The organism is Bacillus sp. DHT2, from assembly GCF_026241455.1.
Taxonomy (GTDB): domain Bacteria; phylum Bacillota; class Bacilli; order Bacillales; family Bacillaceae_G; genus Bacillus_A; species Bacillus_A pseudomycoides.
Map to the genome: position 1 here is coordinate 230,686 of NZ_JAPHWH010000003.1, position 57,671 is coordinate 288,356.

Annotated in this window: 52 protein-coding genes and 2 pseudogenes (2 of these 54 only partly in view); 26 read left to right on the forward strand and 28 right to left on the reverse strand. The window is 35.0% G+C overall.

Annotated elements, in window-relative coordinates; genetic code table 11:
* Both ORL93_RS10020 and ORL93_RS10025 read left to right on the forward strand, forming a co-directional pair.
* On the forward strand, positions 1-529 hold the final stretch of the coding sequence (locus ORL93_RS10020; protein WP_265958993.1) for an ABC transporter ATP-binding protein. The gene continues 1,712 nt to the left of window position 1, outside the view; only the last 529 of its 2,241 coding nucleotides appear in the window; the start codon falls outside the window, past its left edge; the stop codon is at positions 527-529.
* A complete protein-coding gene (locus ORL93_RS10025; RefSeq protein ID WP_265958994.1) occupies positions 526-2,403 on the forward strand; it encodes an ABC transporter ATP-binding protein in 1,878 nt (625 codons plus the stop codon). The genes ORL93_RS10020 and ORL93_RS10025 overlap by 4 nt, the downstream gene beginning before the upstream one ends.
* A 437-nt stretch (positions 2,404-2,840) precedes the next feature.
* Here ORL93_RS10025 and ORL93_RS10030 read toward each other — a convergent pair whose 3' ends face one another.
* From ORL93_RS10030 to ORL93_RS10075, 10 genes are all read right to left on the reverse strand, one after another.
* A complete protein-coding gene (locus tag ORL93_RS10030) occupies positions 2,841-3,692 on the reverse strand; it encodes a phospholipase C (RefSeq protein WP_006093744.1) in 852 nt (283 codons plus the stop codon).
* Between the two features lie 110 nt (positions 3,693-3,802).
* The gene (locus tag ORL93_RS10035; RefSeq protein WP_097795992.1) at positions 3,803-4,570 is read right to left on the reverse strand and encodes a hypothetical protein; all 768 of its coding nucleotides are present in this window, start codon (positions 4,568-4,570) and stop codon (positions 3,803-3,805) included.
* Positions 4,571-5,238: 668 nt separating this feature from the next.
* Positions 5,239-8,115, reverse strand: a complete 2,877-nt coding sequence (gene colA, locus ORL93_RS10040) for a collagenase ColA (protein WP_040119225.1) — start codon at positions 8,113-8,115, stop codon at positions 5,239-5,241.
* 978 nt (positions 8,116-9,093) lie between these two features.
* The gene (locus tag ORL93_RS10045) at positions 9,094-9,639 is read right to left on the reverse strand and encodes an SMI1/KNR4 family protein (RefSeq protein ID WP_003195646.1); all 546 of its coding nucleotides are present in this window, start codon (positions 9,637-9,639) and stop codon (positions 9,094-9,096) included.
* 95 nt (positions 9,640-9,734) lie between these two features.
* Entirely contained in the window at positions 9,735-10,172 is a 438-nt protein-coding gene (locus ORL93_RS10050) for a GNAT family N-acetyltransferase (RefSeq protein ID WP_040119224.1), read from the reverse strand.
* A gap of 246 nt (positions 10,173-10,418) precedes the next feature.
* A complete protein-coding gene (locus tag ORL93_RS10055; protein ID WP_265958996.1) occupies positions 10,419-11,348 on the reverse strand; it encodes a VanW family protein in 930 nt (309 codons plus the stop codon).
* A 316-nt stretch (positions 11,349-11,664) separates the two neighbouring features.
* Positions 11,665-11,985, reverse strand: coding sequence for a hypothetical protein (locus tag ORL93_RS10060; RefSeq protein WP_018782971.1), 321 nt, complete (start codon positions 11,983-11,985; stop codon positions 11,665-11,667).
* 91 nt (positions 11,986-12,076) lie between these two features.
* Positions 12,077-12,733: a YkyA family protein gene (locus ORL93_RS10065; RefSeq protein WP_040119222.1), complete on the reverse strand. Its 657-nt coding sequence runs from the start codon at positions 12,731-12,733 to the stop codon at positions 12,077-12,079.
* A gap of 20 nt (positions 12,734-12,753) precedes the next feature.
* Positions 12,754-13,575, reverse strand: a complete 822-nt coding sequence (locus ORL93_RS10070; protein WP_265958997.1) for a peptidoglycan-N-acetylglucosamine deacetylase — start codon at positions 13,573-13,575, stop codon at positions 12,754-12,756.
* 224 nt (positions 13,576-13,799) lie between these two features.
* Positions 13,800-15,023: a PucR family transcriptional regulator gene (locus tag ORL93_RS10075; RefSeq protein WP_040119220.1), complete on the reverse strand. Its 1,224-nt coding sequence runs from the start codon at positions 15,021-15,023 to the stop codon at positions 13,800-13,802.
* Between the two features lie 613 nt (positions 15,024-15,636).
* Between ORL93_RS10075 and ORL93_RS10085 the strand changes: the two genes are divergently transcribed.
* The 3 genes and pseudogenes from ORL93_RS10085 (at position 15,637) to ORL93_RS10095 (ending at position 17,501) form a co-directional block, all read left to right on the forward strand.
* Positions 15,637-15,780, forward strand: a complete 144-nt coding sequence (locus tag ORL93_RS10085) for a hypothetical protein (RefSeq protein ID WP_018782969.1) — start codon at positions 15,637-15,639, stop codon at positions 15,778-15,780.
* Positions 15,781-16,466: 686 nt separating this feature from the next.
* A pseudogene (locus ORL93_RS10090) lies at positions 16,467-17,017 on the forward strand (transposase); the annotation flags it as partial.
* A 280-nt stretch (positions 17,018-17,297) separates the two neighbouring features.
* Positions 17,298-17,501 (forward strand): hypothetical protein, encoded by a 204-nt coding sequence (locus tag ORL93_RS10095; protein ID WP_077295241.1) that lies wholly within the window; start codon positions 17,298-17,300, stop codon positions 17,499-17,501.
* 165 nt (positions 17,502-17,666) lie between these two features.
* Here ORL93_RS10095 and ORL93_RS10100 read toward each other — a convergent pair whose 3' ends face one another.
* Positions 17,667-18,047, reverse strand: coding sequence for a VOC family protein (locus ORL93_RS10100; protein ID WP_029427695.1), 381 nt, complete (start codon positions 18,045-18,047; stop codon positions 17,667-17,669).
* A 211-nt stretch (positions 18,048-18,258) separates the two neighbouring features.
* Between ORL93_RS10100 and ORL93_RS10105 the strand changes: the two genes are divergently transcribed.
* Complete coding sequence (locus ORL93_RS10105) at positions 18,259-18,789, forward strand: GNAT family N-acetyltransferase (RefSeq protein ID WP_018782966.1); 531 nt, start codon at positions 18,259-18,261, stop codon at positions 18,787-18,789.
* A 131-nt stretch (positions 18,790-18,920) separates the two neighbouring features.
* Here ORL93_RS10105 and ORL93_RS10110 read toward each other — a convergent pair whose 3' ends face one another.
* Together ORL93_RS10110 and ORL93_RS10115 are read right to left on the reverse strand one after the other, a co-directional pair.
* Entirely contained in the window at positions 18,921-19,673 is a 753-nt protein-coding gene (locus ORL93_RS10110) for a class I SAM-dependent methyltransferase (protein WP_265958998.1), read from the reverse strand.
* Between the two features lie 298 nt (positions 19,674-19,971).
* Positions 19,972-21,084 carry an LPXTG cell wall anchor domain-containing protein gene (locus ORL93_RS10115; protein WP_323055313.1) on the reverse strand — a complete coding sequence of 371 codons (1,113 nt, stop codon included), beginning with the start codon at positions 21,082-21,084 and terminating at the stop codon, positions 19,972-19,974.
* Between the two features lie 270 nt (positions 21,085-21,354).
* On the opposite strand from ORL93_RS10115, the gene ORL93_RS10120 reads away from it, so the two are divergent.
* Entirely contained in the window at positions 21,355-21,717 is a 363-nt protein-coding gene (locus tag ORL93_RS10120) for a hypothetical protein (RefSeq protein WP_265959000.1), read from the forward strand.
* 22 nt (positions 21,718-21,739) lie between these two features.
* Here ORL93_RS10120 and ORL93_RS10125 read toward each other — a convergent pair whose 3' ends face one another.
* Positions 21,740-21,922 carry an alcohol dehydrogenase catalytic domain-containing protein gene (locus tag ORL93_RS10125; protein WP_081623642.1) on the reverse strand — a complete coding sequence of 61 codons (183 nt, stop codon included), beginning with the start codon at positions 21,920-21,922 and terminating at the stop codon, positions 21,740-21,742.
* Between the two features lie 240 nt (positions 21,923-22,162).
* Positions 22,163-23,836 (reverse strand): alkaline phosphatase, encoded by a 1,674-nt coding sequence (locus ORL93_RS10130; RefSeq protein WP_265959001.1) that lies wholly within the window; start codon positions 23,834-23,836, stop codon positions 22,163-22,165.
* Positions 23,837-24,073: 237 nt separating this feature from the next.
* On the opposite strand from ORL93_RS10130, the gene ORL93_RS10135 reads away from it, so the two are divergent.
* From ORL93_RS10135 to ORL93_RS10150, 4 genes are all read left to right on the forward strand, one after another.
* Positions 24,074-24,628 carry a hypothetical protein gene (locus ORL93_RS10135; protein WP_040119215.1) on the forward strand — a complete coding sequence of 185 codons (555 nt, stop codon included), beginning with the start codon at positions 24,074-24,076 and terminating at the stop codon, positions 24,626-24,628.
* 142 nt (positions 24,629-24,770) lie between these two features.
* On the forward strand, positions 24,771-25,802 hold the full coding sequence (locus ORL93_RS10140; protein WP_265959002.1) for a S66 family peptidase: 1,032 nt from the start codon (positions 24,771-24,773) through the stop codon (positions 25,800-25,802).
* Between the two features lie 231 nt (positions 25,803-26,033).
* Positions 26,034-27,470, forward strand: coding sequence for an FAD-binding oxidoreductase (locus tag ORL93_RS10145; protein WP_265959003.1), 1,437 nt, complete (start codon positions 26,034-26,036; stop codon positions 27,468-27,470).
* Positions 27,467-28,000, forward strand: a complete 534-nt coding sequence (locus ORL93_RS10150; RefSeq protein WP_018782957.1) for an MFS transporter — start codon at positions 27,467-27,469, stop codon at positions 27,998-28,000. Before ORL93_RS10145 ends, ORL93_RS10150 begins: the two co-directional genes overlap by 4 nt.
* Before the next feature lie 116 nt (positions 28,001-28,116).
* Here the strand turns inward: ORL93_RS10150 and ORL93_RS10155 are convergent.
* Positions 28,117-28,500 (reverse strand): annotated as a pseudogene (locus ORL93_RS10155) (DnaB-like helicase C-terminal domain-containing protein); the annotation flags it as partial.
* A 111-nt stretch (positions 28,501-28,611) separates the two neighbouring features.
* On the opposite strand from ORL93_RS10155, the gene ORL93_RS10160 reads away from it, so the two are divergent.
* Positions 28,612-29,424, forward strand: a complete 813-nt coding sequence (locus ORL93_RS10160; protein ID WP_265959004.1) for a hypothetical protein — start codon at positions 28,612-28,614, stop codon at positions 29,422-29,424.
* 592 nt (positions 29,425-30,016) lie between these two features.
* Here ORL93_RS10160 and ORL93_RS10165 read toward each other — a convergent pair.
* The 3 genes from ORL93_RS10165 to ORL93_RS10175 form a co-directional block, all read right to left on the reverse strand.
* Complete coding sequence (locus ORL93_RS10165) at positions 30,017-30,208, reverse strand: hypothetical protein (RefSeq protein ID WP_080740188.1); 192 nt, start codon at positions 30,206-30,208, stop codon at positions 30,017-30,019.
* 196 nt (positions 30,209-30,404) lie between these two features.
* Positions 30,405-31,577 (reverse strand): acyltransferase family protein, encoded by a 1,173-nt coding sequence (locus ORL93_RS10170; protein ID WP_081623641.1) that lies wholly within the window; start codon positions 31,575-31,577, stop codon positions 30,405-30,407.
* A gap of 1,104 nt (positions 31,578-32,681) precedes the next feature.
* Positions 32,682-33,911, reverse strand: coding sequence for a helix-turn-helix domain-containing protein (locus ORL93_RS10175; RefSeq protein WP_018782953.1), 1,230 nt, complete (start codon positions 33,909-33,911; stop codon positions 32,682-32,684).
* Between the two features lie 532 nt (positions 33,912-34,443).
* Between ORL93_RS10175 and ORL93_RS10180 the strand changes: the two genes are divergently transcribed.
* The 9 genes from ORL93_RS10180 (at position 34,444) to ORL93_RS10220 (ending at position 43,097) form a co-directional block, all read left to right on the forward strand.
* Positions 34,444-35,196, forward strand: coding sequence for a YveK family protein (locus ORL93_RS10180; protein ID WP_003210286.1), 753 nt, complete (start codon positions 34,444-34,446; stop codon positions 35,194-35,196).
* Positions 35,180-35,800 carry a CpsD/CapB family tyrosine-protein kinase gene (locus ORL93_RS10185; RefSeq protein ID WP_018782952.1) on the forward strand — a complete coding sequence of 207 codons (621 nt, stop codon included), beginning with the start codon at positions 35,180-35,182 and terminating at the stop codon, positions 35,798-35,800. Before ORL93_RS10180 ends, ORL93_RS10185 begins: the two co-directional genes overlap by 17 nt.
* A 13-nt stretch (positions 35,801-35,813) precedes the next feature.
* Positions 35,814-36,452 (forward strand): sugar transferase, encoded by a 639-nt coding sequence (locus ORL93_RS10190; RefSeq protein ID WP_080740183.1) that lies wholly within the window; start codon positions 35,814-35,816, stop codon positions 36,450-36,452.
* A gap of 22 nt (positions 36,453-36,474) precedes the next feature.
* Positions 36,475-36,585: an NAD-dependent epimerase/dehydratase family protein gene (locus ORL93_RS10195; protein WP_265959005.1), complete on the forward strand. Its 111-nt coding sequence runs from the start codon at positions 36,475-36,477 to the stop codon at positions 36,583-36,585.
* A gap of 363 nt (positions 36,586-36,948) precedes the next feature.
* The gene (locus ORL93_RS10200; RefSeq protein ID WP_265959006.1) at positions 36,949-38,421 is read left to right on the forward strand and encodes an oligosaccharide flippase family protein; all 1,473 of its coding nucleotides are present in this window, start codon (positions 36,949-36,951) and stop codon (positions 38,419-38,421) included.
* A complete protein-coding gene (locus ORL93_RS10205; RefSeq protein ID WP_018767109.1) occupies positions 38,402-39,622 on the forward strand; it encodes an O-antigen ligase family protein in 1,221 nt (406 codons plus the stop codon). The genes ORL93_RS10200 and ORL93_RS10205 overlap by 20 nt, the downstream gene beginning before the upstream one ends.
* Positions 39,600-40,403, forward strand: coding sequence for a glycosyltransferase family 2 protein (locus ORL93_RS10210; protein WP_018782949.1), 804 nt, complete (start codon positions 39,600-39,602; stop codon positions 40,401-40,403). The genes ORL93_RS10205 and ORL93_RS10210 overlap by 23 nt, the downstream gene beginning before the upstream one ends.
* 3 nt (positions 40,404-40,406) lie before the next feature.
* A complete protein-coding gene (locus ORL93_RS10215) occupies positions 40,407-41,456 on the forward strand; it encodes a glycosyltransferase family 4 protein (protein ID WP_265959007.1) in 1,050 nt (349 codons plus the stop codon).
* Between the two features lie 99 nt (positions 41,457-41,555).
* Positions 41,556-43,097: a hypothetical protein gene (locus ORL93_RS10220; protein ID WP_265959008.1), complete on the forward strand. Its 1,542-nt coding sequence runs from the start codon at positions 41,556-41,558 to the stop codon at positions 43,095-43,097.
* 230 nt (positions 43,098-43,327) lie between these two features.
* Here the strand turns inward: ORL93_RS10220 and ORL93_RS10225 are convergent, their stop codons facing one another.
* The 3 genes from ORL93_RS10225 to ORL93_RS10235 all read right to left on the reverse strand — a co-directional run bounded on the left by ORL93_RS10225 (position 43,328) and on the right by ORL93_RS10235 (position 47,098).
* Positions 43,328-44,266 carry a hypothetical protein gene (locus ORL93_RS10225; protein ID WP_097795095.1) on the reverse strand — a complete coding sequence of 313 codons (939 nt, stop codon included), beginning with the start codon at positions 44,264-44,266 and terminating at the stop codon, positions 43,328-43,330.
* A 688-nt stretch (positions 44,267-44,954) separates the two neighbouring features.
* Positions 44,955-46,241 carry a replicative DNA helicase gene (gene dnaB, locus ORL93_RS10230; protein WP_097795096.1) on the reverse strand — a complete coding sequence of 429 codons (1,287 nt, stop codon included), beginning with the start codon at positions 46,239-46,241 and terminating at the stop codon, positions 44,955-44,957.
* Complete coding sequence (locus ORL93_RS10235; protein ID WP_265959009.1) at positions 46,238-47,098, reverse strand: DnaD domain-containing protein; 861 nt, start codon at positions 47,096-47,098, stop codon at positions 46,238-46,240. Before ORL93_RS10235 ends, dnaB begins: the two co-directional genes overlap by 4 nt.
* Before the next feature lie 471 nt (positions 47,099-47,569).
* Between ORL93_RS10235 and ORL93_RS10240 the strand changes: the two genes are divergently transcribed.
* Positions 47,570-48,220 carry a 2OG-Fe(II) oxygenase gene (locus ORL93_RS10240; protein ID WP_265959010.1) on the forward strand — a complete coding sequence of 217 codons (651 nt, stop codon included), beginning with the start codon at positions 47,570-47,572 and terminating at the stop codon, positions 48,218-48,220.
* A 154-nt stretch (positions 48,221-48,374) separates the two neighbouring features.
* Here ORL93_RS10240 and ORL93_RS10245 read toward each other — a convergent pair whose 3' ends face one another.
* The 5 genes from ORL93_RS10245 to ORL93_RS10265 form a co-directional block, all read right to left on the reverse strand.
* Positions 48,375-49,811 carry a GntP family permease gene (locus tag ORL93_RS10245; protein WP_098161573.1) on the reverse strand — a complete coding sequence of 479 codons (1,437 nt, stop codon included), beginning with the start codon at positions 49,809-49,811 and terminating at the stop codon, positions 48,375-48,377.
* A gap of 140 nt (positions 49,812-49,951) precedes the next feature.
* Complete coding sequence (locus tag ORL93_RS10250) at positions 49,952-50,743, reverse strand: enoyl-CoA hydratase (RefSeq protein WP_265959011.1); 792 nt, start codon at positions 50,741-50,743, stop codon at positions 49,952-49,954.
* Between the two features lie 37 nt (positions 50,744-50,780).
* On the reverse strand, positions 50,781-52,385 hold the full coding sequence (locus ORL93_RS10255) for an ATP-dependent acyl-CoA ligase (protein WP_265959012.1): 1,605 nt from the start codon (positions 52,383-52,385) through the stop codon (positions 50,781-50,783).
* Positions 52,386-52,642: 257 nt separating this feature from the next.
* The gene (locus tag ORL93_RS10260) at positions 52,643-54,382 is read right to left on the reverse strand and encodes a sigma 54-interacting transcriptional regulator (protein ID WP_265959013.1); all 1,740 of its coding nucleotides are present in this window, start codon (positions 54,380-54,382) and stop codon (positions 52,643-52,645) included.
* 131 nt (positions 54,383-54,513) lie between these two features.
* A complete protein-coding gene (locus ORL93_RS10265; protein ID WP_097795103.1) occupies positions 54,514-54,840 on the reverse strand; it encodes a nucleoside triphosphate pyrophosphohydrolase in 327 nt (108 codons plus the stop codon).
* A gap of 194 nt (positions 54,841-55,034) precedes the next feature.
* Here ORL93_RS10265 and ORL93_RS10270 point away from each other — a divergent pair, with 194 nt between their 5' ends.
* The 4 genes from ORL93_RS10270 (at position 55,035) to ORL93_RS10285 (ending at position 57,430) form a co-directional block, all read left to right on the forward strand.
* Positions 55,035-55,511 carry a DUF6241 domain-containing protein gene (locus ORL93_RS10270; RefSeq protein WP_265959014.1) on the forward strand — a complete coding sequence of 159 codons (477 nt, stop codon included), beginning with the start codon at positions 55,035-55,037 and terminating at the stop codon, positions 55,509-55,511.
* Positions 55,512-55,642: 131 nt separating this feature from the next.
* The gene (locus ORL93_RS10275) at positions 55,643-56,752 is read left to right on the forward strand and encodes a response regulator aspartate phosphatase (protein ID WP_097795105.1); all 1,110 of its coding nucleotides are present in this window, start codon (positions 55,643-55,645) and stop codon (positions 56,750-56,752) included.
* Complete coding sequence (locus ORL93_RS10280; protein WP_097795106.1) at positions 56,749-56,880, forward strand: Phr family secreted Rap phosphatase inhibitor; 132 nt, start codon at positions 56,749-56,751, stop codon at positions 56,878-56,880. The genes ORL93_RS10275 and ORL93_RS10280 overlap by 4 nt, the downstream gene beginning before the upstream one ends.
* A gap of 64 nt (positions 56,881-56,944) precedes the next feature.
* A complete protein-coding gene (locus ORL93_RS10285; protein WP_265959015.1) occupies positions 56,945-57,430 on the forward strand; it encodes a DUF6241 domain-containing protein in 486 nt (161 codons plus the stop codon).
* Positions 57,431-57,510: 80 nt separating this feature from the next.
* On the opposite strand, the gene ORL93_RS10290 is transcribed toward ORL93_RS10285, so the two are convergent.
* A protein-coding gene (locus ORL93_RS10290; protein WP_098018104.1) for a MerR family transcriptional regulator crosses the window boundary here: on the reverse strand, positions 57,511-57,671 show its end. 562 nt of this gene lie beyond the right edge of the window; the window shows 161 of its 723 coding nt (coding positions 563-723); the start codon falls outside the window, past its right edge; the stop codon is at positions 57,511-57,513.

Consider the following 57,671-nt stretch of genomic DNA (forward strand, 5'->3'; position numbering starts at 1 on the left):
TCAGAAGGAATTAAGAGAGAAAATTGGTTATGTACCGCAAAAAGGAGTTCTATTCTCAGGTACGATCGAAAGTAATTTGAAATACGGTAAGAAAGAATCAACTGAAGAAGAACTCGCAAAAGCGGCAGAAATCGCGCAAGCTATGGAGTTTATTAACGCGAAACCTGAAAGCTTCCGTACAGAAATATCACAAGGTGGTACGAACGTTTCCGGTGGTCAAAAACAAAGACTTTCTATTGCGCGTGCTCTTACGAAAAAATCGGAAATCTTCATATTTGATGATAGTTTCTCAGCTCTTGACTTTAAGACAGACGCAGCCCTGCGGAGGGCTTTAAACAATGAGATTGCGGGAAGTACTATTCTACTTGTTGCCCAAAGAATAAGTACAATCATGAATGCAGATAAGATCATTGTACTTGATGAAGGAAAAATAGTTGGAACTGGTACTCATGAAGAGCTTATGGAAAACTGTGAAGTTTATAAGCAAATTGCTTTATCACAACTTTCAAGAGAGGAGTTGTCATCATGAGTGATAGAAAAATAGAAAATAGAAGACAAGGCAGTCCTGGTGGTGGCCATGGCGGCGGTCATATGGGCGGCGGCATGAGAAAGATTGAGAAGGCAAAAAATTTCAAAGAAACGATGAATAAGTTACTTCAATACTTAAAGCCATATAAGTTCTCAATCCTAATCGTTATTATTTTCGCAATCGGTAGTGCTGCCTTTGCAATCGTCGGTCCAAAGATTTTAGGTAAAGCAACAACAAAACTTTTCGAAGGACTCGTAGACAAAGTAACAGGCGTGCACGGTGCTACCATTGACTTTACCTATATCGGAAACATTGCCCTCCTGCTCCTTGGATTATATATAGCGAGCACTGCGTTTGGCATTATCCAAGGCTATATCATTTCTGGAGTCGCACAAAAGGTATCTTATAACTTCAGAAAAGAAATTGATGAAAAAATCAACCGTATGCCGCTTAAGTATTTTGATAAAACAACACATGGAGAAGTATTATCTAGGGTTACAAATGACGTAGATACTGTGAGCCAAACTTTAAATCAAAGTATGTCGCAAATCATTACATCCGTTATTACAATCATCGGTGTACTCATCATGATGTTATCAATCAGCTGGCAAATGACATTAGTAGCTCTCTTAATATTACCAGTATCAATGACACTCATAATGGGCGTCGTAAAAAGATCACAAAAATACTTTAAGTCCCAACAAGAGTATTTAGGACACGTTAACGGTCAGGTCGAAGAAATTTATAGTGGTCACAATATCGTAAAAGCTTTTAACACTGAAGAAGAAGAAGTGAAAAAATTCGAAGAGGTGAATGATACTCTTTACCACTCTGCATGGAAATCTCAATTTTTATCTGGAATGATGATGCCGATTATGATGTTTATCGGTAATATCGGTTACGTAGCTGTATCCATTTTAGGCGGATGGCTCGCTGTAAAGAGAACAATTGCAGTTGGAGATATTTTAGCATTTGTGCAATATGTAAGAAGCTTTACGCAACCAATCGCTCAAGTAGCCCAAATCGCTAACGTACTTCAATCCACTGCAGCTGCTGCAGAAAGAGTTTTCGAATTTTTAGATGAAGAAGAAGAAATTCCGGAAGCAGAAAACCCAGTAAAGCTTCAAGAAGTTAAAGGAGAAGTTACATTCAAAGATGTTCAATTTGGATATAATCCAGATAAGATCATCATCAATAATTTCTCAGCTAGCATTAGGCCTGGACAAAAAGTAGCAATCGTTGGTCCAACCGGAGCAGGTAAAACAACGATCGTAAAACTATTAATGCGTTTTTATGATGTAAACAGTGGTGCCATCTGTATAGACGGTCACGACATAAAAGCCTTCACCCGCGAAGACTTGCGCAGCATGTTCGGGATGGTGCTGCAAGACACATGGCTATTTAACGGCTCCATCATGGAAAACATACGTTACGGTAGACTGGGTGCAACCGACGAAGAAGTGATTGAAGCAGCAAACGCAGCCCACGTTCACAGCTTCGTAAAAACCTTACCAAATAAATATCAAATGGAACTAAACGAAGAAGCAAGCAACGTATCCCAAGGACAAAAGCAACTACTAACAATTGCCCGTGCCCTTCTAGCGGATCCGAAAATACTCATACTCGACGAAGCAACAAGCTCCATTGACACTCGTACAGAAGTGCTGATTCAAAAAGCCATGGAAAACCTCATGGAAGGCAGAACAAGCTTTATCATCGCTCATAGATTATCAACAATCCGTGATGCCGATTTAATCCTTGTCATGAAAGACGGGGATATTGTAGAACAGGGTAATCATGAAGAGTTATTGAAGGCTGATGGTTTCTATGCTTCGCTTTATAATAGTCAGTTTGAAGGTGCGGATGCCTCTTGAGTTAGGTGGGATGAGGGGGAAACTCAGCTTGATCAACTTTATTTTTCTAACACATCTGAACGAACTAGTTTTAAATCATCTGTTTTAATTGCACCTGTTGAAGTAGATGGTGGTTTAACTTTTGTAGCTGTATCCCACTAACCGCTACCTTGCCAAAACTGTGCAAAAGGTGAATTGATTGTTTTATTTACAACTCCAGCAACTACGGAACCTGGTTTTAAAGTATATTCAGCTGATGGAAGTTTCACTTTATAGCATAAATAACTTTTGCCATATATAAGGCCACTGAAAAAGCCCACTTAATAAGAAAAAGGAGTTCACCACCTACTATATACAGGTAATGAACTCCTTTCTATTTTCTACATATTAATAAAATACACGTTATTTTTTCACAGTAATCACTTTTTCAGTGCCTTCCTATGCATAAGTGTATTTTGTTATTTGTTATTCACGTACGTATCAAACCATAAATGAATATATCCAGCTGTAATACGCTGTGCTTCCATTAAACGTTTTCCTGTTACCGGTGTTACTTCAGCACGCCATTTGTCAGCAGAGTCTTGTGATACCGCTGCTTTTAGGAACCAACTTTTCGTATTATCATTAACAATTGATGGGAAATCAGCTTTTGCAGCTGATGCTGATGCATGAACCCACTCTTCTGGATTTGTACTTTTCCAATTCCAATAGCCATCTCCATCTGTTACTCTATAATTGTCTTTCACTGTATCAACGAAGTTTTCATATTTTGAGTGGAAGCCAAATGGATGCGAAATGTTAGTAAAGTTTGCTGCATGCATTGGTTGGTTGACATCCCCTAAATAATGAAGTGATAATCCTAAATAAAAGAATGCATTTTTCATATCTTTATTTTGATAAGCTTCACCAGCTAATTTAAAATACTTTGCTCCCGTTTGCTTTGCTTGTTTAGCAAATGGAATATACGTTTTTTCTGAATCAGGATCATAGAAGTGTGAAGCGAATGTGGAATTATCATAGTATGGGTTTTTATAATCTGCAGAATAAATACCTTCCTCCAAATTAGTACGCCATTCATTTAATAGAGCTGTCTCATTTTGCTTCACCACAGTCGTATTTTGGGACATAATATCAATGGCTCTGTTTACAATCCATAAATGAGAACTTACTCCTTCATTATGTACAGATTCCGCTGACCATTTTAGAGCAATAGGTGGATCTTGGCGGTCAATTTCATGTGCAAACGCCACACTTTGAATAGGAGCTGTTAAAGCAATTACAGAAGCTATAGCTAAAATTTTTCTTTTCATAAATATTCCTCCAATTGATGTATAATCTAAATTTCGTTCATATGCTTTTATTGCAACTTATTAGCAAATATATTGAACAATGCGTAAGTTAGATAGATTTAATAGATGCTTTATTGTAAAGGTACTAATTCATAGCCAGCGTAGTTTTCAGGGGCAGATCTTCCCCACTCTTTATTTTGATCTGCAAATGGTTGATCTGAAGTATTTAGCTGGAAAACTGTTGTAACTCCATAACTAGATTGCTTTTCATCTGCATTGTACCAATCAGTAGGTCTACCAAGTTTATCTCTAAGATAATCTGTTTTACCTGCTACTAAATTTATTTCTTTTGAATTTACTTTCTTAACTGTGAAATTGCTTCTCGATTGGTCACTAAAATAGATCCAGCTTCGATTTCCTGCATTTACATATTTTTTTATTCCTCCTGCATCAGCATTTGGTCCCCCAATCCACATTGACATTGTAATTGGCGTATTATTTCTTACATACCCATCACCCTCTACTCCAGCCGGCGCTTCAAAATTGATAGGTGTACCATAGTACTCATTACCTTTTGTATCCTTATGCAGTTCAGCAGCACCATAATAAGATGACTTTTTATATTGAATTACATAATGCCAACCCGCAAACTTCTCATAAGTTACTCCAAGTCTATTGTAACCTACAGGTGCTATTCGTTTTGAAAGAGGAACCTTTGGATCACGTAAATATTTATCTATTATTATGTAATCTTTATTGGTGGTAATTGGATCACCATAAATATCAAGTATACGATCGTCCTCAGCTGCATAAGCAGAATTTGTAGGAAAAACAGTTACTATCAAACTAAATATTAGTGCTAAGAATGTAAGTATAGGTAGTTTTCTTTTCATAAACATGTCTTAACTCCTCCTTATTTTTACTAATGGTTTTACCACTTGCGCGCATCGTCTACTAGTAGATCAACCTCATCCTAGCTAACAAATCTTTCATTTCTCTTTCATAAATGTTACAAAAGTCTTTCAAAGGTCTGACGTATTTGCTAATGAAACTAGCACACAAAGAAGGAAACCTGCATGTTTATTAGCTTTATCGTTAATTTGTTTAATTATATATATAAATTATATATAAATATGTAATATTGCATATCAAAATGTATTGATATTAATGTAAGCGCTTACTATAATAAAAACATAAAGATGTACCACATCTTAACACATAAAAAGAGGAGGAAATAACATGGCAATCGCAATGGCAGTTTTAAAATTTTTAGGTGGATTAATTCCAGCCGTACAAGAGCTTTTAAAAGCATTTATGTAAGTTCATTATTCCGCAATTATTTATAAAAATTATCATACAAATGATCTGTATATCAAAGATGAATTGATGTGCAGATCATTTGTGTGAGTAAATTTTTAAAAAAAGAATCCCAAAAGGAATTAAGGGATTCTTTTTTATTTCATTCAATTTTTTCTCGAATATTAAATTATTCTTTGTTAAACAGATGAACAAGGAATAGCAAAAGTCTCTTATTCATTACGCTTCGTCGTTATATAATTAAACGAATTTATTTTACTAATAATGAATATGTTCCCTTTCTATTTTCCTCTTCAAAAAATGCAACTAAGTAATACTTCCCAGGTTTCGCTGCAAATTTCCCTTTTATATTATTTCCATCCGCTCGGCCTGTGATTACAGGATTTCCTAAATCCGATTCGTGATACACATCCCAGTTTATTCTAATTCCCTGTTCATCTATAAAAGAAATATCTACTTCTTTTGGAGATGTGACATTGAATGTGTACATATACGCCATATTAGGTCTATCCATATTTCCTTTTGAAAGCTTATTAAAACTAAGTACCTTTGCCTCTTGATAGTTATGACCTGCTGGCTCATCTTTTTTTACGGTAACCGTTGTTTGTCCTCGGCCCACTTTTCCTTTATTATCTTTTACTGTTAGCTTTGCAGTATATGTCCCCTCTTTTCCATATACATGGGTAGGATTTGCTTCTGTACTTGTTGTACCATCGCCAAAATCCCAGAGATAAGAAACAATTTTTCCACCTGTGCTTTCTGTACCATCGCTATGAAACTCAACTTTTTCATTTAACATCTCATTGTATGGTCCATTCATGTTTACTTTAATCGTCTGTTTTTCTTCTTCTCCCGTTGCAACACCATGGAATACAACATCGTATTCAAATTGATTGTTCGCATTCACACGATAATTGACAAAATACGCTGTAACTGTTTTGTAGCCGCTCCATTCTTTTTGCGCTAATTGTTCTAAAGATTGATTGATTTTCTTGCTCATCGTTTTCCAATCCTCAGATTCTCCTTTTGTTACGCCACCTGTATATGTTCCTTCTAATGTAAACGTATTAAAGAATTGAGAATTATGCTTTGTCATTGTTGCATCTTTTATCTTTGCTACATCTACAATTTCTTTCTTCACATCAGCTAGTGGCTTTGGTGCATGTTCAGCTAAATAATCATCCGATACTTGTGGAGTATTATATGTATCTTGATTATCAATTAACTGCTTCATATAGTCTTGGTATTCTTTATTTAAATTTGGATCCTTACTTAAAGCTTCACGATATGCATCGTAACCCTTCACATCATTTGCACGAATTAAATCTTGAATCTTATCGAAAGTTTCAAATTGATGAGTATATAAGTAAGACTGCAGTGCAAAAGAATAGTTATAAAAGTCCCATGATCCATATTTCGAAAATAATGTTCGTTCTGCTGTATAACGTTCTGCGGGATTAGATGATAATCCTTTAATTACACTTTTGCGCGGAACAACGTTATTCGTACGAGTAGATCCCGCAAAGAATTCTGCATTTCCTTCATCAAACCAAGTCATACGTTCATTTTGATATAATTCTCCTTGTCCCCATGATCCTGGAACTTCGTATCTTGCCTGTAAATAGTGTGTAAATTCATGACGGAACAATTCTTCTAAAGTATAACTACTTTGCTGCGGTGTACGCTCAAATGTAAAGAACGTTCCTTTTCCTTCAATGTAAATGCCACCATTATTCGTATCATATCCATATAGTTGGCTATTTCGTTTATATTCATCTGGATTATTATAAATGACGATTGTCAGTACATCATCAGCTTTCCCTGATTCTAACGCTCCATCTTTTCCAATTACACGATGATACTGCGCTTTTACTTCTTTAGCAGCCCAATATAGTCTCTTAACCTTTTCTTCCGTTACCTTATCTCCTGTTTTAAATACAATAGAACCGTCATCGAATGTATACGTTTTTGGTAAGTACTGCTGTTGGCCTTCTTCACGGATTTTCTTTAAATCTACTGTATTTCCGTTGTAATCTTTTCCACCATAGTTTGTTGAAATTTGCTCTACAGCATTAAAATAAGCTTCACCTAAACGAGGGTACATTTGCATTGCTTGTGTAAGTACTTCTAAAGGTTTATTTGGATTACTATGGAAATTCCCTAAACGACCAGTATAATAAATACCATTATTAATTAACCAGCTATTTTCTGTTGTCACTTGATTCAGAAGAGCCATTCGACTGATTTCATTTATGAAACCATCAATTTTCCCATACCATATTGTTTCTTCCGCTTTTTTCTTTGTAGACTGTATATCATCATCAATCCCTTGGATAAGATTATACAAGGCGTCTCCTTTATTCTTGTCACTTACATATGTAGAAATATTATCGTTATATTGTTTTAGTATATTTTCTGCATATTGAACAGTTTCAGCATCACAAGAAGCATTTCTAATTAATTTACCGTATGCAGATACCACTTTATCCTGCTTATCTGTACCAAATTTAAAATTCGGATTTCTTGCAATTGCTTTTAATGCCGGTAAACATTTATCATGGAAGCTTCGCTCATTTAAATAGTTTAATTCTTTATTATTAAAGCCTAAATAAAAACCGCAATATAATACTTCAACAAACGTCTCAATTCTTTTTGTATCATCTTTTGTAAATGTGCTTCCGCGGCGACCTAATTCATCAATAATAACTTGTATTCGCCCTTTATTTTGATAAAACGCTTTTGTTTCTTCATTAAATTGAGCTAAATCTGCGATTTGATCCCAACTAACATTTGCCAATGTATCAATTAATTCGGCATCACTCATTCTATTCAGCTCTGCCACAGAATACTTTTGCTGAGATTGTTTTGCCGCTGCTCGTTTCACGACCGGAGTCGGACGTTGTGAAAAATCGTTCACTTTTAAACGTTCTTCATAAGACAATGTTTCGTCTGCTTTTGTAGAATGTGCAATTTCATCGGTTGAAGTTTCTATCCCAATTGGTTTCTTTTGTAACACATTATAAGGTGTATTTTCTTCCGCTGATACTTGTGTTTGAATACTTCCAAATGATAAGGCCACTGTACTAATACCGAGCATCATTTGGGTAAATTTTGATTTCTTGTTCATAACATTTCCTCCATTTATAAAATCCATAAAAACACATTATTAATATAACATAATATAAAATATGCTATTTCATATTATTTCTGTACACTAGAATACTATATCAAAAAGAAAATGATACGTTTTGATATAATTTGAACAAAAAAAGGCACTCTAATGAGTGTCGAATGAGTACCTTTCTGTGGTTTATAATCTTATTGTTTTTAATCAAATTGAATATGCTAAATGATAAATATTTTGTAAATTACTTGAGCCTTTTGTGAATTATTTAATCCTATAGATTTAGTACGACCAGGTTCATTGTAGTAATATAGATCAACAATATCGTATCTGTATGGGAATCTACCAGGATAATAAAAGTTATCTCTATATGCTAGTGATAATGAAGCTGAGCTTGATTTTCTGTTTTTTACTTAGATGTAAGAGTTAATAAAATACCTACTGGATAATCATATGTTTTTCTTAAATTAGATTTATGCAATCTCTCCCTTTTTTTATCATCTCTACATGAATACAAAAGATGAAATTATACTATACATTGCTAATACTTTTTACTTCAGACTGAAATAAAATTACCTTCGATATATTCATCATAGTATATAAATATTTCAATTCCCTTTCATAAATGTTACAAAAGTCTTTCAAAGATCTGACTTCTTTTCTGATGAAACTAATAAACAAAAAAGGAAACCTGCATGTTCATTACCTTTAATGTTATTAATATAATTCAATCACACTCTGTATATAGATTCCCTTTATTAGGATATGCAAAATTGCATCAAAATATAGGATTAAATAAGAGACGCTCTTATAAATAACTAGCTGTAAAGAAAGAATTTTTTTTGTTTAGGGTCTACTTAAAACTCTTAAGTTGATGTAAATTCATCTATAATTCTATTGCTCTAACTGTTGCGATTCTGATGATTTAATTTAAAAAACAAAAAAGGATGTAAATAATAATTCACATCCTCTTTTGTAACTCTAATTTTCATTAGAACACTGCATTCTATTATCTTCTTTCAAACAGATTTCTATGAATTCAAATAAACCTTTTGCCTCAACAGAACGTTTTCCCCAATCATGCCAAAAATATAGCACTTGTCCTACTACTCCAGATTCTGATGGATCTGTATCAATACAAAGATAATCCCCACCACCATTTTCTGCAATTGGAATCCACTTGGAATTCCAAAGAACAGGTTTAAGTTCATTTTCAATATTCGACTCTAAATCATCTGGATCGAATTCATCCTGTAGAAATGTCCAATTGTCTATAATTTGAGAAGTTGGGGAAAGAACCAAATTTCTTACAAAAGATTCAACCCCAGGTTCCCAAATTTGTCCGTTATACACCCTGTAAAAACTTTTCATTTCTTTAGGAAGTGTAATACCCAGTGTAGTTTCAATTAACTGAAAATCTTCATCACTTGCACCCGGCTGGAGGTTTAATGTTTTTTGAAAGTTCACTTCAAGGCTTGAACCTCTATTAATTATACGTTTCCATAGTAATTCAGCTTGATTTATCATGTCTTTTCCCCTCCGCTTATATCTCAAAAAATCCAATTTAAAAAACACACAATTACTATTAATCTAAGGTTTTGAATTATCCCCATAACGAAAACTTAATTAATCGGTATATACTTCTTGAATCCCTTACTTATAGTGCCATTATAACCATTTTTAGAAAAGAATTTATGTGCTTCTATTCTATTTATACTACTTAATAGGATAATTCTTGTGGATCCCCTTGCAATTGATAGCCGTTCTACATGTTTTAGTAACTTTTCACCTATCCCATTGCCTCGAAAATCTTCATTTACAATCACATACTCTAGAACGGTATATGGTCTAAATTGATATCCAGGATCAAGACAAAAAGTCATAAATATACTTCCTTTAACTTTACAATCTTCCTCATACACAAATAAGAAATTATTAGAATCATTCCTTATCTGCTCAATTCTTTCTGGTAAAACCTTAATGTTTTTACTATGTAGTGCTAATTTTTTATATAGATTTCCAATTACATGACTGTCTTTTGGTTCAGCTTCACGAATCATATAATTCCCCCCTCTATTAACATAGATATATCAATGATTCGATCTATTCTAATAGTTCATCTTTTGACTCTATTGTATCCTAAAACAATGCTTTTTTAGTACAATTCAGATAATAAGATGGTAAAAAAAAGAGAATAGAAGGGATGGCATTTTTGCTTTGGGGTATTTGTTTTTCTTAACTTGATGGGCATGCGGTAGGACCCCTAATGGAAGGTAGGAATTAGAATAACTCTCCAAACAGATCTTTTAGATTAACCTATGTATTTCCGCGGTTAATCTATTACCTTCTACCTTCATAAAGATCTGTACCAGTACATTATTCGTATTTTCAAATACTAAATCGAAATAAGGATACGCTATAGTTGCATCTCTGCCTATAGGTACATAGCCAACTGGCTTTGAATGACTATATCTTTCTATCATTTTTAATCCTGCTTGATCCGCTGCATTATAAAGTGTAGAAGAAGTTTGACAAACCCCTCCTCCATAACCATCTACTAATTTTCCCGCAACGATTTCTTTTCCAAGCTGATATCCTTTATCAGGTATTGTATCTCCTATTAAAGCATTAAAGGAAAAACGATCACCTTTTCCTAATATTACACCATTAATAGTATTTGCCGATAAACGAATGTTTTCTATCTTACCATTAGCTGTGCCAACTATGTCCGTCACATATTTTCCAATTACTTCGCTATTTCGATTTGCATCTTTTGATTGAGCAATAGGCCGTTTCTTAACAATTGGCAATGAACGGGAACGTTCCCACATTCCCACATCCATTAAATCCTCTACTAACTCTTTTTCAAATAATTCATATGAAGGCTTTCCTTCTTTCCATATTCCATCACTAGTCATACGAGAAGGTATCATTTTTTGATCAATCTGTTTGCCTATTTCATTAGCGATTTTTTTAATATTTAATTTATATTGATTTTCATCTTGAAAATATCCTAATGAAGTTAAATTTATTTGTTTGACTATTTTTCCACTAGTAGGATCTACTAAATTTATCTGTGTATCCCCAATGTCTTTTATTCCTATAGATTTCTCGCCTATATCACTTACTAAAGATGCTTCTTTAACCTGAGATTTACATCCAACTAATATAATGGCGCAGAGAGCACTAAGCACATACAAATGTCTTTTACGTAACAATTGATTCCCCCATTTCATTATAACGTTTTCTCGTTTTTAATTATTTGATTAATTATTTTTTATATTGTGTCTGTTCATCGATTCTATAAAAAAAGACATCCTCAAGGGCGCTTTCTTTCAGCTATTTGCATGAGAACCCAAAATAATACAACTAAATACCACAATTAGAAATAAAATTACTAAACATATTGAGAAATATTTCATAAGAGACTCCTTTTTGATATGATGTGCAAAATATATTCTCATAAATTAAGTCAGGAAATAACCACAAAAAAGAATTATTACCCCTATATTCTTACGTTTAAAGTCCTATTACTTTTACTTATTAAAGCTACTAACTAATCAATTCCATTGCTACCTCTTTCGCTCTGAACACTTTTTTGTATTGTTTAAATTCTTGTTTATCAACTCGAAATTTTTCACCAGTATCCATGTTTTTTACTAGATATGTTTTAGCAGTATATTCCTTTATTAAAAAATAAAAGAAATATATCCAGAAAGATAATGTGAAAGTCGAGAGAGCTAAGAATAATCCCGTAATAAACATTACAATTTCCAAACCTGAATTTACTCGTTTTAAAACATCTTTTTGTCCTGTTGCTGCTTGCTGTAGTCGTTGCATGCGTTGTAAAGATGAAACAGTATCATAGCTCATGAAAAACCTCCTTTAAACGAAATGCTATTTAGAACTTTGATTTGTCTTTAGGGATGAGGAGGCAAGATACTTAAATTGATAATTATTTTTCTTACTTTTTCTCTTTTATTTTAATCTTCGCGTCTTCATAGAATTTTAGTTTTTCCTCATTATACTCTTTAGTATATTGATTGAATTTTTCTTTTTCTTTTAGCGTTTCCTCGTTTAATGTATTGATAGTTTTAACTTTCTCACCAATCTCTTTTAGTTTTGTTTCTTTACCTTTTAACTTTTCATAAAGTTCTTTTTCAGCTATTAATTCCTCTTTATAACTATTATTTATTTTTTGAAAAACTTCATAGCGATTTTTATAAACTTCTTCTACTTTTTCCGCTTGATTTTTTAACTTTTTGTCCTCAATTTTATCTATATAACTATGAACTGATGCGGTTTCTTTTTGGGCTTTTTCTAATACATCCTTTTCATCTTTTAACAATTTTTCACGTTCATTTACAGTTGCAATGGCTTGCTCTATTTTTTGTATTACTCCCTCATTTTGCTCTTTCCCTTCTTGTATAATTTGATTATACAATTCCTGTTCTTTTGTTTCTAACTGCTCAAATGTTTTTACATTATCAAATAATGCTTTTTCTTGATTTGCTGCATTTTCAAAAGCTACATATAATTGATCTTCGGGTTTTGCCCCCAAACAACCACCTAGAAATCCAATTGATAAGATTCCTATTAATACCATTTTCCTATAAATCAATGTTAATTCCTCCTATGATGTTATATACGTTTATCATGCCAAAAATTCACTGAAAAATGCTCGTCTTCATAATACGCTTCAAACTCATATCCTTTTTCTTTTAATCCTTTTATAATAGCTGGTACAGCAGCAACAGATTGTGGATGAATATCGTGCATTAGAATCACTTCTTTGGACTGGTTTGCATTTGTTAGGACATTTTGAACAATCTGAGATGAAGCGGCATCAACTGGCATCTTATTATACTTCCAATCTAAAGAGTCAATAGTCCAATCCCATACTTTTAAATTAGCTTCTACTGTTCTATTTCGAAGTGCTTCATTTAATCCTGGCATGGATCCATATGGAGGACGAGTTAGTTTTGGGGATTCTTTAATAAGATTTGCTATTAAACCTTGATCTTCTTTCATTTCATTTACATATTCGCCACTTGTATATAATTTTTTAAAATCATGTGTCATACTATGCATGCCCACATAATGCCCTTCTTCCTTTTCACGTTTCACCAACTCTGGAAACTGTTTTACATTTTCGCCAATTAAGAAAAATGTTGCTTTCACATCATTTTCTTTTAAGATGTTTAACAAATCAGCCGTATATTTACCTGGTCCATCATCGAAAGTAAGATAAACAACCTTTCTCTCCTTACCATTAAAATGGGTTGGTTTTGCTTTTTTTATTTTAATTTTTGGTTGTTCACTTGCTAGCTGTACAGTATTTTCTTGCTTAGCCACAGCTTTTGCAGGTGAATTAATCGATTGAAACATATAATAACCAACTGCTATTGCAACAATTGCTACTATTGTAATTATTATTTTTTTGGTATTACAAAAATTTCTCATGAATCAAATCCCTTTCTTGATAAATCTCTATATCAACATACATACATGCATAAGTGTGTATGATATCTCCAATCACTTTTAGCTAACAATACATATGATGTAACTTAAAAATTTTTGAGTTATTTTGTTGCGATATAATTATAAAGTGCTTTTTTCTTTTTTCTCATCGTGTAGAAAAAAGAAAAAAGCAGCATCCTTTTGTGGAATTTCACAAAAGGATGCTGCTACATGAATTTTTGTAACTTAAGATCCAAGTATAGAACCATTTTTTGATTCGGATCTTTTAAATCGATTTCACTGATTTCACAGATTCTTTTAAGTCTATAGCTTAGTGTATTGACGTGAATATTTAAAACTTTAGCTACTTCGCTGGTATTACTGTCATTGTTTAAAAATATTTCCAACGTTTCAACAAGATTACTATTATATTTACAATCATACTTATGGAGCTTCTGCAATGCTTGGTTTTCATACTCCTCCTGCTTTCTTTGCTCAAGTAGAAGGTCAATTAATTGATAAATCCCCATGTTTTGATAGCCATGAATATTAGCTGTGTCGGAAGGGAATTTTTCCTTTATAGATAATACGATTAATGTTTCTTTATAAGCTTTACTGATTTTTTGATAATCACTATATACACTGCTGAACGCTGGTTTGATAGATTTAATTTCATATCGCTTTTCCATCGTGTTAACAAATCTTTCGACGAAATTGTTAATTTCATGAGAAGGTTGACTGAGATTATCTAACGAAGTAAGAAGAATTAACTTGTTACGATCAATTGTATAAAGTAGAATTTTCAAATGTTCGCTTGTTTTTAACAAATAAGAAATTTGTTTTTCTTTTTCACTCGTAATTTCTTGTTCAAAATGAAATACGACAACGTTAAATAAGGAAGCCGGCGTAATATGAAGTACCTGAAAGTTTTCAATAATTTCCTCATTTGTTTGTATATGATTAGTTAGTAGCTTCCAAAAAAATTCTTGTGAACGTTCGTCCTTTTTATTTTTTCTGGTTTGGAGCTGAAGAAGCTTACTTTTTACAGCTTCAGCAGATTTTTTCAGCAAGGCATAATCTTGTTCAGTTAAAGAGCGCTTGATTTCTAAAGCCCAAATGAATCCCAGTACGTCCTCTTTATTCCAAATGGAAATCGCAACTCTGTCACCGAGGCCAATATTATCTATCTTTTTTACGTGAATAGGTTCACGACTTTTTAAAAGAGTAGGAATAATCCCCTCTTTCCATAAGTTATTAATTACTTTTTCAGGTACACGCCTACCCATAATAGTTGCAATTCTTGCAGAGTCTGTTCTTTCGTCATGGGTACTATATGCAAGGAGACGATGATTTACATCTTCTACTGTAATAGGGCATTGCAGAATCTCACTGATTATATCAGCAAACTCTTCCAAATTATCGAAGGTGACTTTAAGAGAATTATTTTTCATATATGTCAAGATCCATCCATTCTATTTAAAATATATTTTCGTATTTACTTTAAAAGAAATTATCTCTTGTGTAAATTACTAAAATAATAACATAATCCCGTTAGCTTTTTGCAAATGTAACGAGACCGGGTTTTATTAACATGATTTTTTCAACAATAGCAATATTTCTATTTGTTTTATTGTGTAAGATTGAACTTTATTCTTTTTAGATTTGAATTGAGGAATGTCATTCTGCTTCTTAAAAAACGTAAAAAAGCAACTGCGAGGTTTCTCAATATTGACACCTCCAGATGAAGATATACAATTCTTTTGTTTTGGGGCGTTATAAAATTCTTAAGTTGATGGGAATGTGGTGCTACCTCTGTAATACTATTTGCTTTATATATTCCCAATAAGGATTCAATGATACGAGTAGATTACGTTCTAGGCTACGTAATGGTAGTTTTGTTTTTCACTACGATGTTCGGTTTGAGGATTGTAAAGAGATTTGACCAGTAATCGTGAAAAAGGAACTACAATTTATTTGTAATGATTTATATAATGAGGTGTTGGTATTATGACTAAAATTCAAATAAGCGAATTTCCTAAATCTGTTTAGCACGTACTTAGAGTAATGCGTGGCGAAGAAAAATTAAAACAACGACAACGGATCCAGCCAGTAGATTTTCATTCTTATAAAGCTGAAGAGATATTCCCAAATAGTCCTGAAATGCAAAAATTCTTTAATAAACAAAAGAAAATGAAAGCCATCAAGTAAAATAAGCTTGGTGGCTTTCATATTTTGTCACGGACAAGAAAGAAGCTTCTTTTGTAATCATCAGAAGAACGTTAAAATTAAGATAAAAATGTAAAGGTTGGTAAAAAATGAGAATCGTAATAGGATATCTTCTATTAATCATTAATTTTATTCTGTTATTGCCATTATTAAATCGGATTATTTTTGAAAGAATCAGCCCTTGGGACACCATTTCTTTTTTCTGTCCACTTATAACGGTGTTAGTTATAACTTTTCTGTTAGGAAAGAATAGAGTCAGAAACATTCATTGGAGAATCAACCTTATAGGACATATTATCATCGGTTTAACCCCAATTTTCTATTTCTTGTATATTTTTATGTTGCTCAGCTGATCAAATCTTCCCAAACAATCCGGAAATGCAAAAATTCTTTAAGGGGTAGCACGCCATGCCCATCAAGCTTAGAAAAACAAATACCCCAAAACGAGAAAATTGACATCTTTAGGTACTTTATTTTTATCAGAAGGAACATGGAATTTTAGCAATATGCATAATAAACCGTTAATCTTTCTGGTTTTCTTATATCCTATCGTTTACCAAATAAGTCATATATTCGTTTCAAGAAACAACTCTTAATAGACTATTTAAAAGTGGAAAAAAACGCTATTCTTTCGGTATAAGTTCAAAACGAGAGGATGGCGTTTTTGTATGTCTATTTCTGTATCTGATGAATTACAACTATTTGCTCAAGAAATTCAAAACTTCTTATCTCCAAATTTCTTACGAAATCTTGCTAGAGATGTTGGTTTTGTACAACGAACCAGTAAGTACCAAGCACAAGATTTAGTAGCTTTATGTGTATGGATTAGTCAAAATGTTGCTAAAACCTCTTTAACTCAGTTATGTAGCTGTTTAGAAGCATCAACAGAAGTGCTCATCAGTCCTGAAGGACTGAATCAACGATTTAATGCCACAGCCGTGCAATTTCTACAACATGTGTTAGCGGAACTTCTCAACCAAAAGTTATCTTCAACTAAGGTGCAGGAGGATGCGGCCATACGGCGGGGGTGAAATTTCAGCTTGAGTATGATCTATTAAGTGGACAGTTCCTACATATTCATACGGGTCCAGGTAAACAACATGATAGAACCTATGGTTCTCTGTGTGTCCCAACTGTGACAGCGAATGATTTATGTATCCGAGATTTAGGTTATTTTCACTTGAAAGATCTTCAACATATACAAGATAAAAAGGCTTACTAGGGGTAGCACCCATCGCCATCAAGTTAAAATTTTATAATGACCTCAGAACAAAAATTTTTTGTCTTTTATAGCAATGAAGCTCATTTTTATCGTTTTTGGAGCGATCTATTCTGCTAGGTTGATGGACATGGGGTAGCGTCAAGATTTTGTGCTTTTACAACGTTAAGCATATTTTTCTAGCAATTATCCCAGTTACTGTAACCTGACTAATTCTAAATCCTTTTATTTATATGTATAATTGTATAAAATTACAACGTTTTGAATCGAGGTGACAATTATGAGAAGTTTAGGTTCATTAGTAACCTCTACTATATGTTCAGTAATCCTTATAACTTGGAATGCCTATACCTTCTATGACAAATTCACAACCGGAAATACATATTTTTGGATTAGTGGCATCATAGGTATAATGTTCCTTCTATTCTTTATCAGAGACATGCGAGATATCATCAAGAAGAACTATAGAACTTCAACAGATTAGGAGCGAATACATATGTGGAAAGAGCTTAGTAATTACAAATATCATTGTATGGGGATTCGTTTTATCTGAAAACATAGTAAAATGAAAGCATTTTGAAAATAAATCCGATTATGAAACATAGAAAAACCCCCTGCTTTTTGAACAAAAAGCAGGGGGTTTTTCTATTTATTTCTTCTCCATCACAGCAAAGTAATTCTCTTCATGATCCGCAAAATTAAACACTCTACCTGAAGGCATATTTACAATTTCTCCGACTGTGATATTTTTATTTAATAAGGTGCTACGTAATTCATCGAGATTTTCCGAAAAAAACATTAAAGAAGGTGTACCGAGATTTAATCCAGGTGACATTTTAGCAACGAATTCCTTATTATGCAAAATGATGCTTGTTTCTGCGCCCTTTGTTGGAGCAATTTCAATCCATCTCATTCCTTGACCGTTATTTTCTTCAGCAACTACACGAAACCCTACTTTTTCTGTCCAAAAATCCACTGCCTCATCTTGGTTATTTACATACAACATAATTTGACCAACTTTATGAATCATAGACTTCCCCACTTCCTTATATAAGTAAATACCAAACCCGATGCTTCTAATCCTTTCCATCGCCAAGGTTTCTGGAACCCCGTGACAACTTAATACATACGCCAATAAATGAAAACTTCCTTCTAAAAGAAACGGAGCATTTTCGTTTAAGTAGGAGATTATAAAAGAAAGATAGAATATTAACAAAATATTTTATAAGGGAGGTATATCATTGCCAATTTCAAAAGATACTGTTAGTTACATGATTCGTACTGGAAAAATAGAAGATTCCGAGGCCATTTTAGACATACAGAAATCCGTTGTTTCCGAAGGCAAGTTTCTCATTTCGTTATCCGAAGAATTTAATAAAACGTCATCCGAGCAAAAAGAATGGGTACAAGGCGTATTGGAGAATGAAAGAGAAACATTACTTGTTGCTGAAAAAGATGGTGAAGTTGTTGGTTGGATCGTATTTCTTACCGAAAATAAAAAACGATTGTCTCATACAGGCTCCTTTGGAATCATGATTAGTAAAAATTACAGAGGACTCGGAATTGGAACAATGCTACTACAAGCTTTATTAGACTGGACAGAGAAAAATCCTCTCATTGAAAAAGTAAGTTTAGGAGTTTTCTCAACAAATCATAGTGCAATATCGTTGTACAAAAAGATGGGCTTCATTGAAGAAGGTCGTAAAATTAAAGAGTTTAAAATGACTGATAATGAATATGTAGATGATATTCTTATGTATAAATTCGTTTAGTGAAATTGATTGAATGAAGATTTTCAACTACAAGACAATAACAGGTACCACGCAAAAAAAGCCGTTCTCCTATACACTACGGAAATCGGCTTTTATCATTTATATTGAACACTTTTATTCATGTAAAAAAATTAAGATTTATTAGCGATTATCATAAACCGTTTTGAATTTGTGCGAATCCCTTTTTCCGTTTTGTTTGTTATGATGAATTTTTCCAAAATGCCAAAGTCCTCTTTCTCTTCACCAAATCTTGGTATGATAGGTGTGTGTTTTAATAGGAATAGGAGGTCTTCAGGTGTTTGGTAATAATCAATCGCATCATATTCTAATATTTGCACATCAGTAAAGCCTGCAGACTTCAACTCTCGAACATACTTTTCTTTTAATGTGCCGTCTTTTTCCCCTAAGCATTGTCCTCTTCCAAACGCTGCTTTTAAGTTCCATTTATCATGTTCGCTGACTTGCTGCGTCAAAAAGATACCACCCTTTTTTATTACTTTTGCTACTTCTGCTGCAACAAAAGGCGCATGACAACAAGACACAATGTCAAAAAAAGAATGTGGAAACATCAAGCTTTCGGACTCCATTTTGAAAAATCTAACGTTTGATACACTTGCTTTTTCCAAATTAGACTGTGCTGTTTCTATCATTCCACTTGAATTATCAATCCCAATCATGAATAAGGCTGCCGGTGCAATTCTTAATACATTCTCTCCCCCGCCTGTACCAATATCTAGCAAAACATCTGAGGATTTGCATCTCTCTATGACTTCTTCATAAAACTCCCACGTAGCACCTTCTGTTACGTATTTCAGTTTACTAAAATCCCAACCGTTTGATCTTCCGACTTTATCATAAAAATTTTTGTAATCTAATTCATTCATTTTGTGTATCCACCTTCCAAAAGAGTGTAAAAACTAAGTTTTTGAGACTTGTTAACGAAATAGTCCAGTGCCTTAGTTTGATAAGAACAGTGACTACCGCAACGGATTCAAAGCTTATATTTCCGAAAAAGGACAGACTTCTCCCTTGATGGCTGGTACGCGTTTTTTCCAGCCCGAAAACTAGTTACTTCGAACAATACGGAAAGTCATCTACTTCACCTCATTTGAAAGATTATACTTCATTATACGCCGTAACAATTTTTGTATACATTGTAGAATTCAGACTATTAGTTGAATTCTATTGAAATGTATTTTTAATTCTATTTCGCACTATTAATATAATTCCACCTAAAATCGATAACATCCCTAAAGGCATTGTATTGGATTCTGTACCTCCGGCGTTAGGAAGTTCCCTGTTATCGTTTTTCATTTTAAGAGGAGTGTTAGTTTGTTTCGTCTGTGTTAATTCAGATACTTTCTTTTCTACATTTTGCTTTGTCTGTGTTAATTCAGCTATTTTCTCTTCTACATTTTGCTTCGTACGTGTTAATTCAGTTAATTTATTTTCTATAGTTTGCTTCGTCTGTTTCAATTCAGATACTTTCTCTTCTTCTACATTTTGCTTCGTACGTGTTAATTCAGTTAATTTATTTTCTATAGTTTGCTTGATCTGTTTTAACTCAGATACTTTTTCTTCTATAGTTTGCTTCGTACGTGTTAATTCAGTTAATTTATTTTCTATAGTTTGCTTGATCTGTTTTAACTCAGATACTTTCTCTTCTGCATTTTGTTTCGTCTGTGTTAATTCAGTTAATTTCTCTTCTGCATCTTGCTTGATCTGCTTTAATTCTGATAACTTCTCTTCTGCATTTTGTTTCGTCTGTTTTAATTCAGTTAATTTCTCTTCTGCATTTTGCTTGATCTGCTTTAATTCTGATACTTTCTCTTCTGCATTTTGCTTCGTCTGTTTTAATTCTGATACTTTCTCTTCTGCATTTTGCTTCGTCTGTTTTAATTCTGATACTTTCTCTTCTGCATTTTGCTTCGTCTGTTTTAATTCTGATACTTTCTCTTCTGCATTTTGCTTCGTTTGTTTTAATTCTGCTACTTTCTCTTCTGCGCTTTGCTTCGTCTGTTTTAATTCTGCTACTTTCTCTTCTGCGCTTTGCTTCGTCTGTTTTAATTCTGATACTTTCTCTTCCGCATTTTGCTTCGCCTGTTTTAATTCAGATGCTCTCTCTTCTGCATTTTGTTTCGCCTGCTTTAGTTCGGATAACTTCTCTTCTGCATGTTGTTTGATAGAATTGTGTATTTTGACGGTATCAGGAACTTCAGCATTAATGGTGTCAGCTCCTGTTATCATTGCTAAAGCTAGTGTGGATATTGCTACTGTTTTTTTCGTACTCATCATTTTGGACCTCTTTTCTTTCATGAGTAATGAACTATTATGTACAAATCTGAAGATGAAAATATCATAATACCAGTATAACATTATACCAAATGTTTACAAATAAAACTAGAATAGTAGGTCTATGTGCAATTGGAACCAGTATAGTTATGTGGACATAATGTAGTTCAGTCCTTACAATGGATTTCAAAGAGGAAATGTACCTATGATAAATACGAAACTTCAGGAAGAATTTAACGCATTAACTCTCCCGTAAGAAAGGAAGGTATATATATGACAGAGATATTGAATTTATCTTTATACTTCATTTTGTTTATCCTAATAATATCCATAGTCTGTTTCATCTTATTAGTACTCATGAAGATTTTCGGAAAACAAATGAATAATCGTCGTTCTGTTGAAAAAGAACTAAATAAACATTCTTCAATAACAGATACAGCAGGACATAAAGACTCAAACATAACTACCAAAGATGCTGAAGCAGATTGGATGAATGCAGTGATGACAACATCTTTTCTTGCTGCAGCTATGAAAAGTGCCAGTGAAAATTCAAATATCGATCATGATTCAGGAACTAGCAGCGATAGTTCCAATGCAGCAAGCCATACTGATTCATTCGATAGTGGGGACTCATAGGGTGAATCAGTATGAAGAATACTTAGCTGTGAATGATAACATTCGCTAGTTTTGTATACACTTCATCACCAGGCTTATATTTTGTTATATTTGTACCTACTTTCACTACAATACCTGAAGCATCTAATCCTAAAATAATAGGAAATGAAAAAGGCAATTTCTCTTGCAATTCTTCCTTTCTCGTTTTCCAATCAACTGGATTTATCCCGCATTAACGGACAGTAACACTCCCACCTCAAAATTCAGCGGAAGCGAAGAAGTTAGGTGGGAGATGAACTGTCCGTAAAAGCCCGATTGGTTCAACTAATAATCAGTGGGGGATGGAAAAAACCCCCACCAATTAAAGTTTCACTTTATAGCTGCCGCACAGAATATCAAGAAAATTGCCAACCACTTAGCCTAACTAGGCTAAGTGGTTGGCAAGCCTTTTTGATTCTTTTTTAGTTTAGCGAGAATGCTTTGTGAATAGATGAATTGCTTTTTCAGGTACATAGAATTTTCCATTGCTTTCTACAACGACGCTTCCTAATTCATAATCTTTTCCATCGATACGGATCATATTTTTATTAACAAACAATTGAGCCTTCGCTTTATTGTGTTTTACTACAAGCACCGGGTTTGCTACATCTTTTTTGTCAATCGTTACAGTTGCACCAATTTGTTTAAAGGCTATTTCAGCATCTAAGAATAATTTGTTTGTTAATTCTCCTAAGTGAAAACCCATTGCTTTGGCCATTGTCTTCGCAATGTCCGTATTTTGGACGAAACCGTATGGCTTCCCGGGGCCGTAAGAGTATAAGAATACATCTTCACCCGTATGACCACCTGTTGTAAAACCGATGTTCGCACGGTTGGCCAATAATTTAGTAAGGATTGGACCTACATCGGCTTTCTTTTGTGCAGCTTTTAACTTTTCTTTTTCATCATCAGTTAGGTTATCTAAACCGTAAAGTGCAGCTACCTCTTTTATATTAGATAAATCATCTTTTAGTTTATTTGTAGCACCTTCAAGTGTCATTTTTGCCTTTTTCAGTGGAGCAATGTAGGCAGATACCGGTGTGGTATCATATCCTTTTGTAGTATTGCTGTTCCCAATGGAAATACCGCTATTACCATGATCCGCTAAAGCAATGACCATCGTGTTCCCATCTTTTTTCGCAAACTGTAACGCTTCTGCAACTGCAGCATCAAATGCCAATACATCGCTAATCATCCCGATTGGATCATTGGCATGTGCTGCCCAATCTGGCTTACTGCCTTCTACAAATAAGAAGAAACCATCTTTATCTTTTGATAATGTTTGAATTGCTTTTCTCGTCATTTGGGAAAGTGTTGGCTGCTCCGGGTTGGTCGCTTCACGATCCATATCGAACGCAAGTGCAGCATTTGAGAACGAGCCCCAAATTTTATCGGATTTGGAGTTTAACAGGGCATCCTTTGTTTCCACAAAGTCGTACCCTTTGTCTTGAATCACTTTTATTAAATCTTCGTTGTCTTGCCGGATTCCACTGCTTGCCGCAGGCTGAAGTACTGCCTTTCCCCCGCCTAACACGACTTCTATATTTTGATACACTTGCTGCTCACCAATCACCTCAAAATTTTTGCGAATAACATGGTGAGCAGAAAAACCAGCCGGAGTAGCATGCTGAATTTCCGATGTAGCAATGATTCCTGTTGCGCGGCCGGAACGTTCTGCTCCTTCTAAGACGTTGGCAACTGGACGACACTTGTCTTCTTCTTTGATTTGTTCTAAGCCAGGTGAATTCACAACAGAAGGTAATACGCCCACGTAGCTTGAATTTGATTTATTTCCTGTCGCTAAAGCTGTTGCTGCTGGCGCTGAATCGGTAATAGCTGATTCTGCCGAATAAGTACGAACACCTCCTGATACGATTTGATCTAGTGCAAGAGGTGCACCTTTATACCATCGAGCCAATGTTGTGGCTGAAGAGCTTGTCCCATCCATAACCATCATAATGACATTTTTGGGTTGTTGTCCTGCTTTTTTCGCCTCAGCTTTTACCTCGTTATCGTTCATCATGCTTCCTGCACCTAACGAACCTAGTGCTACCGTTCCCGCTAATGTTAGTCCCATCATCTTTTTACGAAGAGTAGTCATTGTTGTCCCTCCAAAATTTTTCAGCATCCCCAATCTAACATTCGTATGTAAACAAGCTGTTTCTTCTTATTTAGTAGTACCCTATTGTCACGAAGCTAACAATAACTCGTTCCCTTTGCAGCCAAGTAGTTGCAAAAGTTTTTGCAGGAATTACTGTTACTGTTTTAACCGAATCTTAATTTTTAATATTATAATGAATACAGGATTACCAGAAAATACAAACAAAGGAGAGACCATATGAATGATATGAAGGATCATTTAATCCCCCTTTTAGAAGAGTTAAAAAAAGAACCTACGAAAGAAAATGTAACCCAAATATTAAAAGAATTCGGTGTACAGTCTCCGGAATATTGGGCTAAGGATGAGATAGAAGGTAATGAAGCTGTTCTTGCTAGCTTTCGTTTTTTAAGACCCTTGCAAGAAATATTAGATATGTATTTATATGACAGTGAAGGTTGGGTTCAACGCTCTAATGAACGTGCTAATGAACAAGCAACTCCCGCTTCAGACGATTTGATTATAAAAGAAATGGTGCAAGCAGGAATCTCGCCTGAAAAGATAGGATTGTTTGCGTACTGGATAGCTAGATCAGCTATTAACGAGATTCTATATCGTCTATCTGATCCATGCGGTGGAGATTATGATTTACCAAATGAAGGAGAAGAGCTACCCTCTTGGAGACTAGAGGAATATACAGCGCAAAGTGGAAATCCAATGAACGTAGAACGTACAGGACGACTTTTACTTGAATTACATAATATTTTTCCATTCCATAATCCAGGTGAAAAATAAGAAAAAAGACAAACAATTGAATTCTCCCCCCTCTAGCATAATAGCAGGGAATTTTTTGATCATGTAGAAAAAGGTCATATGCTATATTCTTCAACTATGTGAATCGTATAGTGAATCGAATGATATAAGGGTGGGAGTTAATGTGTTAAGAAAACCAAAGAGATTACAACCGGGAGATCGCGTCGCGACAATTAGTCCTTCTTGGGGAGGCGCAGGCGATCCGGAACTGAGATGGCGTTATGAGCAAGGGGTAAAAAGATTAGAAGAAGTTTTTGGTCTTGTGGTTGTACCTATGCCAAATAGTTTGAAAGGCTCTGATTATATTTACGAGAATCCACAAGCCCGTGCGATAGATCTAATGACGGCATTTCAAGATAAAAGTATTAAAGGGATCTTTGCCAATATTGGCGGAGAAGATAGTATTCGCCTGCTTCCTTATATTGATTTTGATGTTATACGTGAGAATCCAAAAATTTTTATGGGCTATTCAGATGTGACCATTCCACATTTATTTTGTCATAAAGCAGGCATTTCTTCTTTTTACGGTCCAGCTATTTTAACCGATTTTGCCGAAAATGTTGAAATGGATCCGTATACAATTGAAATGGTAAATCGAACGCTCTTTTCCGATGAGACGATTGGCAACATTCAACCCGCTACAGAATGGACAAGTGAGCGTTTAGAATGGATTGAATCGAACAAACATACACGTCGCACTATGCAACAAAATACTGGATATGAACTCCTTCAAGGATCCGGCATCGTACAAGGCCGTTTAATCGGAGGTTGTATAGAAGTACTAGAATTCGCAAAAGGAACAGAACTTTGGCCTGAGAAAAAATATTGGGAAAACAGCATTCTATTCTTTGAAACATCTGAAGACAAGCCAGATCCAACTTATATAAGATATTGGTTACGAAATTATGCGGCGCAAGGCATTTTACAAAACACGAATGGAATCATTTTCGGCAAACCGAAAGACGAGAAATATTATGAAGAATATAAACATGAAATTCTAACAGTTATGAAAGAATATAGTTTAGAAGATTTACCGATTCTTTATAACTTAAATTTTGGTCATACCGAACCTAAGTTTATTTTATCTTATGGTGCAATGGCAGAGATTGATTGTGAGAAAAAGACATTCTCGATTTTAGAGAGTGGCGTGCAATAACGTAAAATTACCATCAGTAAGGGGGTCACTCCTCCCCTGCTGATGGCTCTCAGGATGTATTCCTATCGAGTTCTATACATGTGAACGAGCACGTTGTCACAGAAGAAACTTTTCTTCCGATAACGTGCTTTTTTATTTACATAATGTTCCTTGGCTTCAGAAAAAGATATAATATAAATCTCGAATATACATTGAATTCTTTATACTATCACGAAAAAAGGAGAGTGTATGTTGAAAAAACAAACAATAATAATAGGTATTACTGTATACAGCTTATTATGTATGGCATCTATATATACATATACAAAACAAATAGCCAATCCTGTTATGAGTGATGTGGGCAGATTGCTTCCTACAAAGATTAAACGGGTTGAAAATGTGGAGAATGAGCAGACCTTAAAGAAGCTAGTTAAAGATACAAATGCTTCAGGTGAGAAGATTTCAATTGCGGGAATGCAGCATAGCCAAGGCGGACAGACCTATTATCCAAATGGTACAGTGCTAGATATGAAAGGTTATAACAAAATATTAGAGTTTGATCCAGAGAAGAAGAGAATTCGCGTGCAAAGCGGCGTGACATGGGATGATATTCAAAAGAAAGTAAATCCATATGGTCTTGCTGCTCAAGTGATGCAGTCTCAAAATATTTTTACAGTTGGTGGTTCGTTAAGTGTAAATGTACATGGACGTGATATTCGTCATGAAGCACTCATTGATACAGTAGAATCATTTCGATTGTTAATGGCAGATGGTACGGTTAAGAATGTAAGCAGAGAAGAAAATGCTGATTTGTTTCCTTATGTTATTGGAGGCTATGGATTATTCGGTGTGATCTTAGATGTGACGCTTAAGTTAACGGAAGACGAACTATATGAAATGCAGACGAGAACGCTAGATTATAAGGAGTATACAGCATATTTTAAAGAGAAGATAAAAAAGGACGAGAATGTTCGAATGCACCTAGCGCGTATTTCCGTAGCTCCAACCTCATTTTTAAAAGAAATGTATGTAACAGATTATGTTTTAGCAGAGAACCAAAATAAACGGGAAGAATACAGCAAACTAAAGGAAGAAAATATTATTGCTGCACCGAAATTATTCCTTGGATTATCAAGGTATAGTGACTGGGGAAAGAATACGTTTTGGGATATGCAAAGGAACTACATTGAACGCATAAATGGAACATATGAAACTCGAAATAATGTGATGCGATCAGATAGTACTTTTATGGAATACGAAAATCCAAATCGAACAGAGGTTTTACAAGAATATTTCGTACCTATCGATCACTTTACAGCGTATATAGATGATTTGCGAAATGTATTAAACAAAGAAGAGTTGAACCTTCTTAATATTACTATCCGTTATGTAGAAAAAAATGAGAATGCGGTTTTATCCTATGCAAAGGATGATATGTTTGCACTTGTACTCCTTATTAATCAAGGACGTTCTGAGGGTGAAATAAAGAAAACGAAAGCAGTGTTAGGGAAGATGATAGATGTTACTTTAAAGCACAATGGCAGTTATTATTTACCCTATTATTCTTATCCAACAAAGCAGCAACTTAAGAAGGCATATCCACGTATAGAGGAATTCTTTCAAAAAAAGAAAGAGAGTGATCCGCAAGAACGATTTGTAAATCTATTTTATAAGGAGTACAGTGAATGACATATAGAAGATTTGTAACTTCGCAAAGCATAATTATGATGGCCGGTAGTATGGTATTCCCATTTTACATACTGCTGCTTCGAAATGTTGGAGATAGTTTCTCTCAATTTGGCTGGGCATATGGCTTATTTGCGTTAACTTCCGCTTTAGTCTATCCACTAATAGGAAAGATCTCTGACAAATTTGGAGATAAAAAACTATTAATTGTATATGCTTGGTCTATGGCGGTATTAATGCTCTTTTTTCCCATTGCTACAGAAGTTTGGCATGTTTACATTCTGCAAATTATTATGGGTTGCTTAGGTGCCGTGCAACGAAACACCGAAAAAACATCACTTGCACGAAAAGTAGAAAGCAAAGAAGCGGGCTATGAAATAGGAAAATACCACGTATGGACTTCAGTTGGCGGTGCAGTAGCTGTCATTGCAACAGGGTATCTAGTCGACTTTTTAACGATTGGTACCATTTTTTATATTGCTTCCGTTTTATATATGGTGAGCGGTATTGTAATAGGAAGGCAGCATAAGTAGACAGTAATCTATCTACTAAATAGTGCTTTTTTAGTATTCACTTGGACAATTAATAAAAAAGAGCATTAGCACTGCTCTTTTTTGTGGTTCTAGTGCAAGAATTTTATCAGTTTGAACTAGTCTGTTTTTAACCCCTCCACAAAATTCCCAAACTCCTTCAAAAACCTTAGCTTCATCCCTCCAACAGATCCGTTCCGATGCTTTGCTATCTGAATTTCTGTTATATCTTTATGCTCCGTCTCCTTATCATAATAATCATCCCGATACATAATCACACCCGCATTCTGCTCAATCTGCCCTTTCTCCCTTAGATCAGACCAAAGCAGACGCTTATCTTGACGCGACTCTACCCCGCGGGACAATTACGACAGCACTACGACGCACACGTTTAAATCACGTGCTAGCAGTTTACGGGAAACCTCACCCATTTCTTGAAACACGTTTCCTCTATTGGTCGAATCACCTGTAATAAGCTGCAAATAATCAATACTAATAACTAAAAATTGAAGAACTTAAAGTACTTTCAATAATAGCGAATTGTTATGGTAATATTTCCAATGTATAATTATGGTATTGTTTGTTTTTATGAAAAAAATATGGGGGAATTTTTAATGAAAAAAATCATACTAGGGACACTTACAACTTTCTTTTTATTGGCTGGATGTAATAATTCTACTGAAAGTAAACCAGTCGATACAAAAAAGACTGCGGCAGAAGAAACAACTAAATCTACAAAAAATGAGGATAAACAGGATACCAATCCGAAAAAAACTGAAGAAGTTTTATCACCTACCAATCAGAGTACAAAAGATATCATCACACCATTATTAGTAAAATCAGAAACACCTGCTGATATTATGACAGTACAAATGCAAGAAGATAAAAAACAAAAGTTTGAGGAAATTACGAAAAAAACGCAAGCGAGTATTCAGAAAAATTATGATTGGTACATAGAATATTTAAAAACAGTACAACCTGGAGAAAGATTACCTTACCATGAAAACATGGGAATTACACAAGAAGAATATGAATTCTTCTTATCATCTGATCAATATATGAAACTTGTTAAAGGACAAGAAGGAAAAATTCATTTCAAAAAGATCAGTGACAATGTATACGAGATTCAAACGAGTTCTCCAATCAAATTATTAAACAAAGTTCAAATTGATTTTGCTAGCAATACATTAAAAACAGAGTTTGGTACACTAAATTACGATGATAAAATCGAAGCTGCTGATGGTCAAAAAATAACTGGTAGATGGAATGGTGAACAGTGGCGACTAAGCAATGATAACTTCAATGTAAAGTATGCAATTGGTCAGCTGGAAGACTCTAAGAAAACAATTATTTACATAACAGCAAAAGGTCTTTTAGATGGTAAAACAATCAATCAAGAGCAAGTAATCGAATTTAAAGCACAATAATTCATACGATAAAAAGGATAGATAGTGGTAGAACATTCTACTGCATCTATCTTTTTTATCTTATAAATTAAAAAATATTAATCAAAGCATACCTTTTATTCAGGATATCCACAGCAACAATACTTTTAATCTGTATTTATAGGGGGAGCACTCCATGCCTATCAAACTAAGAAAATAAGTTACCTCAAAACAAAAATTCACTCCATCACAGTGGTCTATGAGAACTATATAAATATGATAGATATAGGGATAACGACGCTTATGCGCCTATGGATAAATAATCAGAATAATCAAATAATTATCACCTATACAAAAGACGATTCCGTAATCAGAAAGGTTTCAGACTTATCCCTCCATATGAAGAAAGGACTAGGTTCATGACAACCCCGTCCCAAATTCCCTCTCATTTACTTTTGTTTTGTATATCGAATCGTTTGAAAAGATTCTGGATCAAACAACTAGATTTTCCCCTCACCAAAGTTCTGAATTTTTAAGTTGTCATTCTATGATAATGATAGTGCCATTCAAAATATTTTCTTATTTTCCTGATTCCAATAAAAACACTTTCTACCGTTTATTTTCGTAAGTTCATTTAGTAAATCTGTTTTACAATTTTTTCAGAGTTCATATCCTCTATGCAATCTACATATCCTAACGAATTCACAGTAATATATCCTTCTTCGAACCATACATCACAAGCCTTGCACATAGGTACAACAACGTTTACATCCTGTCTCTCTCGAATGTCACATTCTGAATGTTTCTTTATATAGGTTGCTGTCAATCCTTTTAAGGGAAAATGCCTTCCACAAATGCCCAGCTCGTTTTCCCCCAGTCCTCTATCGTATAATGAAGCGGCTTTTACGAATGTTTTTCTATAAGATGAATTTGAAAATATCCGATTCTGTTATATCTAACATCCTCGTTTTTTCTTTACATGTTCGAGAAGATTCAACTTTGCTCTCTTACTATATAAACTCCTATGAAATACGATCCCTTATTTTCATTTCCTTCCAGAATATATTTCTCCATCTCCTAGTTAAATACCGTCCAAGGTTTATGCAGGGTTTTTCAATAAATAGATACCCCAATGAAGATAGTAAAAAAGAAAGAGAAAAGGAAAGAAACACTATTAATATGGTAGGTAGTTTATCATAAAATAAATACATAACTGAGAATAAAGAAACAAGATGATATAAATAAAGACTATAAGAAATCTTTCCAAGAAAAACAAATACTTTTCTTCTTAATAACGCACTAAATGTCCATGAAGAGATACTCATAATCATTACCATACAAACCCCAAATGAGACAACGTAGTTTCTCAATACATAATTGTTCAAAAAATCCACTTCGCCAATTATTCCTTCGTACATAAAACAAATAATTGCAATTAGCAGTAATGCAATTTTCATTATTTTATTCATATTTAAAACATAATGGAAAATAAAATAACGATACTTCGCTAATAGAGCTCCCATAAAAAAAAGAGTGATGTAGTGAAAACTTAAAAAACTACTAGTTATGCTTCCACTAGGATTAAACAAATACAAACCCATAGTCGAAGAAAAACTTAGAACAATAAACCATAATAAGGAATATTTGAGCCTTTTGCGTATAAAAAAGAAAGTCAGAAATGGAAATATAATCGAAATTCTCATTTCATGAACAAGAGACCATATAACATTGTTATATGCGTCTGTGTTATACTCACCGATAAAAACAAGATGTTGTAATAATAAAGCTGGTGTATCTGCAGTGGTCCATGATTTACTAAACCAATCACTAATAAATGGCATATCATTACGACTAAAAAGCATTTTAGCAATAATAGAAATGCTGATTGCTACTAAATATGGTATATAAATTCGGCAAATCCGTTTTATTATGTATGTATCATAATGAAATTTCTCATTATTAATAGATAAATACAAAACAAAACCACTCAATACAAAAAAGAGAATAACAGATTCGTTGCCGCTACTAAAAAAAAGACGTAAAGGAGTTTCCTTGAATAAATAAATTATGAAGGGACTGTTTAACTCATACTGATAATTTTCATACGCAGGCAATAGCATCATATGATGCCCGATTATTACAAGAAGTGCTGCTAATCCTCTTAGAGAGTCAAACTCCTCATATCTTTTCATCATATTACACCTACTAAAAAGATTTTTATTAAAATACAAGGTGACTTCAATCTTGTTGTTTACAGAATTATAATGTTACTTACAGTTGCAGGAGAATAATGGCGTTCTAAAATGCGTTCTATATATACTCATTTCACTTTGATACATACGAATACTAGCCATCCATTTCTACGATGATATGGAGCGAATGATTGCGTTTGAAAGGCCCCGTTTTGATCACAAGGAACAGATAAAGCTTATATTTCCCCATATTTTGTATCGATTGTTCGTTGGTAGCAATCATTTCGACTATTCGCTACGTCTTCCTACTAACGCGAAAGAAATTGGCAAATCTACTCTTTCTTTTAAGAATTGTGATACTTTTCTCTAGTTGCTTATATAAATGCGCCTTCATTCATTAAGGGGGTACTCCTCTCTTAATTTGTTTAGTCGCAAACTTAAAAACCTCTTGTATTTTCCCTATTCACAAGACAAGTATATTTACACAAAATATTTTACGCTACCAAATATAACATGTATTGGTAAAAAATGAAAATACGGAATGATTATTCTTTAATAGGCAGCTAAAAAAGAATTCCATAAAGAATACGGGATTCTTTTTTATTTCGAACATTCATTTAATCCACGCTAAAAAGGTAAACATGGAAAAGCAAAAGTTTCTTAGCTATCGCATTCTATTCCTATATTAATTCAAATGGATTTTTTACTATTCTTTCTGCACTATTACATACTGAAAGTAAAGGTGGAAATCTTAAAGTATTAAAATCCATTTCCTTATTATGTTCATGTAGTGAGCAGAATTATAAGGAAATGGATTCTACATATTTTCAAATAAAGTGAAACTTTAATCAGTGGGGGTTTTCTTCATCCTCACTGATTATTAGCCCGACCAATCGGGCTTTTACGGGCAGGATCCCCCACCTATCTTCTTTGCTTTTGCTGAATTTTGAGGTGGGGGTCTTACTGCCTGTTAATGCGGGATAAACAGAGAAAATTTTTGAGGTAAGAGTATTATTTCTTATAAATAGCGAGGTAAATTGAGTTGATGCATTATATATATGTGATCAAGTATTACACATATCTCACCTAGCTGTTAAGATATCAAGCCTATATCACGGTATGCTTTTCACGATATTGTCTAGGAGTCATGTTACATATTTTTTTGAAAACTCTTGTGAAATAACTTTGATCATAAAAGTTAAGCCAAGCACAAATATCTGATAATGGATATGTAGTTAATGTTAATAGTTTTTTTGCTTCTTCTACTCGTTCCCTTTGAATATATTCACTTAAAGGAATTCCTACTTCTTTTTTAAACAATTTAGATAAATAAGTAGGATTAATGTCAAGTAGCGTAGCGAGATTATTGAGAGATATTTCATGGTAAATGTTTTTTCTAATATGATTTAAACATGTAGTAATTGTATTCGAATATCTTTGAATACTATATTCTTTAACACGATCAGCAAAAGCACATAAAGCGTCCTCAATTAATCTATTGACCGAATACATGTTATCTAGTTGTTCAATGGTCTCCATATAGAGAGAACTAAGCGAAAAAGCAATTTCTGGCGGGAGATTCCCCTCTATTGCATAACGAGTAGCTAAAGTAATGGCCATTATTCCATTATTTTTTTGATTTCTTAGTTGATTTCTTTTTGATGAAATTACAGCATCTTCTTGCGGAAATGCATATGCATATTTTATTAATTTTTCTTTGTCCCCTTCTTTAATGCTTGTGAAAATTTTCCGTTCCAATGATATATCGTAATGATCAGAATTATTTTGACGCCGGGCTGAAATATATAAATCAGGATTCGCAATTTCATAGGAGGTTTTCTCCAATAATTTATTTTCTCTCCAAACAGCACCTACATCTAACTTTTCTTTAAAAATTATGTAATGTAATAAAATTCCTATATCAATTAAAGTTATTTTTTTTATCACAGGTATGGAATGATAGTATTCAATTCCATCTTGTATTCTAACATTTCTCCCAAATTCATTCATAAGTCTAATGGCCATATCTTCTGATACCTTGGGATATGTAGAGGGTCCAATAACAAAGGTTCCTTTTATATATTCATGATCTACTATGTGAATAAAAACGAAATTTTCTAGATAACTGTTCCCTCTCATAAGCGGAAAATCATAGAGATCATTTTCCTGAAAAATTTCACTAAGTTGTTCTTCCTTAGAAGAATAAAAAGGACTGCAAATATCATTAGAAGTAGATTTATATAAGATTTTTTCATCTGTAGATAAAAATTGAATAGATACTTGAAATGTTTTATATAAAATATCACACAAATATTGTATATCCATAGAATGATTCATTATATTCTCCTTTTAACTAGATAAGATTATAAAGCTTCATATAAAAACCAAACATTTTAATTCATACATTTATGGATTTATAAATAAATTTGCAAAAAGTTAAATATACCCAAAAATTACTAGTATTTTCAATAAAATACAATTTACATCAAAATATTACCATAAATATTCAGAAAAAACACTTATTATTTAGATTTATAAGAACAATAGCATAATGATCGACTTCTTTATTTAAGTAGCCATTTGATTAATTTATTTGTTATGTACACCTTTTTTGTAGTCATAGAAATTTCAAAAAACATACTCACATATACCCTCTTGGCATTCTTAGCTTGATGACGATGTGGCTATGCCCTACATAGTAAAAATTTAGGAGGAAGCATTCTGTTCAATTTTTGTTCAGATGCTAGGTTTATAATTTTTTCACCCTAGTATAAATGTTATAAGGACCTTTTCAAAATCAAAAGTGATAATTCCCATTCGGAAAATCACGCCAAAACTCTACTATTAAATTGAAAAAGTGGTGAACTAGATGAATGAAAAAGTAAAAATAAAAGAGTTTATGCAAGTTTTAAAAAGGCGATTCTTAATTATTATACTTACGACAATTTGTACTAGCGGGTTCATTATTATTTCATCCATGTACCTTATGAAACCGATTTATCAGTACTCCACCCAAGTTCTTGCTGGATCTTTAGGCGTAGAAAAAGAAGAAAATCCAGTAAATAGAGTACAAGATAACAAACAGCTAGCTCTTTCATATATGGATATCATAAAAAGCCCATATATCATGATAGGTGTAAAAGAAGAGTTAAAGCTAACTCGTTCAAGCTATGATTTGCTTAAACAGGTTTCCGTTACTAATAGAAATGATTCACAGATTATTACAATTTCAGTGAAAGACTCTAATCCACAATTAGCTAAGAAAATTGCACAATCCGTCGCAAAGCAATCCATATCTAAATTTAAAGACTATGCAAATGTAAACCGCCTTAATATTCTTAGTGATTCCGGGGTGACGGAAGAAGCCGAACTGCTTTTTCCAAAACCCAAATTCATTATAGCCATTTCAATCATAATTAGCTTTTTTGTCGGAATTGGCTTGGCAATTCTACGAGAACACTTTGATGATTCAACTTACAACAATCGAGAACTCGAACATCTTGGACTCCCATTATTAGGAAGAGTGAACTTAAATACCAAAAAAAGAAACAACAAGCAAAAAACAGCTTATAAAAGCTTATCTTCAATGAAACAAGGTGAACATAATGACCATCAAATTTAAGAGGAAATATTTCTTTAATCCATACGATATCACCATCAAAGAACGATTTTATAGCATATGTAACCATATTGAACCGAACCTTCAAAAGGAAAAACCAATATTAATGATTACTTCACTTGCACAAACACAAAATATAACCAATGCTACTGCTTATTTGGCCCTAGCTTTTTCAGAACAACGAAAACGAGTGTTGGTAGTGGATGCGAATCTGCGTCAACCTTCTTTACATCATGTGTTTAACATCGATCATTCATTTGGCCTAACCACCTTACTCCTAAGAGAGCAAAATAAGGATACTACAATAAAAATAACGGATTATCTATCTTGTTTATCTACAGGTGAAGATCTTTATGAGCCAGTGGCATTGTTAACATTAGAGACCTTCCCAATCCTAATTGAGGAGTGGAAAGAGCATTTTGATATCATTCTGTTTCACACATCCGATTTCCTAAACACACCAGATGCACAAATCCTCGCAAAACATTGTGATGGCATTGTTTTAGTGATACAGGAAGGCCGTGATAAGTTAGATAAGATTGCGAATGTAAAAAAACAACTAGAACATAGCAAACATGAAATAATCGGTACAGTCATTATTTCATAAAGGGGGGTAACTTTTGGACCCAAAAATAAAGATTGATAGACAGGTAGAAATACAAGTACAATCTCTATCAACTTCATCCTACCTTCTTGTTAAACGACTAATAGATTTTGTTTTTTCGCTTTTCATGCTGTTACTTTTATCACCCATTTTAGTTCTGTTTTGCATTCTTATCCCAATCGAATCAACTGGTTCTCCCTTCTTTTATCAACGGCGTCTAGGAAAAAACGGAAAAGATTTCAAATTAATAAAGTTACGCTCCATGTTTTTAGATGCTGAAAAAAACGGTCCTCAGTGGGCAAGTAAAGAGGACCCTAGGGTTACAAGAATAGGTGCGTTTATAAGAAAAACTAGAATTGATGAAATCCCTCAAGTTATTAACGTGTTAAAAGGAGATATGTCACTCATTGGCCCTAGACCTGAAAGAGAATATTTCTATAAAAGGTTTGATAAGTCATTGCCTAATTTTAAACATCGTTTACTTGTAACGCCTGGAATAACAGGATTGGCGCAAGTGAATGGTGGATATGATCTAACTCCCGAAGAAAAATTAGCATTCGACTTATACTATATCCAGCATAGATCATTCGCTATGGAAATCAAGATTTTATGTCGAACATTGGCCATTGTATTTACTGGAAATGGAGCTAGATAAATATTGAAGGAAAGAATAAAAAATGAAGAAAGTGCTAGTAACGGGGGGCTTCGGATTTATCGGATCCCATATTGTAGACAAATTAATTCATAATCATTATGAATTGGCTGTGTATGATAACTTATCCACCTGATCCGTAAATAATGTTCATTCGAAAAGTATAGCTTTCTTTGATAATGTAGAAGATGAAAGATCATTAGAAAAAGCGATAGAGGCGTTTAAACCTGACTTTGTAGTTCACCAAGCTGCACAAATTAGTGTACAAAATGTTTCCCCCATTTACCAACCTGCAAAAGACGGTGACGTCAAAGAAAGTTTACTCTGCAATAAAAAGAGCATTCAAAAATTAGGCTGGCAACCTATATATGCATTGGAAAAAGGTCTTGCGAATACATATGATTATTACCTTAAGCAAAAAGACGCTATTTTACCTAGTGGAAAAGAACCTACATCTGTACTTAAGTGACTTTACAGTTGTGAATTGGGAGAGAAATAAGTGAATAAGAAAACAAACTCCATTATTAAAAATATATTCCACTTACTTTACAGCACGATTTTAGCTAATGTTTTAAATGCAAGTACGCTCATACTATTGGCAAATTACTTTAACTCAAAGAACTATGGAATATTTAGTGTAGCACTAGCTCTTTCCATGGTCATGCATTTTTTTACAGATTTAGGAGTCAGTAATACGTTCCTTCGAGAAGGAGCAAAAAAGGAAAACCCAGGCACTACATTTTTTTCTTATATAAAAGTTCGAGTAGTATGTTTACTTTTAACATTTGTTATTTTTTCTTTCGGTATCCACGTCTTTTATCATGAACAACAAATTCTTTATATGATGTATAGTTTAATGATTCCTTTAATCATCGGCCTAGTGCTGCAAAGCATAGGCATAACCTACTTTCAATTATCTGAAAGAATGCAATTTATTGCATCCATAAAAATCTTCTCAGCCATTGTATTAGTCACATTAACCATTTTGTGTATAAGCTTAAAAGTGGATATACATGTAACAGCTTTTTTATATGGTTTTTCTTATTTAGCTGGAGGCATTTACTGCCTGTATTTACTCAGAAAAAACATGGAATTTAAGTGGAAAATCCCTTTTCAAAAAGAATTATTGATCAATATTAGCCCGTTCTTAATTAGTGGGTTATTTATTATATTAACTCCTCAACTAGGTCCATTAGTATTAGAAAAAACACTTCCCTTAGGGCTTGTTGGGCTCTTTGCAGTAGCTTACCGAATCCCCTCAGCTCTCTATCAAATACCAGGGGTTATTGCAGGTGCATTTTTCCCACTGTTATTTAAGCATCATAGTCATGGGGAGGTAAAGAAACATACAGAATTAAATATCCTGCAAATGAAATTCATGTCCTTGATTGGGATGTATATGACAATAACTTTATTCTATTTATCCCCCTATCTGATCACGATTTTATTTGGAGATAAATGGGGATCTGCGGTTCAACCTTTAAAAATATTGTCCTTTATTATTGTCTTACAAGGATTTAACATCGCCATTGCTGATGGTCTCACAACAAGAGGACTGCAAAATCGCCGTACTATTGTTCAGTTTATAACCATCTCTATTGGCTTAGTATCTTTTTATTATCTGAGTGTTACTTATGCAATAACGGGGGCAGCTTTTTCTGTTTTAACGATGGAAATTGTATCATTTATTGGTTATATATTAGCTAATCCAATCAGAAAAACAGTATTAACCAAAGTCGTTATTCCATACGGATCCTACTTTTCGGTAAGTTTTATCCTATTACACTACTTATTATATAAGTTTCCTTTTATAGCCATGTTCTCTACCATTATCTTAATGTCTACGATGGTTTTACTATTTGATCAAGCTACTCGGAACTTGATTAAAGATTTTATAAGAAAGAAAAAACAACAGAATATCAACCATTTAAAAGACGGGAGACAACGAGGGAATGGAAAGATTACAAATTAAAAGAAATACTTCTACTTTAGAAGTCTTTCTTTTGTTATTTTTTATTACACTTAGTAAATATAATTTGTCCATCGGTTTTTCATTAAAAATTTACATGATTTTTTTAGCCATTTTTTTCTGTATTTATTTTCGAGACTTTTACTTTCGTCCCCTTTATCATTATGAAATTTTATTGCTTTTATTTTATTTTACCTATTGTCTAAGTGGTGCTTTTTCACAGTATCCAGAATCAAGTATTCGCGTCATTCTAGGAGTAATCCTTGTCCTTATCTGCTATTTCATCATGAGATATATGCTGGAGCAAGCTTCAATTCGTGCTATTGAAGCTTCCATTGCAAATGTCGGGATACTATTTAACATGATTAGTTTGTTATTGTACATAATTGGACTACAAATAACCGGGGGATCCCCAACAGGCGTTGAGATTACTTCTTACGGATTATTATTAGATAGAGATTATCCAAGGTTAATTGGACTACTTGATGACCCGAACATCTTCATTTTTTATAATACATTGTTTTTTTCGTTTTATTTAACACACTTAAAAGGATTTAAAAACTCTTTTGGATTTATCTTATGTATCATTACCAACCTGCTTACTTTTTCTCGAGGCGGTATTGTTGCCCTAATACTCGTTATCATTTTGTATATAATATTAGCGGATTTTCTAAAAAAGGTAAAAATGATACTTGTTGCTCTGTTATGCCTAGTTGTAATCTACGCCGCATGTTCTTTTATGCAAATCGATTTGAATCAGATCATTTCCAGCCGTATCAATGACTTTTCTTCTGATAATGGAAGTGGTCGATTCGAATTATGGAAACAGGCGATTAACTATTTTATGTCTCATCCCCTTTTGGGAATCGGTGCCTTTAATTTCTCGGATTATTACGCATTTGAACATAATGAAAAACTATATGTTCATAATACATATCTAGAAATCTTAGTAGAGGCTGGAATTATTGGTTTTCTTTTTTACTTTTCTTTTTTATTACTGTTCATTATCAAGCTCTTTAGAACTAAATTGCATATTGAAAAACCCTTTATTATTCTTACACTTTTTGCTTTTTTATTACAGATGGTATCCCTTTCTCTCATGATTAATGAAGCGCTGTTCTCCTTTTTAGCAATTACTTTAAAATATATTTCTGTATATGAAAGAAAAGAGGCTGATTTTTATGATATACACCAAAAAAGATAGCGAATCATTGGTTTCCGTTATAACCCCCTCGTATAACAGTTCTCCATTTATAAAAGAAACCATTGAATCCGTTCAGGCCCAATCATATGCTAACTGGGAAATGATTATCGTTGATGATAAGTCGAAAGATGACTCCGTTCATGTCATCAAACAATATATAGAAAAAGACCCCCGAATTAAACTTATTACTTTAACTCAAAACGCTGGTGCTGCTAGAGCTAGAAATATAGCATTAAAAGAAGCTCAAGGAGATTATATTGCCTTTTTAGACAGCGATGATCTCTGGTTACCTACCAAACTAGAAGAACAAGTCGCTTTTATGCAAAAAGATAATCTTGCTTTTTCTTTTACCTCTTATTCTTTAATTGACGAACAAGGAAATTCAATGAATATTAAAGTTAATGCACCGAAAGTTGTAGATTATAAATATCTGCTGGGAAATACGACGATTGGCTGTTTAACCGTGATGTTAGATAGACATCAATTTAAACAAATTGAAATGCCCGTTATCCAGCCTGAAGATACTGCCCTATGGTTAGCATTATTACGGCTAGGATATCAAGCCTATGGCTTACAAAAGATTTTATCTAAATATCGTATTGTAAGTAACTCTACTTCAAGGAATAAATTAAAAGCTGCCTACCGATATTGGAAACTCTTACGAAACCAAGAAAAGTTAAACTTTGTAAAAACCAACTTTTATTTTAGTCAATATGCCTATCATGCATACAAGAAAAACAGAGGAGACCGACCTCCTTCTATGACCAGTGGGGGGAAATAAAAAATGAACAATATTCTACTATTAACCGATAAACTCATAACAGGTGGCGCTGAGATGTATTTTTGCAAATTAGAAAACCATCTCAAAGATGAAAATATGACGTTTTATTCAGCAGCTGCCACAGGTGAGTTGTATCATCAAATTCATAATAAGCATCATTTTATTCCTTTAAGTTTAAAAAATCATCCTGCTAACCTCTATATATTAAGTAAACAAGTGATGAAATTGGACATTGATGTTATCCATGCAAATAGTTTCAGAATGTTACTGTATTCTATCGTAATTAAAAAAATCACGAAAAAAAGAATTAAGCTCATTTATACAAAACATAATGTTACAATACTTGAAAAAAAGTTTCCCGCGCTATTTAAAAAAGTGTTAAATCAACATGTTAATCAAATTATCGCCGTGAGTAACTTCGAGAAAGAGAGATTACTGCAATTAGGTATAAGAAAAGACCTTATCCGAACGATTTACAATGGTGTTGATGTAAAACATTTTTCTTTTCAACAAATACAACCTAAAGAAACCCTCAATATCGGAATTTTAGCCCGATTATCAAAAGAGAAAAACCATGAACTTTTTTTAAAAATTGCAAATGAGTTAAAAGATGTACGTAACGTAATGTTTTATATTGCTGGAGATGGACCTGAACGGAACTTTATTGAAAAAATGATTCGTGATTTCAAGTTAAATCATAAGGTGACGCTTTTAGGTAATACATCTAATCCATATGAATTTATTTGCAGTATGGACTTGTTGCTTCTAACGTCCCTAAGAGAAGTGTTTCCAATGGTAGTCCTTGAAGCAATGGCTTCTGGAACGCCTATTATTTCTGTAGATGTTGGCGGTATCCAAGAAGCCATTATAGATGATGAAACCGGAATTCTCATTTCCCATCATTCTGAAAAAGAATTTGCAAAGAAAATCCAGTTACTTCATGACAATCAAGACTTAAGAAAATGTTTAGGAAAAGCGGCAAGAGAAAAAGTAGAAAAATCCTTTTCCCTCTCAAACATGATTCATTCTACGCTTGAAACCTATCAATATTAAAAAACAAACGAGGTCATCGTTTGTTTTTTTCTTTTATACATGTGCATTTTTTTAAACATACATATTATATAATATCCCACATATAAGGAGTGTTATAAGTTGACAGAACCTCTTAATTTTGCTGAAGACTGCCAAAATCAAAGTGTTGTTAATATTGATTGTTTTGGTGCCATTCCAGATTTACTCGATAATTCCCAAGCTATTCAAGAAGCCATTAATTATTGCGCGGCCAACAATTATTCCAAAGTTGTTATCACCGGGAAGAAACAATATACTATATCCTCTCCTATTGTTATTAAGTCAAATGTACATCTTGAAATGGATCCCACTGTGACATTAATCGTCAAAGGGAATTTCCAAGTGTTTGAACTTCAAAAAAACACTTCAATCTCTGGTGGTTCCATTGAAATCGTGGATAATAGCTTTAACTCATCCGTTCTTTATCTTTCTGGTGCCCAACAAATAGAAATTCCTAATCATACTTCTATATCAAATATCAATATTATAAACCGTACAACAACTTACCAAGGTATCGCAATTCATTTATCCTGTAAAAAGGCATGGGATTTCATAAGTTTCTTTCAGGCATACTCAATCCAAATCACAAACTTTAATACGGCTATCTATTTAAAAACAGAAAAGCTTGCGGATATAAACAATCCTTGTTGGATTAATGCAAACTCCTTCCATTCTATTTTTATAGATGGTTGTCAGTATGGGATCGAGATTATAGGAAATAGTGCATTACCTTACGAAATTTCAGGGAACACCTTTACGGGAATCCAAGTTCAATGCCGGAAACAAACAAAAAAGGTAATCCGATGTTCAGGCGCCTATAATATGTTTGAAGGAGTGATATGGGACGTCTTTCGTATGGATGCTCCTCCCCTCGTTATCGAATTCTCTTCCATTTCTCATCATAACTACCTATTCTCAAATCAAGTTTCCACATCTATTCTCGATCGTGGCCTATACAATCGGTGTACCTCACCACATGAAGAATCCCTTCCTATATATCCTCCTCTTGCATTAGGAAAAGCACATCTAGTTGGGAATCAAGATGATATATTAGTAAATGCAAATGTCCGCTACGCAGTGCGCCAACTTTCTGGAAAAGCCCCCTATGGAGGACATATTAATAATTGTTTTAACTTACTCGATGAGCAAAGTGTAAATTACGTGGATGTTCCTAGCACTCAGCCAATTGTAATCGAGTTAGATTTTTCTAAGAAGCCTATTAACATGCTTAATTGCATCGGTATCTATTTTGGATGGAATGAAAGCCCAAGCCGTATTTTAATTGAATATCAACAGAGCCTAAATGGACCATGGGAGGTGGCTAAAGATCTCCAGTTTAATGTCGGAGACACTGTGATTTCAGAAGTAAGGTCAGCTATGTTGTATAAAGTTAAACTAACACTAAGCGGATATACACAAGATCACAAACGTTTTCGGATAAATCGAATATTCGCAAAATCATCTTTACAGCATGGCTCCTCATGGTTGCCAACTACTGGTGGCACATTATATGGAGATTTAGAATTTCAAAAAGGGAATGCTGTGACGTTGACTTCTCCAAATGGAACAAAATGGAGATTGAGTATAAATGATCAAGGGCAAATTAGCACATCTAAACTATGAAAATAATACAAACTAAGATTCATTTACTTCCATTAATAAATATTAAAATGCTCCCCTTCGATATCTTCAAATGTTAACGACTCAAAAAACTTTGCGTAACCATCACCTCTTATACCAAAGACACAAAATACTCTAACAATTCAACTTATACGTAATAATTGTCCCCGTCTCTACATGAATCTAGAGGGCTCCTCCTAAGAAAGCCATGTTCGATTGAGAGAACCTTACAGTTACTGTTTCACTTTATTTGCTTGTCCCCTATCAGAGATTCTGCTCGTAGGCACAGAAGAAATGTCAATGGTCGTATCCATACTCTTATCCGTAAGCTCAACAATCGTGTTTCCATGATTGATTTGGTTCAAATCCCACAACATCCCATGAAACTCATTATGTTGCCCACTCACCTTCAAAACACTTTTTGTTTTACTTGAAGGTTGTATCTGTAAATTGGTAAATTGATTCCCACTAGCCTCATTCGGTATCGTTGAATGACTATCCATGTAAATCATGTTTACACAATCCTCTAAAGAAAAATTCAGAAACCGATTAGCATTTATCCAAGCATATCCAGAATTCGGTTTATCCACTTTTAACTTTACTCCATTCCTCATTCCTACTACCTTAACGTTTTCGAAGTTAACAAAAGAAATCTCATGTTCTCTTCCACCAGCGTATAACGATATCCCTGTCCCCTTGTTCGTTTCAGACCAATTGATGATATTTATATCCTTTATATGTGTTTTGTTCCAAGTGTTATAATATTTATGTTTACCATCTAAATAGATCACTTCCGAGTTAAAATTCGCATCATCAATGGCAATATAAGCCCCTTCAATTGAAGCATTCTTCTCAAGTTCAATCACCCTGAAGTCACCATCAACAATAAACTGTGTTCCATACCCGAACAACAACTTAACACCTTGCTTCACAACGATAGGTGAAGTAATCTTGTACTTTTTGTCATCAAGCAAAACAGTCTTTATTTTAGTATCCTTTGCTTTATTAATAGCTGATTGAATTTTATCAGAATCATTTGTCCCTTTAAAATCCTCAACATATATCTTCTCTTTTCGATCTGAATTAGAATGATTCTGATAGTAAAAAAGAAAAATAATTAGCACTATACCTACGATTAAACCAATCATTTTTTTCATCGTACTCATCCCCATATTTAGCTTCCTTTCTTCGGTTCGTTATATATGAATACTCTATTGTTGTCTTCAATAGCTTCCAGTATTAACACTGTCACGAAACGAGATTAAAAGATAAAAAGACCACCATACATTCTTTATGAACTGATATGATCTCACCTAAGCAGGAAGTATAAAAATCCACCTTTTTATAAAGTAGCTTTTAAACTTTATCTATAAGGTATATTTTACCGAAAAGATAATAATTGGGTTTTAAACCATTATTTACAACTCTTACCTCTTTTATTTTCTTGCAGATAGATGTTTTTTGCAAGCAAAAGGTGTATAGGCTTACCATTTTCTTTTCCTTAAAGATTTACGTCCGAAGTATCAGCAGAAAACATATAGCTCAACCGATCACTTTCTCTTGTAAATGCAATAATCTGAGCATGGTGGACCAACTAGTTCACCATATATGCTAGATAAAGTGAAACTTTAATCAGCCCGACCAATCAGGCTTTTACGGGCAGTTAATGCGGGATAAAAGATATCATTTCAATAAAAAGACACTCGATGAAGTGTCTTTTTTGTATTCCTAATATAGACCTCAATTCGATTACATTACCTACTGCTTGAAGAAATTTTAATTAGCAATCTCTTAATCTTATCTAAACTGTTTGAAAAAAGAATCAAGATTATTTTAGGTGTGGAACTCACCAGACTATTTTTAACCATCCTCCAAAAACCTCCCAAACTCCTTCAAAAACCGTAACTTCAGCATCCCCACAGGACCATTCCGATGCTTCGCTATCTGAATTTCTGTTATATCTTTATGCTCCGTCTCCTTTTCATAATAATCCTCCCGATACATAAGCATAATCACATCCGCATCCTGCTCAATCTGCCCTGTCTCTCTTAGGTCAGACAACAGTGGGCGCTTATCTTGACGCGACTCCACCCCACGGGACAATTGCGACAGTGCTACGACGCACACATTTAAATCGCGTGCTAGTAACTTCAGCTTACGGGAGATTTCACTCATTTCTTGAAACCTGTTTCCCCGATATTTTGAATCTCCTGTAATGAGCTGTAAATAATCAACAATAACAAGCAATTTTTTATCTGCATACTTCCGTTTCAGCTTCCGCACTTGCACCCAAATCTCCTGCGTTGTAACGCCTGCCTTATCATAAATCTCTAGAGGCAAATCCCCAATTTCTGCGAATGCCCGACTCGTTTTCCCCCAGTCCTCTATCGTAAAACGATGCTTCGGATTTTTTAGCCTTTTCCCAGATACTTCACCCAAGCAAGAAACCATTCGTTTCAGCAGTTGCTTGTTGCTCATCTCCAGAGAAAACAACCCAACTGCCGTACCCGATTTTGCCGCATGAAGCGCAATGTTTAAGGCAAATGCCGTCTTTCCCATCGAAGGCCGTGCCCCAATCACAACAAAATCCCCTTCCTGCAGACCACACGTCATCTTATTTAAAGCTGAAAAACCTGTCTCAATACCAGTAAGTTCTTCTGTATCTTGATGAAGCTCTTCATAAAGATCGACTAACGTATCCTTCAAATCAAAATCAAGTGTGCAATCCACCTCTTCCAGTTCACAAAGTCTTGTAATCGTCTCTCCGATTACTTTCTCATCCTTCTCCGCAAGAAGCCGTTCACACATGCTGTGCGCCATACTTCCCGCCTGATTCATTTTCCAGGCATTCCGAACAAGCCCCTCATAATAGGAGAAATTAGCAGTAGTAGGCACACTCTCGATTATATTTACAAGGTACTCCATACCACCAATTTGCGCCAAAAAAGCAGGTTCCATTTTTGAAACAAGCGCAACAAGATCCAGCGGCTGTCCTTCCTCCTCTATTTTCCGAATCAACTTAAAGATAGCTTGATGCACAGCCGTAGAAAAGTGTTGCTCGGTCAGCCTACACTCCTTAATTAGTTCACCATCAAGAAGCAAAGACCCTAACACCGTCTGTTCAGCCTCAACATTCTGAATGCTCATGGCCGCCATCCCTCTTCTTTCAAGAACCTCTGCAACTCTTCTTCAGACGGCACGTTTTTCTCCCACTCTTCACACTCCTCTAGAAATTTCTCAGTCTCATGCATAGCAGTCGGCTCCTTCTTCCGAAACTTCGCTGCCGCTTCCTCTACTTCAATAACCTTCGTATATCCCTTACCGTGCCAATCCCGCAGAATCCCCTTCACATAAGCAAGCGTCCGCTTATTATTTTCAAAAGCGATCTGGAGCGCTTTTAAGACAAGCTCCTCCGATAAATCTGCCATCCATTCACTTAATTCCTCCGCTGCATACGACGACAAACTACCAAAGTTTTGTTCATAAAACATGAACACACCACCACCTGGCTCCGTCTCTTCTACTTCCTCATCCTCTTCATAGCTTTCAATAGATGCTTGCGGAATAATCTCAGACAACTCACCCGGCATACCGAAATGCTCTAAAAGTAGCGGAATATTCATCCCTTCCTCCAAACATTTCTGCAAAAACATATATACAAACTCTTTACTTTTCACCGTCTTCAGCTCACGTAACACACACTTCTCCATATTCGTATTCGTAACCGGGTTATAACGCAGCCAATTTAAAATATATAACTCCTTCGTTTCCGCATCATACAATATCTTTCCATACTCAACAAAGCGCTGCAGCAACTTCTCAACAGTCTCCCGGTTATAACCCGTCTCCATCTCCGCCAAACGCTTCGGTAACGGATAAATCCCGCATTGCGTCGTCTTCGAACAAGTCAGCAAATATATGTAAAAGTACCGCTCCTCTGGTGTTAAATCGAGTACAAAATCATCCTGCCAAAAGTTCACCTGTACATTACGGTATACTGCCATGTTTATTCCTCCTATCCCTTAATGAAACATATGTAATTGACGGTTCCATAATGTATATAGGGATAAGGGAGGAAGTTTGGCGGGGTTCTTTTATATTTTTTACGATTACTACGACTACTGTTTTTTGAATGCGTGCTTGTAGTAGTTTTTTGTTTTTTATTTTATTTCTTTTTAGTGATTTATTTGTTGGTAGGGGGTTGTAAGGGGCTTGGGAGGGGTTCTTTTAATCTGTACATGGCCGACTTCCGCACTTATGAACAAGAAGTACAATGTATCATTGAATGTAGCAAAGAGCATAAATTTTTAAATTGTGTTAACTTAACAAAATTTTGGTGTGGGAATAGTTAGTTTGAATAGGTAACTACATGTCCTCTTTTTCAATCATTACTCTATTTTTTTGTAAAGAATGAATAGCGAGAAAAATGTGATATATTAATGCTATCTAATCATTTTTTTAGGGAGATGGGGCAAATGTCAACGAAAAATGAAACAGTTAAAAATACAGAACTAACGATTTTTAACCACACAGGGAACACCATTGTGACAGAAGACAGAGAAATACAAATTATTTCAAGACTAGAAGAGCCTCTTATTGTCGTTTTAGCAAATGTATTAAGTGATGAAGAGTGTGAAACGTTAATTGAAATGTCTAAAAATAAAATGAAACGTTCTAAAATTGGTATTTCGCGCAAAACAAATGACATTCGGACGAGCAGTGGTGCATTTTTAGAAGAAAGCGAGATTACTACTAGAATCGAAAGACGAATCGCTTCGATCATGAATGTTCCTGCCCCACATGGAGAAGGATTGCAGATTTTAAAATATACAGTTGGCCAAGAATATCAAGCGCATTATGATTTTTTTGTAGAAAATAGTGCGGCAGCAAGTAACAATCGTATGAGTACACTTGTGATGTATTTAAATCATGTAAAAGAAGGTGGAGAGACCTTCTTTCCAAAACTCAATCTTTCCGTATCTCCGAAAAAAGGAATGGCGGTATATTTCGAGTATTTTTATCAGGATGAATCAATAAACAAACTTACTTTACATGGCGGTGCACCTGTTATCAAAGGTGAAAAATGGGTTGCGACGCAATGGATGAGAAGAAGAGCATTGTTGTAACAAGTAAATGTACCGACTTTATTTTCTTTTGTAAAATTCATTGAAAACATACAAACAGCCATCGTTTCATGGAATGATGGCTGTTTCTGTTTACCATTATACATAATCTTGACTTGATGGCTGCGTTATTTATAACAGCCAATCAATCTCCCTCCTATACAATAGAAAACATCAGATACACGCCAACAACGAAGAAAACAGCAGCCGTCTTAATTAAAGTAATACCAAAAATCTCTTTATAAGCTTCTCGGTGCGTTAACCCTGTAACTGCAAGCAAAGTGATAACTGCTCCGTTATGAGGAAGAGTATCCATACCTCCTGCTGCCATTGCAATTACGCGATGTAGCACATCTAATGGAATACCAAAGTTCGCTGCTGCTTCAATATATTGTTCTGCCATTAAGCCTAATGTAATACTCATTCCGCCTGATCCTGATCCCGTCAGCCCGCACAATATATTCGTCATGACCGCTCCGCCGATTAAAGGGTTTGAAAATGTCCCAGTCAAGTAATTTTGAATCATAACAAATCCAGGTAGAGCCGCTATAACAGCACCAAATCCATACTCGGCTGCGGTGTTCATGGCAGCTAAGATCGAACCACTTACACCCACGCTTGTAATAGATTGAAACTGTTCTTTTACCGCTTGGAAGTTTAATACTATAGCAGACAGTATTCCGATAAGAAGTGCCATTTCCACTGACCAAATACCCACGACTTGTCCCATATCAATCGTTCCGTATTCCTTCAAACCGATGGATGCAAAATCAAATCCCTTTGTATACCAAACGGGGATGAATTCTGTAAAGACTTTATTCATCACTCCAACCAGTACAAGCGGAAGAAAAGCTATCCAGTAACTAGCTGGAATGACATCGCTGGAAACAATCGGCGTTGGCGCCGCTTGTGCGCTAGTTGTGGCAGCCAGTTCAGAAGTGGCACCGCCTTTTCCGAAATACCCCTCCCCTTTAGCCGCTGCCTTCTTCCTACACCTTTCCAAATACAGCATGCCACATATAAAAATAAACAATGCTCCGATGATTCCTAATGTAGGAGCTGCATAAATATCTGTTTTAAAGAACGTAGTTGGAATAACATTTTGGATTTGAGGTGATCCAGGAAGCGAATCCATCGAAAACGTGAATGCACTGAATGCAATTGTCGCTGGAATGAGACGTTTCGGAATATCCGCTTCGCGAAATAATTGCGCTGCAAATGGATAAATCGCAAATACTGCGACAAATAAACTAACACCACTGTATGTAAGAATCGCTCCCATTAACACGATGGAAAGAATCGCTCTTTTCACACCTATAAAACGGATGATAATTTTCGCAATTTTTTCTGCGATTCCAGTGATTTCTACCACCTTACCGAATATCGCTCCAAGCAAAAACACAGGAAAATATAATTTTATGAATCCAACCATCTTCGCCATAAAAACATTGGAAAAGAACGGTAAAACGTGCTCCAGATCCGTCAAAAACACTGCCAACAAAGCACATAATGGAGCGAATAAAATGACCGAGAACCCCCGGTAAGCCACAAATATAAGTAAGCCGAGCGATAACAACACAATCAATAGATCCATAACTGTAATCCCCCCTAATAAAATGGACTTTCCCAAACTCGCTTCACATTCTTCTATGCTTGCATATATTGTTACGATGCCTGCCCCTGACAGGCATCCAGTTATGAGATTGCTTTTTGCTCGTTTATGGTCATAGCTTTTTATTTATGATGAAAAAGCGGTACCCTCTTTTCTATAAAAGCCTCCACTCCCTCTTTTACATCACTCGTTTGAAATACACGGCCAAAATTTTCAGCTTCTATTTTCAGCCCTTCCTCAAGAGAAAAAGATAACCCCTTATTGATAGATTGCTTCATCAAAGATAAAGCAGGAAGAGAAAACCGAGCCATCTTCGCGGCTAATTCCTTCGCCTTATTCAATGCTTCACCACGCGGAACAACATGATTCACCAAGCCAACTCGCCAAGCTTCTTCGGCAGTGAGCGGTTCACCAGTGAACATCATTTCTTTCGCACTTGCAGCTCCTATTAAGTGCGGCAAACGTTGCGTTCCTCCTGCACCTGGAAACAAGCCTAACTTCACTTCCGGAAGCCCGATTTGGGCATGTTCTTCTATAATCCGTAAATCACATGATAAAGCTAACTCACACCCGCCACCAAGCGCTAATCCGTTAATCGCAGCGATTGTAGGCTTCGGCAATCTTTCAATTTTATTTAATGGGTTCTGAAGCCACAATGATTTTTCCTCTGCATATTCACTCCCTTTCCCAATCCATTCCGGAAATGACTTGATGTCCCCTCCTGCAACGAAAGCTTTTTCCCCAGCGCCAGTTAGAAGTACAGCAATTACTTCATCATCCCGTTCGATTTCATCGACCGCCGCCGTCAGTTGCTCAATCACCGCATAACTCAATACATTCACAGGAGGATTATCAATGATAATCGTCGCGATTCCTTTTTCTTTGGACCATGAAACAACTCGCTTATTTTCCAATGCAATCCCTACTTTCTAATATGTAATGAGATAATCTTCAACTCGTTCTTTTAATGACATATCCAGCCTGCTCGCGATCCCAAGCAGTACCGATTCCTTCCTCCTGCAGCTTGAACTTCTGAATCCGTTCCGTTGCAGTTTTTGGGAAAGTTTCACTGAACTGAACGTATCGCGGTACCATAAAATAAGCCATTCGTTCTTGACACCAATCTATAATCTCTTCATGAGACATCGTTTCTCCTTGCTTCAAAATCACATATAATTTGACATCCTCTTCTCCTACTTCTGACGGGACGCCGATAGCCGCTGATTCAAGCACTTTCGGATGATTATTCACGACCTTTTCAATTTCCCAAGAAGAGATGTTTTCTCCCCGTCTCCGGATACACTGTTTGATCCGATCGCAAAAATATAAGTAACCTTCCTCATCTCGATAACCGCGATCACCCGTATGGAACCATCCCCCCTCCATCGCTTCCTCTGTTTTATCCGGCATTTTATAGTAGCCTTCCATAAATGTTTGTCCCTGTAGGGAACGGATGAAAATCTCTCCAATTTCACCAGTCCGCACTTCATTTCCCTTCCCATTAACAACCCTCGTCTCTACGTAGGAATACGGTTTTCCAATAGAAGGCGGCTTATTAGCGTTCAATGGATTCGTTACACAAAAGCCAGTCGTTTCCGTTAATCCGTAGCCTTCTACAATCCGGACGCCAAACCTCTCCTCAAACGGCTTCCAAAATTCCTTAGGCGTAGCGGCACAAGCCGTTACCCTTGCAGGATTTTCATAATCATTTTCCTTCTCCGGCTGCTTGCATAGAATTGGAATCATCGATCCTAAAGAATTGAAAATTGTTGCGCCATGACCGCGAATTTCATCCCAAAAACGAGAAGCACTAAACCGCTTTCCAAGAGCAATCGTCGCATTGGAATAAATAGCACCGAGCACTGTATGGGCCTGGGCGTTAATATGAAATAAAGGCAGCGCTGTAAATAAAATATCTTGCGAATTCGCGCCAACCATATAGGTAGCGAATGACTGTGCAGAATTGACATAAGCAGAATGACTTAACATGACCCCTTTAGGCAATCCTGTCGTTCCAGAGGTGTAAAGGATACTGTTAATAGAAGAAGAGGAAACAACTTCAGTTGGAAGGTGATGATCATTTGTATTCAGTACATCTTTCAATCCGATTACCGGCCGTTCTTTACCATCATCCATAATGATTGCGCTTTCATTATTGCCGTAGACAACAATCTGGATTTCCCTTTTTATAAATGGTAAACAAGAAGCAATTTGAGAAACAAATTCCTTATCAACGATCATTAGCTTACAATCGGAGTGAGATAAAATATACTGCAGACCTTCCCCTTTTAAATGCACATTCAGAGGCACCGCAATTGCTCCCATAAAAGATAAAGAAAACCACACATCCAGATATTCGGGCGTGTTATGAAGCATAATACAAACCTTGTCACCTTTTTGAATACCGAGTTCACAGAATCCCGCTATGGCCCTTGTAATTCGGTAATAGAGCTCTTCATAAGTAACCCTTTGTTTTTCAAATTGTAAATACACCTTATCAGGCGACTTTTCGATACTTTGCATAAGAAAATGCGGCAAACTATGATTCTCCAGCACTAGATTCCATCCCCTTCCTGCTAAAATCCTTTTTATTTATATAGCAAGAGTTATGCCAAAAATCGACTCATTCCCCATTTCCTTATTCCGTCAGGGACGCGCCTCCTATTTCTCTTACATGTCCACCTTCACATGTCGCATTTGTGCTACAAATGATCACAACCATGTCGCATATATAAGAAAACGTCGCAAAAACGCGACAGCATGTATTACTGCAAACCAAACAAAAAAAGGGCCTGTTTGCCCTTTACGTTCCTTCATGACATTCCGTATCTTTCTATTTTCCGATATAAACTGGCCCGGTGAATCCCTAAAAGCTCGGCTGCCTCTTTTCTATTTCCAGCTGTCTTTTCCAAAGCTCTCGCAATCACCCGTTTTTCAGCGGATTCCACTTCAGTCTGTAGTGAATAGCTTATCTCATTCTCCCCTTGATATCCCGCAAAAGTTTCATGATACAACTCTTCTTCCAAATCCTTTTTCCGTAAATAAACAGGAAGGTGATGCACTTGAATCATCGTTCCTTCCACAACATTCATCGCTCGTTCTAGCACATTCTCCAGTTCCCTAATATTCCCCGGCCAATCGTGCTCCATAAAAATGTTTCTTACTCTCTCGTCTAATGAAAGAACGCTACTACCAAGCTCCTCATTCAATTTCCGAATTAAAAATTCCGTTAAATGTACGATATCTTCCTTTCGCTCTCTTAGCGGAGGAATATCAATCGCAAACACATTTAGCCTATAATATAAATCCTCTCTAAACTCTCCTCTTTGCACCATTTCACGGAGATTTCGATGCGTTGCCGAAATAAAGCGGACATCAATCTTATGAGTTTTTGTGCCGCCGATTCTTTCAATCTCTTTCTCTTGCAGCACCCGAAGCAACTTCACCTGCATGTCCAAAGACATATCGCCAATCTCGTCCAAAAACAACGTTCCCTTATGAGCCAGCTCAATCTTTCCAGGCTTACCACCTTTTTTCGCTCCAGTAAAAGCACCCTCTTCATACCCAAACAATTCAGCTTCTAAAAGATCCCTCGGAATCGCAGCACAATTCAACCGAATAAATGCACCATCAGCACGCGGGCTCGCATGATGAACTGCATTGGCAAAAAGCTCCTTCCCCGTTCCACTTTCTCCTCTTATCAAAACCGTAGACCGACTTTTCGAAACCTTCAAAGCCATCGTTTTCACTTCTTCCATTTTCGCACTTTCTCCTACAATACTTTGAAACGAAAATCTTCCTTCTTGCAGTCGCTTTAATTCAGTTTGATAGTATGATAACTTTGATTCCATTGTACGAATCTGATCCCCCAAAGCTTTAAACTGCTGGATATCATGGAACATGATTTTACCGATCGCACCAATAATTTTTCCTTCCTTCATAATAGGGAAACGAGTTGCAACAATATTCTGATTATTTATACACTGGATATGCCCAATTTCCACCTGCCCCGTTTTCACGATAATATGCATCCTCGTATTCTCGACAACCTCCGTACAATGCTTCCCAATCGCTTCCTTCGGATCATCAATTCCCAAAAATTGCGCATAAGCACCACTTAAAAAATTGACAATCCCTTGCTCATTCACCCCTAGAATACACTCCGACAGTAAATTCAAAGCATTTTCATACCGACTGATGGTGCTTTCTAAGGACTGTATACTTTTTTCCTTGTTTTCCAGAATGACAATCGATCCGTCTTCTTTCCCATCCTGATATACAGGGGATTCATTCACAATGAATACTTGGTTGCCAATCTGAAACTCATACTTGTGCAAATGATCATTTTGATTCATTACTAATTTTTTACTATTGGGAATGATTGTTGATATACGCTTACCTATTATTTCGTTTTCTGTTTTGTTTAACATGCTGCAGAATGGTTGGTTGCTGAACGTGATGATTCCATCATGACTTGTAACAGCGATTCCATTATTCATTACTTGAAGAGCCTGACTTGTTAACTGCAAATTTATCCTTTCATCCATATGCATTTGGAAGCCTCCCTATCAAATCGTGCTCTTTCTCGCATGTAATATATATCCATTTTATAACACCTTGTGAAGTACTTGGAACTTCTAAAACTATTTAAAGCCAATATATGCTTTCGAGGTTAAGCTGAACTTTAGTCATCATGTACCTCACCTAAAAAGATTCGCTCCTGAAAACCACCGCGTTTTTTTGCTTTTTGTTTCCGTACTCTTTCCACATCTTTAAGCGTTACACCTTCATACTGTGCTAGCGCGTTTATGAGTTCTAGTAAATCTGCTAGTTCTTCAACCTTATGCTCTTTATTTTCCGCTTCTAAATACTCTGTTAGCTCTTCTCCTATTTTCTTGCCTATTTCTTCTATGTATTCTTTTTCATCCAGTGTTCTTGTTATTGGTGTTTTTCCGTTATGTTTGATTATTTCTGGGATGCGGTCACGTACTAATTTATTGTAGGTTGGCATTTAAACTCCCTCCGATTTTTTCAGTTTTATTCTTATATTACATGAAAATCATCTATTCTAAGGAAGGATAAAAAAAAGATAAGGAATTCTTGTAATGTACTGAAAAGAGAAATCGAATGTATACTACAAAACGCAAATATTAATCTACTTTATAAAAATTATGGCTCGGTGTCTGAACAAGGAGGATTCAAAACATGAAGAAATGGACAAAACCCCTCATAATCACAATCAATATCATGCTATTTGGTGTATTTGTAGGTGGCATAATTAGAGATTTTTTCAATCACGAAAATGACCACAAACAAGTCGCAAGAGGTAAAGAAATTGATGATATAACTAACGCTGAGGGAGTTATCATTGACTCTATGCACAAAATGACTCACCAAAAGGTAATGGCTAACGAGAAAAACGGTTTTATCGCAATGTCTCCCGATAATATAAAAAAACTCCGCCAACTAGTAAATGACAGTGGTATGTTAGCAGACAAAGAAAAATACAGCCAGATCTTAGATCGTTGGGAAAAAGGGGATTTCTCACAAGCTGTTGAGGAGCATAATGACATGTGGGAACGAGCAGGTGGAAGCACGAATGGGAAGGCGTACCGTTTAGCTACTTCAGAGAAAATTTATCAGGTTACTTTTTCAACATTATATACCAAAAACAAACTCTAATTAACCCTATATTTTTTGAATATTTTGTATTTTGTTGAAACATTTTATGAATTCCCTCCTATTTCCATTAAATTCTGCTATCCTATTATTAAAAGAGAGTGCACGATAAATATAGGATGAGGAGGAGTATTATGGATGTTTCGGTTAAAGGTAACAAGATGATACTAGATTTACTGAATAATTGGTACGTCGCAATTCTTACAAGGCGTATTGAAGATGCACATCAGCTAAAAGAAGAAGTTGATTCTACAATCAATGGTACAACACATGATCAAAACGTACTACTTTATTATGCACTTCTAGATTTCCGATATCAATATATCGTTGATAATCTGGGAGTTTCTAAGGACAGTTTTGATAAAGTTGAAGCTTTTGAGATTCCTAATAATAGTCTTTTAACGTACTATTATCATTTCTTCAAAGCTATTCATGCTAGTACAATTGGGAATTACAATATTGCTAGGGAACATTATGAAAAAGCTGAGATTCTACTTGATACTGTATCAGATGAAGTTGAACGAGCTGAATTTTATTATAAGCTTGGTGCATTTTATTATGATATTTACGAGTCCCTTCAATCCATTAAATATACAGCCAAAGCAAGAGAAATATTCTTACAAGAAACTGAAAAAGAAGGTAATAAATTCGAACGAAATATAGGATTTTGTGAGAATCTTTATGGAATGGCATGTACAAACTTAAGAGAGTGGGTATTAGCAGAAGAACATCTTGTTAAAGCGATGGATATATTCCAAAAACTTAAGGAAGAGAAGTTCATCTTAATGGTTCGTCATAATCTAGGATTGTTATATGCAAGTCAAAACTTATCAGAACTTGCTATTCGATACTTATCAGAAGTCTCCGAAAAGAAACCTAACCATTACAAGGCAATGTATGTTGAAGCAAAAGAGCACTTGAAATTAAAAGAATATGATCCAACAGCGTCATTAATTGCCAAAGGGCATAAAATATGTACTGAATTAGGAAACAAAGAATATCATCACCATTTTGAGATTTTAAATGCTTTTAATGAAGGTATACCAGCTGACAAGCTTGAAAAAATTATTTCAGCAGGAATTTCATATTTCGAAAAAGAAACACTATATGAGTACATTCAAGAATGTCAGGAGCAATTAGCGAAAAAGTTCTATGAAGAAGGTAATCATATAAAATCAAGCGAGTACTTTTATTTGAGTACACAAGCAAGGCAAAAAGCTTTTGATAAGGAGGCATTAAAATGAAGAAAATAATATCTAGTTTAATCGGAATTATTACAGTTTTAACTTTAACGTTTGGTGTGCAATCTCCTACCCATATTCAGGAAGCCCCTAACCTTGTTCAATATGCACACGGAGACCACGGTGGTTGATATTAACTCTGACCCAGAATATATTTCTGGGTTTTTTATTTATAAATAAGGGGAGATTCAAAACATGAAGAGACGGACAAAATTCTCAATGGTCATAATTGGTATCGTGCTATTTGGTGTATTTGTAGGAGGCATGGTTGGGACCTTTTTAAATCCTGGAAACGACAACAAGCAAGTTGCGAAAGGTGAGAAAATCGATGATATAACTAACGCTGAAGGGGTTATCATCGACTCTATGCACAAAAGGACTCACCAAAAAATAATGGCTAACGAGAAAACCGGTTTTATCGCAATGTCTCCTGATAATATAAAAAAACTCCGTCAACTAGTAAATGAAAGTGATATGTTAATGAACAAAGAAAAATACAGCCAGATTTTAGACCGTTGGGAAAAAGTTGACTTCTCTCAAGCTGTTGAAGAACATAATGATATGTGGGAACGAGCAGGTGGAATAACGAATAGGAAAGCATACCGTCTAGCTACTCCAGAAGAAGAGAAAGCATATCTCGAAGAACAAAGTAAAAAAGAGCAAACTAAAGAAAATCATTAAAATATCTATCCACGCTCTCAAAAACTCGTAAAGGCACCCTAACAAATTGAATACGAATTCGCTAGGATGCCTTTTCATCACTACATATTCTTCATCGCTTCCTTCAAATACCGCTCTTCTTCCCTCGTCAACAAAGCAGGAAATTCAGTTAACGGAATATCACCCTGCTTTGTAATATTCCTAAAGTCAGCTTGTGGTATACCAGCACTCTGAATGATTTCTTCTATTAAATAATAAAGTT

Bases quoted from the DNA above. Each gene is read 5' to 3' on its own strand.
- ORL93_RS10210 (WP_018782949.1), top strand. From the start codon at position 39,600: ATGATATACACCAAAAAAGATAGCGAATCATTGGTTTCCGTTATAACC.
- ORL93_RS10150 (WP_018782957.1), top strand. From the start codon at position 27,467: ATGACATATAGAAGATTTGTAACTTCGCAAAGCATAATTATGATGGCC.
- ORL93_RS10180 (WP_003210286.1), top strand. From the start codon at position 34,444: ATGAATGAAAAAGTAAAAATAAAAGAGTTTATGCAAGTTTTAAAAAGG.
- ORL93_RS10280 (WP_097795106.1), top strand. From the start codon at position 56,749: ATGAAGAAAATAATATCTAGTTTAATCGGAATTATTACAGTTTTAACT.
- ORL93_RS10265 (WP_097795103.1), bottom strand. From the start codon at position 54,840: ATGCCAACCTACAATAAATTAGTACGTGACCGCATCCCAGAAATAATC.
- ORL93_RS10075 (WP_040119220.1), bottom strand. From the start codon at position 15,023: ATGAAAAATAATTCTCTTAAAGTCACCTTCGATAATTTGGAAGAGTTT.
- ORL93_RS10025 (WP_265958994.1), top strand. From the start codon at position 526: ATGAGTGATAGAAAAATAGAAAATAGAAGACAAGGCAGTCCTGGTGGT.
- ORL93_RS10115 (WP_323055313.1), bottom strand. From the start codon at position 21,084: ATGATGAGTACGAAAAAAACAGTAGCAATATCCACACTAGCTTTAGCA.
- ORL93_RS10095 (WP_077295241.1), top strand. From the start codon at position 17,298: ATGAGAAGTTTAGGTTCATTAGTAACCTCTACTATATGTTCAGTAATC.
- ORL93_RS10215 (WP_265959007.1), top strand. From the start codon at position 40,407: ATGAACAATATTCTACTATTAACCGATAAACTCATAACAGGTGGCGCT.
- ORL93_RS10240 (WP_265959010.1), top strand. From the start codon at position 47,570: ATGTCAACGAAAAATGAAACAGTTAAAAATACAGAACTAACGATTTTT.
- ORL93_RS10160 (WP_265959004.1), top strand. From the start codon at position 28,612: ATGAAAAAAATCATACTAGGGACACTTACAACTTTCTTTTTATTGGCT.
- ORL93_RS10175 (WP_018782953.1), bottom strand. From the start codon at position 33,911: ATGAATCATTCTATGGATATACAATATTTGTGTGATATTTTATATAAA.
- ORL93_RS10285 (WP_265959015.1), top strand. From the start codon at position 56,945: ATGAAGAGACGGACAAAATTCTCAATGGTCATAATTGGTATCGTGCTA.
- ORL93_RS10135 (WP_040119215.1), top strand. From the start codon at position 24,074: ATGAATGATATGAAGGATCATTTAATCCCCCTTTTAGAAGAGTTAAAA.
- ORL93_RS10205 (WP_018767109.1), top strand. From the start codon at position 38,402: ATGGAAAGATTACAAATTAAAAGAAATACTTCTACTTTAGAAGTCTTT.
- ORL93_RS10035 (WP_097795992.1), bottom strand. From the start codon at position 4,570: ATGTTTATGAAAAGAAAACTACCTATACTTACATTCTTAGCACTAATA.
- ORL93_RS10260 (WP_265959013.1), bottom strand. From the start codon at position 54,382: ATGCATATGGATGAAAGGATAAATTTGCAGTTAACAAGTCAGGCTCTT.
- ORL93_RS10185 (WP_018782952.1), top strand. From the start codon at position 35,180: ATGACCATCAAATTTAAGAGGAAATATTTCTTTAATCCATACGATATC.
- ORL93_RS10170 (WP_081623641.1), bottom strand. From the start codon at position 31,577: ATGATGAAAAGATATGAGGAGTTTGACTCTCTAAGAGGATTAGCAGCA.
- ORL93_RS10085 (WP_018782969.1), top strand. From the start codon at position 15,637: ATGCGTGGCGAAGAAAAATTAAAACAACGACAACGGATCCAGCCAGTA.
- ORL93_RS10275 (WP_097795105.1), top strand. From the start codon at position 55,643: ATGGATGTTTCGGTTAAAGGTAACAAGATGATACTAGATTTACTGAAT.
- ORL93_RS10270 (WP_265959014.1), top strand. From the start codon at position 55,035: ATGAAGAAATGGACAAAACCCCTCATAATCACAATCAATATCATGCTA.
- ORL93_RS10050 (WP_040119224.1), bottom strand. From the start codon at position 10,172: ATGATTCGTGAAGCTGAACCAAAAGACAGTCATGTAATTGGAAATCTA.
- ORL93_RS10130 (WP_265959001.1), bottom strand. From the start codon at position 23,836: ATGACTACTCTTCGTAAAAAGATGATGGGACTAACATTAGCGGGAACG.
- ORL93_RS10245 (WP_098161573.1), bottom strand. From the start codon at position 49,811: ATGGATCTATTGATTGTGTTGTTATCGCTCGGCTTACTTATATTTGTG.
- ORL93_RS10045 (WP_003195646.1), bottom strand. From the start codon at position 9,639: ATGATAAATCAAGCTGAATTACTATGGAAACGTATAATTAATAGAGGT.
- ORL93_RS10120 (WP_265959000.1), top strand. From the start codon at position 21,355: ATGACAGAGATATTGAATTTATCTTTATACTTCATTTTGTTTATCCTA.
- ORL93_RS10110 (WP_265958998.1), bottom strand. From the start codon at position 19,673: ATGAATGAATTAGATTACAAAAATTTTTATGATAAAGTCGGAAGATCA.
- ORL93_RS10060 (WP_018782971.1), bottom strand. From the start codon at position 11,985: ATGAGCTATGATACTGTTTCATCTTTACAACGCATGCAACGACTACAG.
- colA (WP_040119225.1), bottom strand. From the start codon at position 8,115: ATGAACAAGAAATCAAAATTTACCCAAATGATGCTCGGTATTAGTACA.
- ORL93_RS10070 (WP_265958997.1), bottom strand. From the start codon at position 13,575: ATGAGAAATTTTTGTAATACCAAAAAAATAATAATTACAATAGTAGCA.
- ORL93_RS10235 (WP_265959009.1), bottom strand. From the start codon at position 47,098: ATGGCAGTATACCGTAATGTACAGGTGAACTTTTGGCAGGATGATTTT.
- ORL93_RS10195 (WP_265959005.1), top strand. From the start codon at position 36,475: ATGAAGAAAGTGCTAGTAACGGGGGGCTTCGGATTTATCGGATCCCAT.
- ORL93_RS10055 (WP_265958996.1), bottom strand. From the start codon at position 11,348: ATGAAATGGGGGAATCAATTGTTACGTAAAAGACATTTGTATGTGCTT.
- dnaB (WP_097795096.1), bottom strand. From the start codon at position 46,241: ATGAGCATTCAGAATGTTGAGGCTGAACAGACGGTGTTAGGGTCTTTG.
- ORL93_RS10225 (WP_097795095.1), bottom strand. From the start codon at position 44,266: ATGGGGATGAGTACGATGAAAAAAATGATTGGTTTAATCGTAGGTATA.
- ORL93_RS10030 (WP_006093744.1), bottom strand. From the start codon at position 3,692: ATGAAAAGAAAAATTTTAGCTATAGCTTCTGTAATTGCTTTAACAGCT.
- ORL93_RS10100 (WP_029427695.1), bottom strand. From the start codon at position 18,047: ATGATTCATAAAGTTGGTCAAATTATGTTGTATGTAAATAACCAAGAT.